This window comes from Dermabacter sp. (assembly GCF_032550575.1).
Taxonomy (GTDB): Bacteria; Actinomycetota; Actinomycetes; order Actinomycetales; family Dermabacteraceae; genus Dermabacter; species Dermabacter hominis.
In genome coordinates, this window is sequence record NZ_JAWFZC010000001.1 from 345,729 (window position 1) to 403,399 (window position 57,671).

At 61.8% G+C, this 57,671-nt stretch carries 44 protein-coding genes, 1 tRNA gene and 1 pseudogene (2 of these 46 cut by a window edge); 20 read left to right on the forward strand and 26 right to left on the reverse strand.

Annotation, left to right across the window (positions count from 1 at the left end; all coding sequences use genetic code 11):
- Window positions 1-1,241 carry the 5' portion of an aspartate--tRNA ligase gene (gene aspS, locus E6X30_RS01605; protein ID WP_016664699.1) on the reverse strand. 571 nt of this gene lie to the left of the window's left edge, so only the first 1,241 of its 1,812 coding nucleotides appear in the window; the start codon lies at window positions 1,239-1,241; its stop codon lies off the left edge, out of view.
- Between the two features lie 925 nt (window positions 1,242-2,166).
- Between aspS and E6X30_RS01610 the strand changes: the two genes are divergently transcribed.
- From E6X30_RS01610 to E6X30_RS01620, 3 genes are all read left to right on the forward strand, one after another.
- A complete protein-coding gene (locus tag E6X30_RS01610; protein WP_316335706.1) occupies window positions 2,167-4,056 on the forward strand; it encodes a DEAD/DEAH box helicase in 1,890 nt (629 codons plus the stop codon).
- A 151-nt stretch (window positions 4,057-4,207) separates the two neighbouring features.
- Complete coding sequence (locus E6X30_RS01615) at window positions 4,208-5,722, forward strand: peptide MFS transporter (RefSeq protein WP_316335589.1); 1,515 nt, start codon at window positions 4,208-4,210, stop codon at window positions 5,720-5,722.
- Between the two features lie 39 nt (window positions 5,723-5,761).
- Entirely contained in the window at window positions 5,762-7,822 is a 2,061-nt protein-coding gene (locus tag E6X30_RS01620; protein WP_316335590.1) for a CocE/NonD family hydrolase, read from the forward strand.
- A gap of 68 nt (window positions 7,823-7,890) precedes the next feature.
- Here E6X30_RS01620 and E6X30_RS01625 read toward each other — a convergent pair whose 3' ends face one another.
- Window positions 7,891-8,244: a sigma factor-like helix-turn-helix DNA-binding protein gene (locus tag E6X30_RS01625; RefSeq protein WP_316335591.1), complete on the reverse strand. Its 354-nt coding sequence runs from the start codon at window positions 8,242-8,244 to the stop codon at window positions 7,891-7,893.
- A gap of 154 nt (window positions 8,245-8,398) precedes the next feature.
- Between E6X30_RS01625 and E6X30_RS01630 the strand changes: the two genes are divergently transcribed.
- Window positions 8,399-8,563: a hypothetical protein gene (locus E6X30_RS01630; RefSeq protein WP_259874033.1), complete on the forward strand. Its 165-nt coding sequence runs from the start codon at window positions 8,399-8,401 to the stop codon at window positions 8,561-8,563.
- A gap of 14 nt (window positions 8,564-8,577) precedes the next feature.
- Window positions 8,578-9,411 (forward strand): SDR family NAD(P)-dependent oxidoreductase, encoded by an 834-nt coding sequence (locus E6X30_RS01635; RefSeq protein WP_316335592.1) that lies wholly within the window; start codon window positions 8,578-8,580, stop codon window positions 9,409-9,411.
- Between the two features lie 59 nt (window positions 9,412-9,470).
- On the opposite strand, the gene E6X30_RS01640 is transcribed toward E6X30_RS01635, so the two are convergent.
- Window positions 9,471-10,067: a cation transporter gene (locus E6X30_RS01640; RefSeq protein WP_316335593.1), complete on the reverse strand. Its 597-nt coding sequence runs from the start codon at window positions 10,065-10,067 to the stop codon at window positions 9,471-9,473.
- Window positions 10,064-10,504, reverse strand: coding sequence for a pyrimidine dimer DNA glycosylase/endonuclease V (locus tag E6X30_RS01645; RefSeq protein ID WP_316335594.1), 441 nt, complete (start codon window positions 10,502-10,504; stop codon window positions 10,064-10,066). The genes E6X30_RS01640 and E6X30_RS01645 overlap by 4 nt, the downstream gene beginning before the upstream one ends.
- Window positions 10,505-10,646: 142 nt before the next feature.
- Here E6X30_RS01645 and E6X30_RS01650 point away from each other — a divergent pair, with 142 nt between their 5' ends.
- The 4 genes from E6X30_RS01650 (at window position 10,647) to pepT (ending at window position 14,946) form a co-directional block, all read left to right on the forward strand.
- A complete protein-coding gene (locus tag E6X30_RS01650; RefSeq protein WP_150128901.1) occupies window positions 10,647-11,327 on the forward strand; it encodes a hypothetical protein in 681 nt (226 codons plus the stop codon).
- Between the two features lie 79 nt (window positions 11,328-11,406).
- Window positions 11,407-11,988 (forward strand): hypothetical protein, encoded by a 582-nt coding sequence (locus E6X30_RS01655; RefSeq protein ID WP_316335595.1) that lies wholly within the window; start codon window positions 11,407-11,409, stop codon window positions 11,986-11,988.
- A gap of 107 nt (window positions 11,989-12,095) precedes the next feature.
- Window positions 12,096-13,667, forward strand: a complete 1,572-nt coding sequence (locus tag E6X30_RS01660; RefSeq protein ID WP_316335596.1) for an AbgT family transporter — start codon at window positions 12,096-12,098, stop codon at window positions 13,665-13,667.
- 25 nt (window positions 13,668-13,692) lie between these two features.
- The gene (gene pepT / locus E6X30_RS01665; protein WP_396334960.1) at window positions 13,693-14,946 is read left to right on the forward strand and encodes a peptidase T; all 1,254 of its coding nucleotides are present in this window, start codon (window positions 13,693-13,695) and stop codon (window positions 14,944-14,946) included.
- Between the two features lie 79 nt (window positions 14,947-15,025).
- Here pepT and E6X30_RS01670 read toward each other — a convergent pair whose 3' ends face one another.
- On the reverse strand, window positions 15,026-17,668 hold the full coding sequence (locus tag E6X30_RS01670; protein ID WP_316335598.1) for an esterase-like activity of phytase family protein: 2,643 nt from the start codon (window positions 17,666-17,668) through the stop codon (window positions 15,026-15,028).
- A 193-nt stretch (window positions 17,669-17,861) separates the two neighbouring features.
- Window positions 17,862-19,889: a prolyl oligopeptidase family serine peptidase gene (locus E6X30_RS01675; protein ID WP_316335599.1), complete on the reverse strand. Its 2,028-nt coding sequence runs from the start codon at window positions 19,887-19,889 to the stop codon at window positions 17,862-17,864.
- A gap of 119 nt (window positions 19,890-20,008) precedes the next feature.
- Between E6X30_RS01675 and E6X30_RS01680 the strand changes: the two genes are divergently transcribed.
- Window positions 20,009-20,431, forward strand: a complete 423-nt coding sequence (locus E6X30_RS01680; RefSeq protein WP_316335600.1) for a hypothetical protein — start codon at window positions 20,009-20,011, stop codon at window positions 20,429-20,431.
- Window positions 20,432-20,454: 23 nt separating this feature from the next.
- Here E6X30_RS01680 and E6X30_RS01685 read toward each other — a convergent pair whose 3' ends face one another.
- From E6X30_RS01685 to E6X30_RS01715, 7 genes are all read right to left on the reverse strand, one after another.
- Complete coding sequence (locus E6X30_RS01685) at window positions 20,455-21,819, reverse strand: hypothetical protein (protein ID WP_316335601.1); 1,365 nt, start codon at window positions 21,817-21,819, stop codon at window positions 20,455-20,457.
- Window positions 21,816-23,042, reverse strand: coding sequence for an AAA family ATPase (locus E6X30_RS01690; RefSeq protein ID WP_316335602.1), 1,227 nt, complete (start codon window positions 23,040-23,042; stop codon window positions 21,816-21,818). Before E6X30_RS01690 ends, E6X30_RS01685 begins: the two co-directional genes overlap by 4 nt.
- Window positions 23,039-25,450, reverse strand: a complete 2,412-nt coding sequence (locus E6X30_RS01695; protein ID WP_316335603.1) for an AAA family ATPase — start codon at window positions 25,448-25,450, stop codon at window positions 23,039-23,041. The genes E6X30_RS01690 and E6X30_RS01695 overlap by 4 nt, the downstream gene beginning before the upstream one ends.
- Window positions 25,450-28,491 (reverse strand): type I restriction endonuclease subunit R, encoded by a 3,042-nt coding sequence (locus E6X30_RS01700; RefSeq protein ID WP_316335604.1) that lies wholly within the window; start codon window positions 28,489-28,491, stop codon window positions 25,450-25,452. The genes E6X30_RS01695 and E6X30_RS01700 overlap by 1 nt, the downstream gene beginning before the upstream one ends.
- Complete coding sequence (locus E6X30_RS01705; protein ID WP_316335605.1) at window positions 28,488-29,723, reverse strand: restriction endonuclease subunit S; 1,236 nt, start codon at window positions 29,721-29,723, stop codon at window positions 28,488-28,490. The genes E6X30_RS01700 and E6X30_RS01705 overlap by 4 nt, the downstream gene beginning before the upstream one ends.
- Complete coding sequence (locus E6X30_RS01710; RefSeq protein WP_316335606.1) at window positions 29,720-31,288, reverse strand: type I restriction-modification system subunit M; 1,569 nt, start codon at window positions 31,286-31,288, stop codon at window positions 29,720-29,722. Before E6X30_RS01710 ends, E6X30_RS01705 begins: the two co-directional genes overlap by 4 nt.
- A 212-nt stretch (window positions 31,289-31,500) precedes the next feature.
- Window positions 31,501-32,268 (reverse strand): hypothetical protein, encoded by a 768-nt coding sequence (locus E6X30_RS01715; protein ID WP_316335607.1) that lies wholly within the window; start codon window positions 32,266-32,268, stop codon window positions 31,501-31,503.
- Between the two features lie 339 nt (window positions 32,269-32,607).
- Between E6X30_RS01715 and E6X30_RS01720 the strand changes: the two genes are divergently transcribed.
- Both E6X30_RS01720 and E6X30_RS01725 read left to right on the forward strand, forming a co-directional pair.
- Window positions 32,608-32,913 (forward strand): hypothetical protein, encoded by a 306-nt coding sequence (locus E6X30_RS01720; RefSeq protein ID WP_188589013.1) that lies wholly within the window; start codon window positions 32,608-32,610, stop codon window positions 32,911-32,913.
- Window positions 32,913-34,229, forward strand: coding sequence for a recombinase zinc beta ribbon domain-containing protein (locus E6X30_RS01725; protein ID WP_316335707.1), 1,317 nt, complete (start codon window positions 32,913-32,915; stop codon window positions 34,227-34,229). Before E6X30_RS01720 ends, E6X30_RS01725 begins: the two co-directional genes overlap by 1 nt.
- 152 nt (window positions 34,230-34,381) lie before the next feature.
- On the opposite strand, the gene E6X30_RS01730 is transcribed toward E6X30_RS01725, so the two are convergent.
- Entirely contained in the window at window positions 34,382-36,118 is a 1,737-nt protein-coding gene (locus E6X30_RS01730) for a hypothetical protein (protein WP_316335608.1), read from the reverse strand.
- Between the two features lie 653 nt (window positions 36,119-36,771).
- Between E6X30_RS01730 and erm the strand changes: the two genes are divergently transcribed.
- The 4 genes and pseudogenes from erm to E6X30_RS01745 form a co-directional block, all read left to right on the forward strand.
- A complete protein-coding gene (gene erm, locus E6X30_RS01735; RefSeq protein ID WP_316335609.1) occupies window positions 36,772-37,590 on the forward strand; it encodes a 23S ribosomal RNA methyltransferase Erm in 819 nt (272 codons plus the stop codon).
- Window positions 37,587-38,024, forward strand: coding sequence for a helix-turn-helix transcriptional regulator (locus E6X30_RS10325; protein ID WP_061942726.1), 438 nt, complete (start codon window positions 37,587-37,589; stop codon window positions 38,022-38,024). The genes erm and E6X30_RS10325 overlap by 4 nt, the downstream gene beginning before the upstream one ends.
- 62 nt (window positions 38,025-38,086) lie before the next feature.
- Window positions 38,087-38,494, forward strand: coding sequence for an AraC family transcriptional regulator (locus E6X30_RS01740; RefSeq protein WP_210386729.1), 408 nt, complete (start codon window positions 38,087-38,089; stop codon window positions 38,492-38,494).
- Window positions 38,495-38,987: 493 nt separating this feature from the next.
- A pseudogene (locus E6X30_RS01745) lies at window positions 38,988-40,016 on the forward strand (recombinase family protein); the annotation flags it as partial.
- A 544-nt stretch (window positions 40,017-40,560) separates the two neighbouring features.
- Here the strand turns inward: E6X30_RS01745 and E6X30_RS01750 are convergent.
- From E6X30_RS01750 to E6X30_RS01805, 12 genes are all read right to left on the reverse strand, one after another.
- Window positions 40,561-40,636, reverse strand: a tRNA-Ala gene (locus tag E6X30_RS01750).
- Window positions 40,637-40,683: 47 nt separating this feature from the next.
- Complete coding sequence (locus E6X30_RS01755; RefSeq protein ID WP_316335610.1) at window positions 40,684-41,325, reverse strand: histidine phosphatase family protein; 642 nt, start codon at window positions 41,323-41,325, stop codon at window positions 40,684-40,686.
- On the reverse strand, window positions 41,325-41,714 hold the full coding sequence (gene rsfS, locus E6X30_RS01760; protein WP_061211780.1) for a ribosome silencing factor: 390 nt from the start codon (window positions 41,712-41,714) through the stop codon (window positions 41,325-41,327). The genes E6X30_RS01755 and rsfS overlap by 1 nt, the downstream gene beginning before the upstream one ends.
- Complete coding sequence (locus tag E6X30_RS01765; protein WP_316335611.1) at window positions 41,711-42,739, reverse strand: hypothetical protein; 1,029 nt, start codon at window positions 42,737-42,739, stop codon at window positions 41,711-41,713. The genes rsfS and E6X30_RS01765 overlap by 4 nt, the downstream gene beginning before the upstream one ends.
- Window positions 42,726-43,334: a nicotinate-nucleotide adenylyltransferase gene (gene nadD, locus E6X30_RS01770; RefSeq protein WP_316335612.1), complete on the reverse strand. Its 609-nt coding sequence runs from the start codon at window positions 43,332-43,334 to the stop codon at window positions 42,726-42,728. Before nadD ends, E6X30_RS01765 begins: the two co-directional genes overlap by 14 nt.
- A 10-nt stretch (window positions 43,335-43,344) precedes the next feature.
- Complete coding sequence (locus E6X30_RS01775; RefSeq protein WP_034373435.1) at window positions 43,345-43,554, reverse strand: hypothetical protein; 210 nt, start codon at window positions 43,552-43,554, stop codon at window positions 43,345-43,347.
- Window positions 43,555-43,642: 88 nt separating this feature from the next.
- Entirely contained in the window at window positions 43,643-44,923 is a 1,281-nt protein-coding gene (locus E6X30_RS01780) for a glutamate-5-semialdehyde dehydrogenase (RefSeq protein ID WP_316335613.1), read from the reverse strand.
- 37 nt (window positions 44,924-44,960) lie between these two features.
- Window positions 44,961-46,133, reverse strand: coding sequence for a glutamate 5-kinase (gene proB / locus E6X30_RS01785; RefSeq protein WP_316335614.1), 1,173 nt, complete (start codon window positions 46,131-46,133; stop codon window positions 44,961-44,963).
- Window positions 46,133-47,671, reverse strand: a complete 1,539-nt coding sequence (gene obgE, locus E6X30_RS01790; protein WP_316335615.1) for a GTPase ObgE — start codon at window positions 47,669-47,671, stop codon at window positions 46,133-46,135. Before obgE ends, proB begins: the two co-directional genes overlap by 1 nt.
- 148 nt (window positions 47,672-47,819) lie before the next feature.
- Window positions 47,820-48,074 (reverse strand): 50S ribosomal protein L27, encoded by a 255-nt coding sequence (gene rpmA, locus E6X30_RS01795; RefSeq protein ID WP_034373440.1) that lies wholly within the window; start codon window positions 48,072-48,074, stop codon window positions 47,820-47,822.
- A 33-nt stretch (window positions 48,075-48,107) separates the two neighbouring features.
- The gene (gene rplU / locus E6X30_RS01800) at window positions 48,108-48,416 is read right to left on the reverse strand and encodes a 50S ribosomal protein L21 (RefSeq protein ID WP_016664727.1); all 309 of its coding nucleotides are present in this window, start codon (window positions 48,414-48,416) and stop codon (window positions 48,108-48,110) included.
- A 241-nt stretch (window positions 48,417-48,657) separates the two neighbouring features.
- Window positions 48,658-51,612 (reverse strand): Rne/Rng family ribonuclease, encoded by a 2,955-nt coding sequence (locus E6X30_RS01805; protein ID WP_316335616.1) that lies wholly within the window; start codon window positions 51,610-51,612, stop codon window positions 48,658-48,660.
- A gap of 515 nt (window positions 51,613-52,127) precedes the next feature.
- Here E6X30_RS01805 and E6X30_RS01810 point away from each other — a divergent pair.
- The 4 genes from E6X30_RS01810 to cydC all read left to right on the forward strand — a co-directional run.
- Window positions 52,128-53,702: a cytochrome ubiquinol oxidase subunit I gene (locus tag E6X30_RS01810; RefSeq protein ID WP_316335617.1), complete on the forward strand. Its 1,575-nt coding sequence runs from the start codon at window positions 52,128-52,130 to the stop codon at window positions 53,700-53,702.
- 19 nt (window positions 53,703-53,721) lie between these two features.
- The gene (gene cydB / locus E6X30_RS01815) at window positions 53,722-54,810 is read left to right on the forward strand and encodes a cytochrome d ubiquinol oxidase subunit II (protein ID WP_316335618.1); all 1,089 of its coding nucleotides are present in this window, start codon (window positions 53,722-53,724) and stop codon (window positions 54,808-54,810) included.
- 73 nt (window positions 54,811-54,883) lie between these two features.
- Window positions 54,884-56,536, forward strand: a complete 1,653-nt coding sequence (cydD, locus tag E6X30_RS01820) for a thiol reductant ABC exporter subunit CydD (protein ID WP_316335619.1) — start codon at window positions 54,884-54,886, stop codon at window positions 56,534-56,536.
- A protein-coding gene (gene cydC, locus E6X30_RS01825) for a thiol reductant ABC exporter subunit CydC (protein WP_316335620.1) crosses the window boundary here: on the forward strand, window positions 56,533-57,671 show its 5' portion. Its footprint extends 715 nt past the window's final position; only the first 1,139 of its 1,854 coding nucleotides appear in the window; its start codon is at window positions 56,533-56,535; its stop codon lies beyond the right edge, outside the window. Before cydD ends, cydC begins: the two co-directional genes overlap by 4 nt.

Sequence of the window (57,671 nt, forward strand, 5' to 3'; positions counted from 1 at the left end):
AAAGCGAACTCGTCGGGGTTGATCAGGCCGAGGCGGTCGCCAATCTCGTTGCGCACGGCGCCAAGAAGGGCGCGCGAATTCTTGGCGTCGCCGGCTGCGAAGAACACGCAGTCGCCAGCGCTCGCGCCGACCTTGTCGGCGAGACCGGCCTTCTCCTCGTCGGAGAGGTTCTTGGCGACGGGGCCGCCGAGCGAACCATCCTCCTGGAAGAGGACGTAAGCGAGGCCCTTTGCGCCGCGCTGCTTCGCGAATTCCTGCCACGCATCGAGCGTGCGGCGCGGCTGCGAAGCGCCGCCTTTCATGACGATCGCGCCAACGTACGGCGCCTGGAACACGCGGAACGGCGTGTCCTTGAAGAAGTCGGTCATCTCGGTGATCTCGAGATCGAAACGGAGGTCTGGCTTATCCGAGCCGTAGCGGGCCATCGATTCGTGGTAGGTGATGCGCTTGATCGGCGTTTCAATGTCGTAGCCGATTTGCTTCCACACGTTCACGAGAATCTTCTCGGCAAGCGCGATCACGTCTTCCTGATCAGCGAAGCTCATTTCGACGTCAAGCTGCGTGAACTCGGGCTGGCGGTCGGCGCGGAAGTCTTCGTCGCGGTAGCAGCGAGCGAGCTGGAAGTAGCGTTCCATGCCGCCCACCATGAGCAGCTGCTTGAAAAGCTGCGGCGACTGCGGAAGTGCGTACCACGATCCGGGAGCGAGGCGTGCCGGGACGAGGAAGTCGCGCGCCCCCTCGGGGGTCGAGCGGGTAAGGGTTGGCGTTTCGATCTCGACGAAGTCTTCGTTGAGGAGCACCTCGCGCGCGGCCTGATTGACTTTCGAGCGCAGGCGCAACGCATATGCCGTTTCCGCACGGCGCATGTCGAGGTAGCGGTAGCGCAAGCGAGCTTCCTCGCCCACCTCACTGTGCTCATCGAGCTGGAACGGGAGCGCAGCGGCGGGGTTGAGCACCTCAACCTCGGATGCGATGACCTCGATGTCGCCCGTGGGAAGAGCCGGGTTTTCGTTACCTTCGGGGCGGCGCTCGACCTTTCCCGTGACCTTGAGCACGAACTCGTTTCGCAAGTGATGCGCATCTTCTTCGCGAACAACGACCTGCGACACCCCCGAAGCATCACGCAGATCGAGGAAGGCCACACCGCCGTGGTCACGGCGCCTTCCAATCCAGCCGGCGAGAGTGACGTCCTGGCCGATGTGATCTGCCCTCAGATCACCGGCGCGGTGGGTGCGAAGCATGAAGATTCCTTTGACTTCGGGGTGGTCGGTCGTGTGCGGCGCATGCATGCGCGGGCACCGTAAGGGTGCGGTGCGCTCGGCGATCAGCCGCAATCCGCACCAGTTTAGCGCGCACGGCTAGCGAGTGCAGTCCGACGGTTGCCGCTCAACCGTCGGACCTGCCCCAAATCTCTTTGTCGTCTACCCCTGCCCGACACTTTGCCCCTTCCTCCGGTGTCTCCTCCCCTCCAGCGAACTCCAACTCCCCCAGCCCATCTCTCCCATTCTTCCTCCCCTCCAGCCGCACCCCCTTGCCCCTTTCTTCCGTCTCTCCTCCCCTCTAACTGCACTCTCAACTCCCCTGCCCGTCTCTCCTGCCCTCCGGCGGCACTCCCCCTGCCCGTCTCTCCTCGCTCCTTGGGTCGCCCCTGTCTCCGTTCCACGCCGCTCCCGCAACGAAAGTGGTGATTTTTGGCGTAAAGGACCTGATAAACATCGTGAGGCGGCGATTTTTCCCCACTTTCACCGAATCTTCTGGGGCGATAAGGGCAAGGCGACCTCAGGGACGAGAGGGTTGGGGGCCCAAGTGGGGGTACCCGAGCAGCGACATCAAGGGGCGATGAGAGAGACCAAGGGGCGATGCACGAGAAATGGGGTCAAAAGCCACACGAACAATGCGTGAGGCCAGCAGAGAAATCTTGCGGAGGTGACCATTGTCGCGCCCTTCCCCCTCCCCTTGCGCCCCTATTTTCCGTAAGCTGGTGCCAGCACGTGTGAGCGCCATGTGGGCGCGATGAGGACTTAGCGCCGATCCGGACGGCGCATTTTTTGTGCGGGATTCCCGCGGGGACGTGCTCGACAGAATGAGGGGCCGATGAGCGGCCCGAAAGTGTTCACGTGCGTATTCCGGGGCGGGCGTGTGTGATGGCCCGGAAGGACCCGAATGATGACGACCGACAACCACAACGACACGGAAATTGCCCTGGAAAACCGCGAAGAAATCGCGGAAGCGCTCGAGATGGATGGCATGGCGCAGGCCGGTACAGACGCCGCAGACGGCGGCACGGATACAGACACCCCCGAAGAACCAGCCAACGACGAGCGCATGCGCTTCGATGAACTCGGCCTTCCGCCGGAGCTTCTCGCGGCCGTCCACGACCTTGGGTTCACGCATCCCTCCCCCATCCAAGAGCGCGCCATTCCCGCACTGCTCGAAGGGCGAAGCGTCCTCGGCGTCGCCCAGACCGGTACGGGTAAAACCGCCGCGTTTGGTCTGCCGCTGCTCGCTGAAATCCGAGCTTCGAACCGCTCTACCCAGGGACTCGTTCTTGCCCCAACGCGAGAACTCGCCATGCAGGTGGCCGATGCAATCCAGTCGTTCGCCGCGAAGCTCGATGGGGTGAACGTCGTGAGCGTGTATGGCGGCGCCCCGTACGGCCCACAGGAAAGAGCGCTCGAGCGCGGCGCCCATGTCATTGTCGGCACGCCCGGGCGCGTCATCGACCATCTCAAGCGCGGCAATATCGTGCTTGACGACCTCTCGACACTCGTGCTGGACGAGGCCGATGAAATGCTCCGCATGGGCTTTGCCGAGGACGTCGACGAAATCCTCGGTTTCGCCCCGAAGCAGAAGCGCATGGCACTTTTCAGCGCAACCATGCCTCCCGCGATTAAGCGCGTTGCGGAGGAGCACATGCCCGATGCGGTCAGCGTCGCCGTCGCCCGACAGTCGACAACCGTCACGAGCGTCGACCAGAAGTACGCGGTCGTGCCGTTCCGCCACAAGACGGGCGCCCTCACCCGCATCGTTGAGACAACGGATGCCGATGCCACGATCGTGTTTGTGCGCACGCGTAGCGCGGCCGAAGAAGTAGGAACGGCGCTCATTGCTCGCGGCATCGTGGCTGCGACCATCTCGGGCGACGTCCCACAAAAAGAGCGCGAGCGTATCGTCGAGCGCCTGCGCGACGGTTCACTCACGGTCCTCGTCGCGACCGACGTTGCCGCCCGAGGTCTAGACGTCGAACGCATCGGCCTCGTGGTCAATTTTGACATTCCCTCGGAACCCGAGGCATACGTCCACCGCATTGGCCGCACCGGCCGCGCTGGCCGCACGGGGCAGGCGATTACTTTCGTCGCACCTCACGAAAAGCGAAAGCTACGCAACATCGAGCGCACGACTCGTCAGGAACTTGAGGAAGTGCAGATCCCCTCACCGCTCGACGTCTCGCGCCACAAGATGAAAAAGGTGCTGAGTGAGGTACCCGCGCGTCTCGAGAAGGGACGCCTCAACCTCTACTACGACCTCCTCAACGAGTTCTTGAGCGAAAACAATGTCTCGATTGAACAGGTAGCAGCGGCGCTCGGTGCGATGACGGTCGGCGACGACGGCCCACGCGCGAGCGATGATGAGTTCACGGGTGCAAGCTTCCGCGATAAGGGAGCCAAGGGCGATCGCAAAGATCGTGGCGATCGGGGAGATCGCAACCGCGGCGAGAAGCGCTCACGCCGCACGAGTGCTGGCTTCACGACCTACCGCATCGCAGTCGGTAAGAATAATGGCGTGCGCCCGCAGGCAATCGTTGGAGCAATCGCCGGCGAGGGCGGACTCAATGGTCAGGATGTCGGCAAGATCGATCTCTTCCCCTCGTTCTCGCTCGTCGAGCTTCGCGATGGCGTCGACGAGGCAGCGCTCGCGCGCATTGGCCGCGCGCGCGTGGGTGGCAAGCCGATGCGTATTCAGGTCGATCAGGGTCCAAAGAAGGGCGGAAAATTCAAGACCCGCAAGGGCAAGCGATTCGAGGACCGCGGCGCAAAGAAGTCCAATCGCTGGTAAAGCGGCGAGACTTCTCACAGCTTCTCCCTTGCCAACCTTTACAGGCGCGCCTTGGGCGTCCACGGTAGAGGGAGCCGCAGATTGTATGCACGCATAGATACAGTGCGTTGTCGCGGCGCTCGATTCCCCCTCGCGCCACGAAAGGACTGGCATGGACGATCCCGCACCCATCGCACAGGAGCGCTTTGCCCGTGAAGCCGAACGAGACAGCGCCATCCAACAGGACCGCGCCTTCCTCGGCCACCCGCGCGGCCTCGCGACGCTCTTCGGCCTTGAGATCTGGGAAAGGTTCTCCTACTTAGGTTTCCAGGCGATCCTCGCCCTCTACTTCGCCGATGCCGTCGCTAATGGCGGCATGGGCTTTGACGAAGGCGTCGCCTCGAGCATCGTCGCGGCCTATGGCGCGCTCGTGTACCTGCTATCGATCGTGGGGGCGTGGATTGCCGACCGAATTATCGGCACCTACCGCACGGTGCTTTTCGGCGGCATCATCATTGCTGCCGGACACATCTTCATGGGCATCCCCGCGTCCTTCTCGACATGGCTCGGCCTAGCCCTGATCGTCCTCGGCACAGGTCTGCTCAAACCGAATGTCTCCACGAAGGTTGGGGAGCTCTACTCGAGCGAGGATGAGCGCCGCGACGCCGGGTTCTCGATCTACTACTCAGGCATCAACATCGGCGCATTTCTTGGCCCGATCATCGCGGGCTGGCTTGGCCAGGAGGTTGGCTGGCACTGGGGGTTCGCGGCCGCTGCCGTCGGTATGTTCGCGGGCGTCATTCAATATGTTGTGGGCTCGAAGAACCTCGCGGGTAACGAGGCGGCAGCACGCATCCGCGCCGCCTTCCGTGCTGACCGCGGTTTCTGGGCAACAATCGGGCTCATCGTGGCCGCCGTGATCGCCGCAGCTCTTTTCACGATCCTCGCAGAGGACGGCATCAACGCGCTCGTGAACGTCATCTCGATCGTGAGCGCGATCGTTCCGATCGTCATGCTCCTGCTCATGGCTCGCTCCCCCAAGGTTACGAAGGCCGAGCGCACGAACCTTATGCCGTATTCACTCCTGCTCATTGCCCTGGTCGCGTACAACCTCATGTACTTCCAAACGGGCAATACGCTCAACTTCATGGCGCTCAACCGCACCGAGAACTCGCTGTTTGGCTGGGGCTACCCCTCGACGTGGTACATCTCCCTCACGGCGATCGTCGAAATCATCATGGGCCCGGTTCTCGCACTCCTGTGGGTCAAGCTCGGTAAGCGCCAGCCTCACGTTGCGGCGAAAGTTGGCCTCGGCACCGTGTTCGGTGGCGCCGCCTTCCTCGTCGTAGCGCTTGGAGCGAGTGTAAGCGGCGAGGCCGCGATGCTCTCTGCGATCTGGCTCGTGATCTGTTACATCTTCCTTGGACTCGGCGATCTCGTGCTGCAAACGAGCGGCATGAGCGCGACGACAAAGCTCGCTCCACGAGCATTCGCATCTCAGACGATGGCCGTGTGGTTTGCCGCGATGGCTCTCTCGCAGGGGATCCAAGCGCAAATCGTGAAGGTCTTCGACTACGACAACGCCGCTCTCTACTTCGGTATTCAGGGTGCCCTTGTCGTGGCCTACGGCGTGTTCCTCATGGCCATCACGCCCTGGCTGAAGAAGCGCATGACTCTTGTGGGATAGACCCCTCCACCGCTAGCTCGAAAGGAGTACAGCTCGTTCATGAAATACATCGACGACTTTCCCTACGACGTCACGATCGTAGAAGATTGGATTCCCCTCTCGGACGGCACGAAGCTGTGGATGAAAGCTTTCATGCCCATCACCGATGAGAAGGTTCCCGCCCTGCTCGAATACCTTCCGTACCGCGCGGGTGACTGGACGGCGCCTCGCGACCACGAACGCCACCCCTACTACGCGGGGCACGGTTACGCATCGATCCGCGTGGATATTCGCGGCCACGGCAACTCTGACGGCGTGCCCGGCGACGAGTACGACGAGCAAGAGCTAAGCGATGGCGAGGAGGTTCTCGCGTGGATCGCTGCACAGGGGTGGTGCACCGGTGATGTGGGCATGTTCGGCATTTCGTGGGGCGGCTTTAACTCGCTCCAGCTTGCCGCCCGTAAGCCGCCGCAGCTCAAAGCGATCGTCACCACATGCTCGACGGATGATCGGTATGACAATGACGTGCACTACCTCGGCGGTTCTATGCTCGCGGTGGACATGCACGCGTGGGCGGCGACGATGCTCGCGTTCGAGTCGCGCCCGTCTGATCCGCGCGTGGTGGGCGAGCGCTGGAAGGATCAGTGGCTCGATCGCCTGAACAAGATGGAACCGTACATCGACGAGTGGATGCGCCACCAAACGCGCGACGAGTATTGGAAGCACGGCTCCGCCTGCGAGGACTACGACAATATCGATGCGGCAGTTTTCGCGGTCGGTGGCTGGTTCGATCCGTACCGCGACACGATTCTTCGCCTGTGCGAGAACCTCACCTCGCGCGGGAAGAGCGTGAAGGGCCTCATCGGCCCGTGGTCGCACCAGTACCCAGATCGCGACTTGCGCCCCGGGCCCCACATCGACTTCCTTGGCGAAACTCTTCGCTTCTGGGATCTTCATCTCAAGGGGAAGCAAACCGGCTTCGATGAGGAACCGCTGCTTCGCGCGTGGATGCTTGATTCGATGCGCCCGAGTTCGGTCTATGACGAAGTTGGCGGCACGTGGGTGGCCGAGGAATCGTGGAACACCGATGAGCGCCCCAAGGAACGCTTCTCTTTCGCGTCGGCGAATGCACTCCCGGCTGCGGAGCGTTCGGGCAGCGAAATCCGTGTCAAGAGCCCGCAGGATACAGGTATAAGCGCGGGGCGATACTTTCCCTTTGGCAACTCGGGTGATCTCCCCACGGATCAGCGCGTCGATGACGCAAAGAGCGCGTGCTTCGACTTCGTGCTCGATACTGATGTGCGCATTCTCGGTAACGCCGCTCTTCGCTTGCGTGTGAAGTCGGCTCATCCGAAAGGGCAGGCATACGTTCGCTTGACCGATGTTGCCCCCGATGGTTCTTCGACCCTTGTGACGCGAGGAAATATGAATTTCTCCGCACGCAAGGGACGCGATAAAGCCGTTGAGATGCCCACCGACGAATGGGTGGATCTCGACATTCCCCTCACGGGCATCGGCTACGTGCTGCCGAAGGGGCACACGCTTCGCGTCGCCGTCTCGAGCGCGTACTGGCCGTGGGTGTGGCCGCAGCCGGGGGCCGACGGTTTCTCGGTTGACATCGATGGAAGCTTCCTCGAAGTTCCCGTGCGCGTGCAGCCGGTTGAGGGTTCTGAGGCGGCGTCGCGCGACGCGGCCGTCGGATTCGGCGAAGCCGTTCAACCCACTCCCCTCGACGTCGAGTACCCCGAAGCGGGGAGGGCGGGTTCAGCTCGACCCGAAAGGCTTGTTCAGCAGGACGTCGTGAAGCGCGAGACGATGCTGCAGGTTGACCCGGCCTACGGTGGCACGCGCGTGTACCCCGATGGCCTGCACTATGACGAGGACACGGTGGAGCGCTACTGGATTAGGTGGGATGATCCACTTTCGGCGCGCACCGAGGCTGTCTGGAATGTGGGCCTTAGGCGTCCGGATCTCGGCTGGGATGTGTCGCTCACGGCAACGACGCGAATCTCGTGTACCGCGGAGGCTTTCACCACCGAGTCGATCGTGGAGTGCCGCGATGGAGATGAGACAGTGTTTGAGAAACGCTGGAGCGAGGAGATCCCGAGGATCGCTTCGTAAGTACTTTTCTCCTGCCCACAAGCGGCGTCACCGCACGAAGGTGGCGCCGCTTTCGCGTGCCAGCTTTGCTAGCTGCTCAGCTGCGAGACGCGTTGCCGCGAGATCCCGAGGATCGCGCCGATGTCGTCCTGGCTAAGGCCGTCGGCTCGCATTTTTCTGATGATAGAACGGCGGATTTCCGAGGCCATTTTTGCCGCTGCCTCCGCTTCTGCGCTTGCGTGGTCGGCTCCGCGTTTGGCGTCGTCGTACTCGGTTACCACGCGCACCTCTCGCCCGGTGTGACCGGCATCCGCGAGAGCGCGCTGCACGAGGGGCGTAATCTGCGCGAACGTACGAGCACGGACTCGGATGCTCTCGCCGCCTATCGAGAGGGTCGCATCCCACTCTCGTCCGCTTCGCGTGGCCTTGACCTCGATCGCCATCGATTCGTCTCCTTTCGCTTACCCGCTCACCACAATGATGCCATACCCTCTTGCGCATCTGTCGCAATCATGCCTAGCGCATCGGGAGGCATAAAAGAGGGTATGACGCGACCGGTAGAGTGGAGGCATCACCCCAACCGAGAAGGAGGCGCCCATGACCCCGCCGAAGTACGCCCAGGCGTTCCCGAGCGCGACCGCCGAGCAGAACATCACCGCCGCCAACGCTCGAGTCGAGGCGCGAATCGCAGGTAGGGGTGCAATCACTCCCCCTCAGTTCGCAACACTCCTTCAGGCGTGGCGACTCGAGAAGCTCGCGTGAGAGGCAAAGGCACCATGAGCACACACCTCTCCCCCGAAGGGCTGCGCGGCAAGGTCGCCTTCGTAACGGGCGCGTCCGGCGCACTTGGTTCCGACGCCGCCCGGGCCCTTAGCGCCCGCGGAGTTCGGCTCGCTCTCCTGGGCCGCAACACCGGCAAGCTCGAGACTCTCGCCCGCGAGCTCGGTGGCCCTGAGAAGGCCCTCGCGATCGAGATGAACGTCCGCAACCTCGCCTCGGTCGAGGCTGCGGCGAAGAGCGCTGCCGACCACTTTGGCGGCATCGATATCCTCGTCGCCGGCGCAGGCATGGTGACGACTGAATTGGTCGAGGACTACTCGGCGACGGGCTTCGTGGATAACGTTGACACCAACCTCAATGGGGTGTGGCGCACCATTAAGGCCACACTCCCCTACGTTCGCGAAGCGAAGGGGCACGTGTGCATCATTGCGTCCCTCGCCTCGTTCATTCACATGCCGGAGATGTCCGCATATTCAGCCTCGAAGGCCGGAGTGCTCGCGCTCGCTAATTCACTCAGGCTTGAGCTCGATGGAAGCGGAGTGAGCGTCGGAACCATTCACCCCTCGTTCTTCGAGTCTGCTCTCGGGGATGCGCTCACCACCTCTCCGCTCCTGAATCGCGCAAGCGGTAACTTCGGCGGGCTCTTCACCCCGATCAAACGCGAGGACGTCGTTGCCGCGATCGTCAAAAACATCGAGCGTCGCTCACGAGTTGTGGTGCTACCGAAGGCGTTTTCGGCCCTCGCCCTCGTACCTGGTCTCGGCCAGCGCGTAATCGAACCGTATCTCACGCACAATCTTCGAAAGACGAGTCAGAAGCTCTCGCGTTAGCGGGCGATCCCCCAGCTCTCAAGGGTCTGATCGACCATTCCGTGACGCCAGCGGGCGCCCTAAGCCTCCAGCTCCGGCTCCTCCGCTCGGGCCTGTTCGAACACCTCTCTTGCCGCACCGAGATTGACGAGCCCAATGACGATGCCCACCGCGACGTCGGGGAGAACCGAATGCCACACGAGGGTGAGAACGCCTGCCGCAATGATGAGGACGTTCGCGAGCACATCGTTGCGGGCGGCGAGCCATGCGCCGCGCACGAGCGCGTTGTGACCCGCGCGCAGGCGCACGAGGAGCACGGCACAGCAAGCGTTAATCACGAGCGCTGCAAGGGCTGTTCCTGAAAGCGCAAATGGTTCCGGCGGCAGTCCCGTGAGGAGCTTGTGAATCGCCATCGCGAACGCAGCGCCCGCGGGAATGAGGATGAGCCCTGCGAGCGCGTAGGAGGCTTTCCGTCTGCTCTCCAGTGGCCATGCGAGGGCGAGGAGAACGAGGGAGTTGATGAGGAAATCCTCGAGAAAGTCTGCTGCATCGGCGAGCAGAGAGGCGGAGCCGATCGTGAAGGCGAGTATCGCCTCGCCGAGGCAGCCGGCAAGGTTGAGGATTGCGACGATGAGTATTATTCGACGCGCACGAGCGTCAAGCTCCGGTGTATTCACGGCCTCTCCCACGATTCAAGGTGTCCTTCCCTCACGCGAAAAAGGGGATGGGGCTCAAGCACAGCACCCTCGGGCGGGACCCCTTGCCAGCCTGGTTCGCGTTCTCGCACCTTCCTTCGTAAGTGTTCGGCTTCAAACGTTAGCTGCCCGGTAGTAACCGACAGAGAGCCGTCGAGTTGCCCGGGCGCGTGAATTTTCGAATGATCAAACGAGTATCCACGGGAATCTGCCTCACGTGCGATCCCTAAAAGGAATGCCCCGATGCTCCCTTGGGGATCGGCGCTCTCTCGAAAACGTTCGAGTTGGGGATGCTTCGTATATCCCTTAGTGAGGCCCGCAAGCACCTTTTGCGCCAAGAGTGCCTCCCGCCAGCAGGCGACGAGCGCCATCCGATCAAGGTAGGCGGGATGCAAAGACCACAGCCGCAAATGAAACACCCTTTCGTGGCGAAGAGAAATGCACGCCTCTAGCTATTCGAACCGTGCTGTGGCCTAATAGCCAGTTACCCAGGTAGTGTGTGACGTAACCGACGTTTCCGGCCCCGTTCAAGCGGCGCCACGCGGGTTGAAAGGGAAAGCGATGTCAGCACAGCAACCACCCCAGCAAACCCAGGGCTACCCGCAACCGCCATTGGGGCCCGAGAAGTCGCCCGGAAGGCGGGCAGTCGTCATCTGGTCGTGTATCGCGGCAGCGGGCCTCTTCCTCATTCTTGCGGTGGCGGCAATCGCGGCATTCGTGTTGTGGAATGGATCGAAAGACGAGTCTCCAGCTGCGCCCGCGACGACTCAAACGTCGCCGTCACCGGCACCCTCTGACCCCACCTCCGAGGGCCCCACTTCCCCGCCCGACGAAACTGAATCGCCTACACCTGTCGCACCACCAACGACCAACACGCCCTCCGCACCGACACCGAAGTCTGCTGAAGAAGCGAAGGCGGCACTGCACTCGGCATTGCCGGAGAAGATCGAAAACTGGGTCCTCAAGGATGTTGGTGGGGACAAGATCTATAAGGACGGGGATCGTCGGATCAGCTTCCTCGTGATCAGCCTTTCCGAAGACCCTTCCAACCCCTCGGAGGGCCGTGAGGGTGAACAGGTGTTTGAGCGCGGCAGCTGCGGCCTAAATGCCCACAACCCCGAGGCGATCACCTGCCTTATTTTTCCGCGCGCAACGGGAAACACCGCGTATTACATGACATCGAAGTACTCCGATATGGAGGAAATGGTTCGCGTTTCGAAAGCCGTGATCGAGGGTAAGTAGCCCCACGAAGCGCGCGTAAAGACAGGGGGAAACCATGGCTAGCCCGCACAACCTGCAGAATCGGACACGATCGCCGCTGGTGATTACTTTTGCGGCCTGCGGCTGCCTCATCGCCGCACTTGTAACAGGGATCATGGTCGCGGTCGCCGCGGTCATCATCAATATGCCCAAAGCCGCAAACCCGCCGTCACCAACGTCTAGTGCGTCGACGTCATCGTTTAGTCCGTCGGCGTCGGCCGATGAAACCTCACTCCCACCTGCCTCCCCAACGCCTGGCGTGCCTCAGCCGACGCCGGGCCGTCCGTCAACGAACACGGGAGATAACACCGACGACACCATAAACGCACGCCTTCCCGACACCGTCGGTGAGTGGGATCTCGCCCACATCGGCACAAGGCCCATCTACGTGCGAGGCGAAAACACGATTTCGATCCTCATCACCGACATCGCCGAAGGCAAAGCCACTGCGGAAAATCCCTCGTGGGGACTCGAAGGTGAGAAGGCTTTCGACCGCGGTGTGTGCGCGCCGCATCCCGATGGCCGCGGAGGCTTCATGTGTTGGGTATGGCCCAAGGACCTCCCCGACACCGTGCTTTCAGTGCAGTCTCGCGATGCGTCGATGGAGGAAATCATTAAGGTCGCGGAGGCCGTCCGAGGCTAAGGCAGACCTCATTTCATTTAATGGGCACATCCACAAATTGTCTACAATCCGTGTAGGCTCTCGCGTACTCAGCCTTCACACGGCCTACCACGACGAAAGGATGACCCGTGACGGCGAACGCCTCCTCCCCCGCGCCCCCATCTCAGGAAGCCGAACCCAAAGGCGTCCTCGGGCTCATCGTTCAAGTCGGCAACAAGATTCCCGACATCACGACGCTCTTCGTCAGCGCTCTCGTGATCGTTCTCGTCGTCTCGGCGCTTTTGTCGTTCGTGAACTTCGACTACATCAATCCCGCAACTGACGAGAAGATTCAAATCGTCAACATGCTCGCACCCGACCGTCTCGTCGAGCTCATGGCCACAGCCGTCACCAACTTCGCGACGTTCCCCGCGCTCGGCATGGTGATCGTGGCGACGATAGGCATCGGTATCGCTGACGGCTCCGGGTACATCAACGCCGCGCTGCGAAAGCTCCTCTCGTTCACCCCAAAGTCGCTTCTCACACCGATGATCATCGTCGCAAGCATGCTCTCGCACCTGGGTCCCGACACCGGTTACGTCGTCATCATCCCCGTCGCGGCGTACATGTTCTATGCGGTAGGCAAGCACCCCCTCGCGGGCATCGCAGCATCATTCGCCGGTATCGCCGGCGCGTTTGCCGCAAACTACACGCCTTCGGCAATCGACCCCGTTATCCAGGGGTTCACCGAACCGGCCGCCCACATCATCGACCCGAATTACAGCGTCAATATCCTCGCTAACTATTTCTACGGTCTAGGCGCGACCTTTACCGTCATTCCTGCGCTGTGGCTCGTGACCGAGAAGTGGGTCGAACCTTGGCTTCAGAAGAACTTCCCCCTCGATGTCACATCCGATGACATCGAGAACATCGATACTCCCCTCACTTCGCGCGAGAACCGCGCCTTATACATCTCCACGGGCGTCTTCATTCTCGTGATCGCGGCTCTCGTCGTCTCGCTCATCCCCAGCGATTCCGTATGGCGCTCACCAGAATCGGGTTCGCTCACGGCGCCCGATGCCCCCATCATGCAGTCCATCGTCATGATGATCTTCGTGCTCACTGGCCTCGTGGGTCTTCTCTATGGGTTTCTTTCGGGCCGTTTTACTGGCCCCAAAGGCGTGTCAAAGGCCATGGAGGCCATGACCGAGACCCTCGTTCCGCTCATCGTGTTCTATTTCTTCGCCGCTCAGTTCATGTGGGCCTTCAATCAGAGCCAGATCGGTTCGCTCCTCGCTGTCTCAGGCGCCGAGTTTCTACAAAAACTCAATTTGCCACCGCAGCTCACGGTCCTCGGCATCATTCTCTTCGTCGCGTGCCTGAATCTCATCATCACGTCTGCATCGGCAAAGTGGGCTATTCTCGCCCCGATCTTCGTCCCGATGCTCATGGGCGTGGGAATCGCACCTGAACTCACGCAAGCCACATTTCGTGTGAGCGACTCGGCAATCAACGTCATCACCCCGATGTTCGCGTTTTACCCGCTAATCATCACGTACTGCCAGCGATACGTGAAAAAGACGGGTATTGGCACGCTCTCCTCCATAATGTTGCCCTACTCGATCGGCCTCATGGTCACGCTCACGATCACACTGTTTATTTTCTGGGGCTTCAACATCCCTCTCGGCCTTGATTCAAGCTACGTCTACCCGCGCCCGTAACGTGCGCGAAGAAAGGATGATCACCGTGGCGTCTAGCCCAATCCAAGATGCCCTCGCTGAGCGTTTCCTGCGGTACTCGGCGATTTCGAGCCAGTCCGATGCGTCTTCGACAACCGTTCCCACAAGTGAGGGGCAGTGGAAGCTTGCGCGTTTACTCAAGAGCGAACTCGAGGAGGCAGGGGCCGAGGCGATTCACCTCAGCGACACGTGCGTGCTCACCGCCAAGGTTCCCTCGAACCTTCCCGGGGATGCCGCGGCCCCCGCGATTGGTTTTTGCACCCACCTCGACACGGTCGATGTGAATCTTTCCCCGGACGTGAAAGCCCGCGTGATCGAGTACGGCGGCGGGGATGTGTGCCTCAATGAGGCAAACGACGTCTGGATGCGCGAGAGTGAGCACCCCGAGATCGCCCGCTACACGGGAGAGAGGATCCTCGTGACGGACGGTACGAGCGTTCTCGGCGCGGACGATAAGGCGGGGGTCACGTCGGTCATGGAGGCAGCGGTGCGTCTGCTGCAGGATCCGACGGTTCCCCACGGCGACGTGTACCTGAGCTTCGTGCCGGACGAGGAGATTGGCTTGCGGGGCGTGCGGACGATGGACCTCGCGCGCTTCCCCGTCGAGTACGCGTTCACGCTCGATTCGTGCGAGCTTGGGGAGGTTGTGGAGTCGACCTTCAACGCGGCGAGCGTAAGAATCGACATCGTTGGTGTTTCCGCTCACCCCATGAACTCGAAGGGGAACTTGGTTAACCCCATTTTGATCGCGCACGACATCATTGCGCAGTTCGACCGGCGGGAGACCCCGGAGTGCACGGAGGGCCGCGAGTCCTACATTTGGGTGAACGCGGTCGAGGGGAATCAGACCACGGCGCACATCGGTATCGCTGTGCGGGACCACGACCGTGCGGGCTACGAAGAAAAGAAGCAGCGTATCCGCGATAGTGCGGCGCGCGTGTCGCAGGCGCATCCTCGCGCGAAGGTCACCGTCGACATTGAAGATGTGTACGGAAACATCGAGGACGCGAAAACAGAAGAGAACGCGGTCGCAACCGACAACATTGTGAAGGCAATGGCACAGCTCGGCATCGAGCCGATCCACCTGTCGATGCGCGGCGGCACGGACGGTTCGTGGCTTTCGCGTCAGGGAATCTTCACGCCGAACTTCTTCACGGGCGCGCATAATTTTCACTCGGTGTTCGAGTTTTTGCCGCTTAACGCCTTTGAGAAGAGTTTCGAGATGGTCAATACGCTCATTCGACAGGCGGCACAGCAGTAACGACCGCGTTCTGAGCCGTGAAAGGGCCGGCGGCCTCCCCGGGGAGATCGCCGGCCCTCGTGTTCGCGGGAAAGACCGCTTAGCGCTTGCGTACGGAGCGAGCGACGAGCGTTCCGCCAACGCCGAGCAGCACGAGAGCTCCGAGCGCGGTCACGAGGTAGGCGCTGCCTTCAACGCCTGTACGCGGAAGCGGCACGTGGGCCTTCTTCTTTCCTTGATTTGTCAGATGGGAGGGCTCATCAGCCTTCGCTGGCGCTTCGACCGAGTTCGACGGCCCATCGGCAGGCGCGGGGGCAGGCTTCTCAGGTGCTTCACCCGCGCCCTCATCCTCGCCTGTTTCGTCATCGGCGGGATCGGCAGGGAGGTCTTCCGACGGCTGTTCGCCTTCATCGGAGGCGACATCGAAGGCGTCACCGACCTTGCCGAGGCGGAGGAATACCGTCTCGCCAGTTGCGTCATCGAGGCCGTCATTATCGGTGACGGCGTACATCGAGCCGTCCTTTGCGACGGTGAAGCCTTCGAACTTCTCCTGGGTCCAGCCGTTGGTTGCACGCAGCTTCGGCAGAACGTCGAGGACCTTGCCCTTATCGAGCGCGATCGGCGCGCCGTTCGCGGCTGCGACTTCGTCTTCGCTGGGAAGCGCTACCTGAACGAGCTGCTTCACCTCGGCGTCGGGGCCGTTGAGCTTATCGCGTTCGATGAGCACGAGGGTATCGCCGACGATGGTGAGCTCAGAAAAGCCCATCCAGTCGCCCTTCGTGTCGGTCGCGGTGAGCTCGACCGTGTACCAGTTCCATGCTTTGGTCGTGGTGTTGTAGCGACCGATGCGTGCGACGTTTCCCTCCTGGGCCTCGAGAGGCTTCGCACTCGGGTCTTTCCACAGCGGGCGTTGGATCGCGACGAAGACCTCTTCTTCGCCCTTCTCGTTGATGCGTGCGTCGATGCCCTCGAGACCCCACTTGCCAATGTGCGCGGAAACGTCCTCGGGAAGTGCGATTTCTTCCTGGATATTGAGGTCGGCATCGGTGCGCACGATGCGGTTTTTGTCGCCCGTCTTGCCTTCGGAGGCAAGCCAGAAGCCGCCGTCTTCGCGCTGGCTGAGCCCCTCGATGTCGAGACCTTCGGCGACTGCGCCATCGCGCTTGACGGCGCGGCGCTCGGTGATGAGAGCAGGTTCTTTCGACGCGTCGATCGTGTAGACATAGGGGACATCGAGTGCCGCGTCAGACGCTGCGTAAAGCGTGGAAGCGTCGGACTTGCTCGCGGCGAGAGAACCGAGCGCCGTCCACGGAACCGCGTGGCCGTCTTCGGATTTCGCAGAGACGATGCTCGGCTGGGCGGTTTCGGGGGCATCGGCACCGAGCTTGTAGAGGTTCACGGCACTGCGCACACGAGCGGAGGCGTCGTCGGTCTCGCTCGAGACGGCGAGAAGATTACGGCCGGGGATGGGCAGAATTCCTTCGGGGCCGTTCGTTGTGAACAGCAACTGCTCGAAGGTGGGTGCGGCCGGGTTCTCCACGTTGTAGACCGCAACGAAGTTGGAGCGCTCCGAGGCGACGAAGGCGTAGCGGACGCCTTCGATTTCAGCCACGGCGAGCCCTTCAATCTCGGGACCCTTTTTGCCAGCGCGCTTTTCGTTGTGCAGACCGTACTTGTTCGCGATTTCCTCGATCGAATTGCCGGCATCCCACACGACGGCGCCCTTGGTGTCGAAGACGGTCCAGCCTCGCGAGCCGCCCTTCCAGTCGCCTTCGTTCGCGGTGGCAACGTGCTCGTCATCGATCCACGCAATCGCGTCGGGTTCGCGCGGAATTCTAGTGAGCGATTCGGTCGGCTGGATATCGCCGTCCTTCTTCACGTCGATGCCGTCGAGGTTCACCGTGCCGGCGGTGAACACGCTCGTGATCTCGTTCGTGTTGAGATCGATAATCGCGACGCCGTTGTTCTCCTGGAGCGTGACGGCGAGCTCGTTCTTCGAGTTGATCGACACGTACTCGGGCTCGAGGTCCTCGGGCGTGTCGAGGCCGGCCTTCTTCACGATGTCGAGAACCTCACCGTTGCTGTCTGTGAAGCGCACGGGGACGGTCGTCCAGGTCGAGGGGTCGCCATCGAGCTTGAGTGTTTGCACGAAGCCCGTAGGCATTTGCGGCAAACCGCCCTCGACGTCCGTGCGTTCTTCATCGCGCTGGTTCTCGATCGCAATTGCGGCAATCGAGCCATCCTTGTTGATAGCGATCGAGTCGGGCTGGCCTTCGAGGTCGATCGAGGCGACCTTTTCTCGCGTGCTGACCTTGAGTACGTCGACGCGCCCCTTCGGATGCTCAAAGTCGCCGCCGGTCTCATCGATCACGACGAGCACGTAATCTCCGGCGACGGCAACCGAGGTGGGCTGGTCATCGGCGTGGCCAAGCTCGGCGAGCGAAACGCTGCCAGCTCCCTTGGGGGCGTTCGGGTCGGTGATGTCGAGGAACCCGATGCGCTTACCTGCAGCGTCGGTGTAGATGAGGGTGTTGCCGTCTTCACTCACGGTCGAAATTTCGGCGACGGTTTCATCCGCGGGATCAACCCCCTCGGGGGCATTCATATACACCGGGTAAGTCGCGGTGCGTGCGAAGGGGCTTTCGACGTTCTCGTCGCCCTCGGCGAGAGCGGGGATAGCAAGGCCGAGGCCGAGCGAGCACACGAGGGCACTTGCCGCGAAGATTGAGGAGGTACGCTTCACGTCTTTGACTTTCTAAGAGATGCAGGATCGTTCACGCGCGCCGGGGAAAATTTCACGCACCCCCATCTTTGCCCCACCCGGTAAACGCACGGTTACGCAGCGGCGAGTGTTGGTTGAATCGCTCCGCTTGCAGCAGGAAAAACGCGGCCCGACGGCACCCTAGGAACCGCCGAGCCGCGCAGCGGGTATCGCGCTAACCGAGCAGGTCTGGGTAGTCGGTCTCTACCCCTTTGACGTGGCGGTCCACGAACGCGAGGACAGTCGAGTACCACGTGAACGCGTTGTTCGGCGTCAGCACCCAGTGATTCTCATTCGGGAAGTAGAGGAACCTGTGAGGGTTCTCCTCGGGGCTCTTGCCCGAGGCCTCAAGCAGCTCGTACCAGAGACGCAGACCCTCTCCGATCGGAACGCGGTAATCCTTATCGCCGTGGATCACGAGCATGGGCGCGACAATCTCCCCCACTGAATCAGCGGGGTTGTATTCGGCCACATGAGCATCATCGATGTGGGCACCCCAGTGCTGGCCAGCGTCGGTCGTGTGGCGGAACTGGTCGATATTCCACAGGGACGCATGCGTGACGATGCAGTCGAAGAAGTCTCCCGTGTGGCCCGCTACCCAGTTCGCCATGTAGCCGCCGTAGGATCCGCCAAGCGCGGCCTTCTTACTTTCGTCAATCTCGGGGCGTTCGAGTGCTGCCTTCGTGGCCCGCATGATGTCGTCGAACGGGCTTCCGCCGAGCTGGTCCCAACCGCGGTCGATCATGCCTTGGCCGTACCCGGTCGAGATGGCGGGGTCGGGAAGGAGCACCGCGTAGCCACGGGCGACGGCCGTCCACGGGTTCCAGCGCCAACTCCAGCTGTTCCACGAGCCGAAGGGGCCACCGTGAATCCACAAAAGAAGCGGCGCAGGGTTTGTTTCACTCGCGTCCTTCGGCATGCACAGCCACGAGCGCACGCTCGTGCCATCCTCGGCTTCAATGCTGAATTCCGTGAGATCGCCGGGCACCTCGGGAGCCTCAAGACGAGCATCGATGCGGCTCACCTCGCGCGTGTCGGGATCGAGACGCACGGGAAGAGGCGGCTGGTCGATGGCGTCCTGAAGCGCCACAAGGGTTCCGCTTCGCTCATCAAGGGCGAGGTGGGAGTAGTGGAACTTCCCTTCGGTGAGGAGCCCGACGGTTCCTTCCTCAGTATCGAGCTTGAAGATTCCGCCGCGGCCTTCATGATCGGCCGTAAAGTAAATGTTTTTGCCACAAGGCGTGATCGCGACACAGCCAATCCAGTCGGAGAAATTCGTCGCCGTCACAGTGCGCTCGCCGGTTTCAAGGTTGTAGATCGAGTACTCGAGCTTCAGCGGCACCGTTCGGCTCACCGCCTGCTCACGGGCAAGGAGGAGGTAATCCCCCGCGGGGCTCACCGCTTCGAGCATGTGATGGATGCCGTCTTCTTCGGCAAGTGTCGTGACGGATCCGGACTCAACGTCGATCTTCACCACGGTACTGAAAGAGTTGATCCCGCGCACCGTGCGATTCAGCGTCGCGTAAATGAAGCGACCGTCGGAACTAATCTGGGCACCCGAGACCCGTTCATGAGGGGCAAAGTGGGTGAGCTGGCGAAGCTCGAGTTGGGCGTCGCCGTCCTCGGTATCGAGCGGCTCGGCAACGAAGATCTGGCTCACGGTAGGGCCAAGGTCGTGATCCCATGCCCGCACGGGATAGCCGGTGTGGAGGATGCCCGTAAATTTCTTGTCTTCGCGCTCTTTCGCGATGCGAGCGTCGTCTTCGGCGTCCTTCGCGTGAGGATGCACCCCGCTCACGAGCGCGATGTGACCGTTTTCGCGCGCGATGCTGAGTCCGGCAAAGCCCGAGTGCCGCTTAGCGACGACGCGGGCCTCTCCCCCGCCGTTCGGAAGCAGAAAGAGGCGCTGTTCGCTGTCGTCATCGCCCGTCTCACGCTTTGCCGTGAAGAGAATGTCGCCCTCATTGGTGATGCCCGCGAGGGCCTCCCCTTCGAGGCCGCGCGTGAGGCGGCGTGGCTTGCGGGTGTCGCCTTCTCCGCACGGAAGCTCCCACAGAGCACTCACGTACGCGTTTTTCTTCTGATTGAGTTCGGTGCGTACCGCAATGAGGCGGTCCCCTGCGGGAGAAAGCGCCAGGCCCGAAAAACGCGGCTCCGCGACGAACTGTGTCAGGTCATAAAAAATTGATGCTGTCTCAGTCATGGAGCAAGCCTAGCGAGGAAAGCGCACAGTGTGCTGCGCGTCTCACCCAGAGGAAGTCGGTCCGCGGCCAAAGAAAAACCCCAGGCGCCTGTACCGGCAACCTGGGGTTTTAGTTCGACGTGGGACTGTTCTCCTCGCATGCAAACGAACTACGGAAGGCACACCATCACCTCTCAACCGAACAAGCCCGCGAGCTTCGGCAGGAGAAGGGACGCCGTAAGCGCACGACGCAGCCGCGACTCTCAGACGAGAAGTTCGGCGAGATCGTCAAAGCCTATGAAGCAGGGAAGACGGTCTACGAGCTCGCCGCCGAGTACGGCTGTCATCGAGTGACGATCAGTGCTGCCCTGAAGCGGCAAGGCGTCGTCCTCCGACGCACTTCACCGACCGCTGAACAGATCGACGAGATGGTTCGGCTCTATGAATCTGGGCTGTCGCTAGCAAGGGTCGGTGAACAGTTCGGTGTGAACGCCAGCACCGTGCTCGCCCAGTTGCGTAAGAAGAACGTACGGACGCGGGACGTGCATGAACGGGTTCGATAGTTTTCGATTCAAGGAATAGCTTACTACCAGTAGATCGCGACGAACTCCACGTCTAGCAGCAATGGCTCATCGCCTCCTTTAGGTTCTGGAGCCGTCGGCGCGGCATGACTGAGCGAGCTTGAGGCCGGGAAGAGCGAGAGCCCGACAGCTTCGCGAGCCGCAGTTCGAAGCTCCAGCGCGCGCGCCGAGTCGAGTTCCCCACCGACCGACTCGAGCACGAAGCTCGTGATCAACGAGAAGGCGCTCGTTTGATCTGACACGGTCGCTGAACGCGACTTCAGCTCCGCGATGCGTTGAGCGACGGCTTCCTCCTGGTCAGGTTCTAGCGACCGAGAGAGTTCATGAAGAAGTGAATCGACGTAGTGCGTCAGTGCGGCGGCGAGCTTCGCATCGGACGCACTCTCGACCAGCTTGGAAAATGCACGGCTGAACGGGACACGTCCAGCAGCATTGATCTGCTCCACGAGATCCGGTGTGACGTCTGTGAACAAGTCAGCAAGTTTTACTGGTGTCCAAGATTCCTGAAGACCGGATTGAGAGATTCGTGCGAGCACGGTGAACTCGGCTTCCGAGAAAAGGACTCGACGTAGATCTTTCCAATAGGCTTCTTGTTCGGTCACCCCAACGATCTCTAGCGGCTGATTCTTGAGCTTGAGCCCTTCGATGAGCTGCTTGTGTGCGACGTACTTGACCTCGTCGATCTCCACAACAACGTAGTCGACTGCGACCGCTCGGATCGGCACCAATCCCGCAAGTAGCCTTTTCAAGATCTTGTTGATCGGCTGAACTTCCTGCAGGGTTGCAAGTCCGCCCTCGGCGGCGAACATTTCTGGATAGTCTTCGGCCATTGACGTGAACTCAGAGACGATCGTGCCGAGGTGAAACACCGGATCAGCGGCGAGCTTTACACGTAGTTCAACCAGTTTTCCGCGGTGCAGTTCTGCTTCAGAGGCAAGCTCGGAGAGCGTGTCAATCTTCTTGAGACTCTCGATGTCTTTTGCGGGGGTACCAACGACAATGGGTTCGACGATTCGGAGTCCATCAATAGAATGCAGCTCGCGAAATCGGGACTGGGCAGTGGCCTTGCGGGACGTCTGGATCGTGCTGCTGTTGTTCGTCTGATAGCGCGAGGTGATCTCAGCCTTGGCGATCACCCCAGGACTGACACCTGCCGTCGCGTCAATCGATGCTTCGCTACCCTCGCTGGCCTGCTCAGACTTTGAATCCGTCACCTCGCCCTTCTGCGAGGACAAGAGACTCAAGAGACTTACTTCGTCGAGATAGATGAACTCGCGAAGATCTGGGCGTTTCGGATCAGCCGTAGTTTGGTTGGGTACGACGGCGGGCTTCCTGCGAAACAAACGCTGCCACCACGATGCCGCACTCATGCCGCTACCTCCGCCATGACAGATCGACGAGGCCGCAAAGCGATCCGCTCAAACGCCTGCGCTACGTCCTCGGGGGCGATCTCACTTCGGGAGTCGCCAGCAGCGACGAGGGCCGCTTCTGTCCAAATGAACGTCAGCTCAGCGGCCGACCAACCGTGGGTGAGCCTGGCAATATCTTCCAACGGCATAACCGGCGCGGTCTTGAGGTGAGCACCTGCGACCTTGAGAATCTCATACCGATCCGCGAGGGAAGGGAGACCAAACTCAATCTCCCAATCGAATCGACCAGGTCGAGTCAACGCGGGGTCAAGTGTGTCGACCCGGTTTGTAGCGGCGATGACGATCACGCTCTTGCCCTTGTTGTCGAAGCCGTCCATCAGGGTGAGGAGCTGGGCTACCAGTCGCTTAGAGGCCTCGTGTGAGTCGCCAGTTCGCTTCTCGGCGATGCTATCGATCTCATCGAAGAAGATGATCGCCCGACCGCTCTCGCTACTCGCGGCAGCCTCGAAGATTCTTCGTAGCGTGCCCTCAGTGTCTCCGAGCCACTTACTGATGATCGATGGGCCGCTAATCAAGTAGAAGTCTGCCTTGGATTCCCTGGCGATGATTCGCGCAAGATGCGTCTTGCCAGTGCCTGGTTGCCCCGTAAACAGGACGCCCTTGACCGGGCGGGCGCCGATCTTATCGAGTTGCTCTCGACGCTCGAGCTGGGTTTCAATGAGCTCTTTGGCCCGAGCCACTACGTCCGGGTATCCGCCAAAGTCCTCAAAGGTTGGACCTTCGGTTGCGTTGTCGCGGAGGTACTCGGACTCAACGTTCTCAGTGTCGTCCCCGATAATCCCGCTTTTGATAGGGCGCTCAGAGACCACTTCCAGCACGCCTTGGGCGTCGTTGTACTCCACCATGTTGCCGGGTTTGACAATCACTTTGCGCGTATTCTTGACGCGCTGGAATCCGACTCCGCTGTCAACAATGATGGAGCCGTCATCCATAACTCGTCGCACCGCACCGATCTGGCCCGAATCGTGCCAGAGATCACTAGGCGCAATTTCCCAGCCGTTTTGCCCAACGATGAGCAAGTCGCCAGGTTCGATCTTGTCAGTTCCGTTTAAATTTGAGACACGGCCGATCTGACCGCCCCGTGTCTGAAAATGAACTGTCTGGTCCTCGTGATCGACTCGAAGCGTTTTGAATAGCTGACCGATGAACATCGGATTACTCATACTTCAAACGCTCCCACCGGACTACTTGCAGCATCGACATCTTCGGAAGTGGGTGGAAGCAAGGACTCCGGATCGATGTCCGCCACCTCGCACAGGCCAATGAAATGATCGGCGTCAAGACAGCGCATAAATTCAAAAACCGAAGAAATCGCGGTTGCAACTTCATCCGGACTAACAGTGATATCTGTCGCAGGGGACTCGCTGTGAGAATACGCGTGCGAGTACCTGATGAGTCGAAGTCGTAAGGCGTCAGCATCACCTTGATATCCAGATGCCCGAAGCAACTCAGCAGACTTGCGCATCGCACTGTTTAGGTTTCCAACCCACTCAGGATGCTTGAACGCTAGAAAAGTCTCGAGCACGCGCCGAATGACGTTCGGAAATAGCAACTGAGCGTCAAGCCGGTTCTCCGTGGAATCGTCTTCGGCGAGCTGGAGCCGCGCATCAGCCAGAGCCATGAACGCATGATGATAGGTCGAACGAATCATCTTGCGTTCACGCTCTGAGGGAGGCCACTTTGTAAGCGCCGGACGCCGCTTCGTCGTGCCGCCTTGCGTTAGATGCCGTGAGCGAATCTCGTAGAAATTGGTTGGATAGACCTCCTTGAACTTGCGGCCGTCCTCCATCTTGCCGCTTCTATGAAGCGCCTCGATCTGGATATCCCACTGCCGGAAAAGCTCGAAATTATGCGTGAGCAGGAACAGCTGGGCGACGTGATCCTTCACGATCGTTTCGGTCCAGATATAAGCGGAGACCCCCATGAAGATGTCGCTATCGAGGCTGGAGACGGGGTCGTCGATGATCACAATGGGCTTCCCCTTGGACGAGTCGAACTTGGCGACTTGCTCCAGGAAGTGAATCAGCGTGATAGCGGTTCGCTCGCCGAGACTGAGTCCCTGCGCAGGCTGCCCGTCACGGGTGACTCGATAACGTCCGTCTCCCAGTTCAAACTTGAGCTCGTTGCGACCGAGCAGTCGTGTCACCTCGTCAGTGAGAACCTTCGCACTCGGCATCGGGTCACCGTCGACGGTTTCGAGAGAGGTGATGTTGGAACGAATGTCAGCGATGGTCTCATCGAGAGCTTTGCCCTCAGCTTTGGCTGCAGCGGCTTTGGCGGAGTTGTCGCTGACGCTCGACTCCGACGCCTTCAGGTAGTGCAGCTCGATTGCCTGTGCTGCCGCCTGGACCAGTTGGTCGTGCTGGCTGGCACGGTCGTTGTGCACAGTTCTGAGCCCGAGCATCGCCGTCGCCGACACTGTTGGTGGCTCAGCAACGGCCGAATCTACTGGAATCAGGACGTTACTTAGTTTCGTCTCGGCTCTTGCCAGTACTTCGGTCGCCCAGGACTTGAGGGCTGTCAGTTCCGTCCGAACCTCGGTGTTCGCCTCGTCGTAGCGTGGCCGGAGGTCCTCGAAGAAGAGACCCTTGCTTGGGAGACCTGCAATCGCAGCGTCTACCGACGTTGTTACTGCTCGAAGGTCAGTGATCGCGGAGTGGAGATCCGACTGCAGACGCTGAACGGCATCAGAGAAGTGCTGGTCAATGAGGGTGCGCCGCTCGTCAGAAAGCGGAGCGCCACAGAAGATGCAGGTCTCGACGCCGCCGTGGAGATACCGTCCTTCATCGACCCAACTCGTCGCATCTGGATGGGCTTCCAACGTGTCGAGGATGATGGTCGTTGGGGTTGTGGAAAGCGCAGTCGCCAGACGTTGCCGCAGCCCATCAGGCGCGGCAACCGTAAGCAGATTCTCGGGTATCGCATCGGCTTTGTCGGAGTTAACGACTCCGATATTGTTCTGCAGCTCCTGCTCAGTGAGTAATCTCCAGGCGGCGTGAGATCCTGCGAAGGCGTTACGCACCGTACCAGCGCTGAAGTTGCTACGCGAGTGCCATCGACCACCGGCTCTACTTGCGGCGTCAACGACTTGCTGTGACACGGTGCTGTAAGCAGTATTGATGGCCTGGTTAGCGTCGCGCTCGATCTTCGTTTGGTGTTCGCGTTCCTTATTTTTGTTCGCCAGTTCTTCCCGAAGCTTTTCGAGCTTCCGCTCTGCGTCGGCGGGTTTCTCTCCGATGGTGAGAACGGCAGGCATATCAGCGTTTCCAGCGGTGAAGTTGTGACTTCGTGCAACGTAATGCTCGCTGAAGACGTGGATTCGATCGAAGAGAGCGTGGTCGCTTCCATCTGTTGTTCGTATGACGCCGTCATCAATCGAGACGGATAGACGTTTGAAACCTTCAGCGTCCTCCGCGTTTCGCAGTCCGTCAAATGCACCAGCTAGCGAAGTTTTTCCCGTGCCGTTCGGGCCATAGATAACGTTGATACGGGCAAAGTCGGGCAACGCCGTGTCCCAGCGGTAGTTCTCGAAGAATCCACAGTTCCTCATCCATTCGATTCGCTTCAGCATCAGTCGGCGCCCCCGGCGCTCAGCCCGAAGAATCGCTCGAAGAACGCTCCGAGCTTCTGGATCACGCGTTGCTTCTTCTGGCCGTGGCCGCCGTCGGCAGAGAATCGTGACACTGGCGGTAGTACCTTCGTAATCGCGGTGCCGCTGGTGCGAATCTGACCGTCGCGGAATGCAGTTTCGACGAAGACGCGGGTCTCGTCTGCGCGGAGGTTCTCCTCGGTGATGATTGTGTCGAGTTCAGCTTCGCGTTTGGCTGCGATGAACGCGCGCCATTCCTGGTCGATCTCACCGTCCACGGAGAGGGAATCGACGAAGTCTTCGATGAGGTCTTTCTTGTTGCGCAGGGTCGGGCTGGCGTCCACGGCGCGGGAGATCTCGGCACGGATCTCCTTGTCGTCACCATCGCCGCGTTCGTCGCGGTACTTCTGAACGAGCATGAGGATGTAATCGACGTTGATCTCGACCTGCTTGATCAGCTCGATCTCGAAGACCACGTCGTCGTTGATCTGCTCCTTATCGGCGTCCTTGTCCTTGCGGAACTCCGCATACAGGTCGAGGTAGATGCTGCGGTAGTCCTGGCCTTGGCGGTCGGTGAGGATCGCGTTGCCGGTGAACTCGTCGAACGAGGTGAGGATGTTCTGCAGACGTAGGATCGCACCGAAGAGAGCAATGAACTCCTTCTGAGCAGCTTCACCGGTGATCGGCTGTCCCAGAGGGAAGTCGGTCAGGAGTTCATGAACTTTCTCTGCGTAGTCGTTGTAGTACTCGCCGTACGGTTTGAGCAGTACAACACCGCGGGCGTCTTTGTTGCCGAACAGCGCGATCGCGTCATTCGTCTCTTCTTCGAGGTCGCGGAAGGAAACGACATTGCCATATGTCTTGACGGAGTTCAGGATGCGGTTCGTACGCGAGTACGCCTGGATCAGCCCGTGTGCGCGCAGGTTCTTATCGACGAACAGAGTGTTCAGCGTGGTCGCGTCGAAGCCGGTGAGGAACATGTTCACGACGACGACGAGGTCGATCTCGCGCCGCTTCAACTTGAGCGAGAGATCTTTGTAGTAGTTCTGGAACCGGTCAGCGGACGTATCGAACGAAGTGCCGTACATGTCGTTATAGTCCTGGATCGCATCCTCCAGGAACGACCGCGCATCCATATTCAACGCACCGGTGTCGAAGCCCTCTTCGTCAAGCGCACCATCTTCGACGGCGTCGTTTGCACCATAGGAGTAGATGAGACCGACCTTCAGTCGCTTGTCTGATGGAAGGCGTTCTTGCTGCAACTGGAAGTGGTTGTAGTACGTTCGGGCGGCGTCGATGGACGCGGTCGCGAACAGCGCGTTGAAACCACGCACGCGCCGCTCCCCGAGCGTGTAGTGCTCGGCACGCTTGGTCTTCTGGTCGAAGTGCTCGAGCGTGTACTTCACGATCTGGCTGATCCGCTCCGGGGCGAGCAGTGCTTTCTCGGTGTCAATCGCCGAGACCTGCTTGTCGACGACGTTGCCGACCTTGATGGTATTGACGTAGTCGATGCGGAAGGGAAGCACGTTTTTGTCGGTGATCGCATCGACGATCGTGTAGGTGTGCAGCTTCTCGCCGAACGCCTGCTCGGTGGTCTTCAGCTGCGGGTTCCCGCCACTGCCGGAGTTGGCTGAGAAGATCGGCGTGCCCGTGAAGCCAAAGAGATTGTAGCGTTTGAACGCCTTCGTGATCGCGGTATGCATGTCGCCGAACTGCGAACGGTGGCACTCGTCGAAAATGATCACCACATGCCCGTCGTAAATTGCATGCCCCTTATTCGCCGCGATGAACGTCGAAAGCTTCTGGATCGTCGTGATGATGATCCGCGCACCCGGATCTTCGAGCTGCTTCTTCAACACCGCGGTCGAGGTGTTGGAGTTCGCTGCGCCCTTCTCGAACCGGTCATATTCCCGCATCGTCTGATAGTCGAGATCCTTACGGTCCACAACGAACAGCACCTTGTCTACGCTCGGTAACTTCGACGCGAGCTGCGCCGCCTTGAACGAGGTCAGGGTCTTGCCGGAGCCGGTGGTATGCCAGACGTACCCGCCCGCGGCAACAGTGCCGAGGGTCTTGCAGTTCGTAGAAGTATCAATCTTCTGCAGAATCCGCTCAGTCGCCATGATCTGATACGGACGCATCACCAGCAGCATCCGGTCAGCCGTGAGCACGCAGTACTTCGTCAGGATGTTCAGCAGAGAATGCTTCGCGAAAAACGTCTTCGCAAACGCCGACAGATCCTGGATCGGCTTGTTCTGCGCATCCGCCCACCACGACGTGAACTCAAACGAGTTCGACGTCTTCCGCACCCGCTTAGAGCCAGCCGCCTCACTTAAATGCTGACGACGCGTAGTGTTCGAGTAATACTTCGTCAGCGTGCCGTTCGAGATCACGAACAACTGCACATACTCGAAAAGCCCAGAGCCTGCCCAGAAACTGTCGCGCTGGTACCGATCGATCTGGTTGAACGCCTCACGGATGTCGACGCCGCGACGCTTCAGCTCGATGTGCACCATCGGCAGACCGTTCACCAGCACCGTCACGTCATAGCGATTCGATCGAGCAGAACCGCCGTCGCCCTGGCCGATCTCGTACTGGTTGATGACCTGCAGGCGGTTGTTGTGAATGTTTTGCTTATCGATCAGGAGAATGTTCTTCACGGAACCGTCGTCACGCTTCAACAACTGAACGTGATCCTCCTGGATCCGCACCGTCTTCTCAACGATGCCATCGTTCGCACCCGCGATCCGCTCCGAGAAGAACTGCTCCCACTCCGCGTCAGAGAACGTCACCGAGTTCAGAGCTTCAAGCTGAGCACGCAGGTTCGCGACAAGCTGCGACTCCGACGTGATCGGCAGATACTCGAACGCCTGCGACTCAAGCAGCCGAATCAATTCACGTTCAAGCTCCGCCTCCGACTGATACGAACCAGCACCCGCCGCGTCGGGGATGTACTCGGCAACAACCGTGCTCTCCGACGACACGGCGATCGGATCATACTTTCGTGGAGTCAAGTCACTCACGCCGCCAACTCCTTGAAAGTCAACAGTTCGTCACGGTAGTACTCGTACTGCTTCCTCCGCGCAGCAAGCTCAGCAGAAAGACCGACGTTGAGGTCGTTCACAAGCGCATCAAACTTATCCAGAATGGACACAATTCGTTCTTGTTCCTCCAGCGACGGCAAGGGTATTCGAACATCTTTGAGCCATCCGGCTGAGATGTTCTTGACTGTGCCGCCGCTAGTAGAAGCGATGGCGCTTTGCTCAAAACGATCAGTATTCAAGAGATGAAACAGATACCGAGTAAGGACGTTATTTGATTTTGGTCTGAGGCACGCGACACGCTGGTTTAATGCTGCTGGTAGGTCGCTTTCGGAGAGGATAGCTACGCGACCAACGCTGCCTGAGAGCGACATCACCAAATCACCCTCGGACAATAAGTAGCGGGCAAAATCCGAGCTTGAGCTTTCAGGATAGAACTTGAGGTCTTTATCCGACATGATGCCCTTCTGGACGTCAGAGATCCGGACAATTCTGATGCCCGAATCAACGTACCTAGAGCTCTTAAATGCAAAGCCTTGGAGAACTTCGACAAGGTCTCCCAGGGGTTCTTCCATGACCTCTGAATCGAAGTGAAGCGCAGATTGCTTGTAGTGCTCGTACTGGCGGCGGCGGGCTTCCAGCTCCGCTTCCAGCTCCGCTTCCAGCTCCGCTTCCAGCTGAGTGAACTGATCCAATACTCGCACGATCTCCCGCTGCACCTCGAGAGGCGGAACGGGGATTTGGATCTTCGCCAATGAACCGCCCGAGACCCGGCGAACCTTCGTGCCGGAGATAAACCTGCGCTTCTGATCTTGGAATGAAGTCGACTGGAAGAAGTACGACACGTACTTTGGATCCAGGTCGTGCCGGTAGATGTATGCGTCCCCGCTCAGAACAACGTCGGTATGGCCGAGCCACGCCGTAGCTTTCGCGACTGCATCGTCGTCTTCACTGGTCGTCGCGATAAGCAGGTCGCCCGGTCGGGCGTGACGTAGCTTCGCGGCGATCTCCCCGTCAGTGAACGACTTCGTCACGGTTGTCCACACGCCGTAGTGCGTGTGGATCTGGCCGTAGTGGACCGCAGGAACGCCCTCCTCACGAAGATCAGCCTTCTGTAAGCCATTACCTCGAATGAACTCGCCGACCTTACCTAGAGTCTTGAACTCGACCCCGTTTGGGCATAGCTCATGAATCAGTTCATCGATCCGGCTCACTTCGTGCCCTCCAGGTCAGCGACGATCGCGTCGATGGATGCTCGGAGTTCTTGCTGGCGGGCGACGATGCGGGTAATCTCGGCGTTCAGCTCGGCTATGTCGATGACTTCGCGGGTGTCTTCTTGCTCGACATATGAGGAAACGGCGATGTTGTAGTCGTTGGCCGCGACGTCTTCGTTCGGCACGAGCTTGGCGACGTAGTCAACGCTCTCGCGTGCGGTGAAGGTGTCGAGAATGTGCTGCTGGTTGGCTTCGGTGAGCTTGTTCCTGTTGCCGACACGTTTGAACTCAGCGGATGCCTCGATGAAGAGCACGGAGTTGTCGGTCTTGGATTTCTTGAGCACGATGATGCAAGTCGCGATTGTGGTGCCGAAGAACAGGTCCGGTGGGAGCTGGATGACGGTGTCGACGTAGTTGTTGTCGATGAGGTATTTGCGGATCTTCCGCTCCGCGCCGCCGCGGTAGAGCACGCCAGGGAACTCGACGATCGCGGCGGTGCCGTTGACGGCGAGCCACGACAGGATATGCATCGTGAAAGCGAGGTCAGCCTTCGACTTCGGTGCGAGCACACCGGCCGGTGCGAAGCGCGGGTCGTTGATCAGCAGAGGGTTCGCGTCACCGTCCCACTTGATCGAGTAGGGCGGGTTGGAAACGATCGCTTCGAACGGCTCATCGTCCCAATGCGCGGGGTCGGTGAGGGTGTCACCGTGGGCGAGGTTGAACTTCTCGTAGTTCACGTCGTGCAGGAACATGTTGATCCTGGCGAGGTTGTAGGTCGTCAGGTTGATCTCCTGACCATAGAAGCCCTGCCGCACATTCTCTTTGCCGAGGACTTTCGCGAACTTCAGCAGCAGCGAGCCCGATCCCACGGCCGGGTCGTAGACCTTGTTCACCTGGGTCTTACCGACCACGGTGATACGGGCGAGAAGCTCGGACACTTCCTGGGGCGTGTAGTACTCGCCACCGGACTTGCCCGCCTGCGACGCGTACATCTGCATGAGGTACTCGTAGGCGTCACCGAACAGGTCGATCGAGTTGTCCTCGAAGTTCCCCAGCGGCAGGTCGCCAATCGCATCCAGCAGCTTCACGAGTTTCTCGTTGCGCTTGGCGACAGTGCCACCGAGCTTGGAACTGTTGACGTCGAGATCGTCGAACAGACCCTTGAGGTCGTCCTCGGCGTCGGTGCCAACGGCAGAGCCCTCGATGTTCTTGAACACGCGAGCGAGGGTCTCGTTGAGGTTCGCGTCGTTCGCGGCGCGCCCTCGGACGTTCTGGAACAGCTCGGACGGGAGGATGTAGAAGCCCTTCTCCTCGACCGTCTCCTTGCGGCCGAACTCGGCCTGTGCGTCGCCGAGCTTCGCGTAATCGAAGGCCTGGTCGCCTGCTTCGCGTTCGCTCTTGTTGATGTAGGCGGTGAGGTTCTCGGAGATGAACCGGTAGAACAGCATGCCGAGGACGTAGGACTTGAAGTCCCAGCCGTCGACGGAGCCGCGCAGGTCGTTCGCGATGCGCCAGATCGTCTTGTGCAGTTCGGCGCGCTGTCCTTCTTTGGTGGTCGGTGCCATGTGGTTCGTCTCCTGCGCCTGGGGCGCGTCTTAAGTTGTTTCTACGGGTTGCTCTCACCGTAGCGCCAGGCACTGACATCGTTCGGGTGCCATGCGCGGCATGAGCGTGAACGTTGATGCAGCCGGGAGCTGGTGTCGCGTCGACCGGGCGCTGCGACCCACCTGTGATTATCTCATGACAGGCCGTTTTCGAGAGAACCTTGCTGCCTCGGTCAGGTATCCCAGCTCCAGGCGAGACCGTTGAAGAGGCCACCGTGGACGTCGCGGAGAGTGAGGGTCGCGGTGCCGCGGGCGTCAAGCTGGACGCGGTTGTACTCGTTGGCTGCATGTGGGCGGGTGAACGGGCTGGCTCCCTCGAACTTCCAGATACTGGCGGGCCGTTCTCCGATGAACCCCACGCGGATCGTGAACAGCAGTGAGCGGTGGTGGAGCGCCCGGCTGGCGAGAGTCACTGGCTCCGGTTCGCTGCCGTCTTCGGGCGGTGTGATGCGGAAGCGCAGGTCGTAGCGTGTCCGGTCTTGCATCGGCTCGATTACCGTGCGGGCGGTGTTGAGGTGCCAGAAGTGGTCGTTCCAGCCCGCGCCGTCGACCGGGCGGGTGTTGACCTTGAAATCGCCCTTGTTGCTCGGGGTCACGACGCCGGGATAGGAACGGCCGATGGTGACGTAGCCGAGTTCGCCTGCCATGTTCGCGAACCGGTAGTGCTCGTAGGTGGCTTGCCAGCGTCGGTTCTCGACGACGATGAGGGTGCTGGTCTCTTCGTAGATGATGCCGCCGTGCATCTCGGGCACGTCGAGCACGAGCGGGGCCTGCGCGTAGCGGCCGCTGACGAGACGGGAGTGCAACGCCTTGAGCGCTGCGGCCTCTCGTGTGCGAACGGTGTCGACCTTCCGTCCGATCTTGTCGCCGTGGATCTCCCGTCGTTGTAGCAACTCGGGTACGTCTTGCGTGTCGGGGCTGAGCGCGAACACGTCCAGCAACAGGCCTGCTTGCTCTACGGGCAGGGTGTGGATGGCGGAGATGAACCGGTGACGGAGACGTTCAAAGCTGTCCTCGAGGGAACCGCGTAGGAGTTCGTCGACGATCCCTACCTGGGCGAGGCGTCCTTGGACGAAGCCCTCGCGTTTGGTCAGCCAGGCGAGTTGCTGGTGGAGGGTAGCGACGTCGTCTTCATCGAGTCTTACACCATCACCTCCGTCTCGAACCAGTGCCCACTTCCAGCTTTATTCCGAGTTTCAGAGTGCCCTTCGGAGGCTTCCTACGGTCGAAGTGTCCCGGAAAATGCGGGGCTGTTCTCTTCAACTGGAAGGAAGCAAGACATGTCGAGCAATCAGGTGGTGCCGCTGTTCGGCGGGCACACGACCCAGCAGGGGCAGAAGATCACAGGAAGCCTCGTGCGTCAGACCAAGCGTGAGGTGGAGCAGGTCGCTGCGTCGACGGAGATCGCGGCGGTGCGGGAGCAAGGGCACGCGTTTCTGGCATCGCAGGCGATGACGAACGTCGCGACGCTCGTTGCGCAGGCGGAGGCACAGATGAAGATCGCCCCGGCGGGCGCGCAGTTCTACGAAGCGATCATCGCCGGATACGCGATCGGTGCAGGGCAGCGCATAGCCCGGGGGCTGTGATGGAGTTCGTTCTGCTTATCGCTGCTTTCGCGGGTGTTGTTCTCCTCGTCGCGGTCGCCGTCTTGGTGGCTTGGTGCGTGTTCGATGTGCTGTGGGACGAGTACGTGGCGTGGCAGGAGCGTCGTCGTACACGGATTGAGGCGGAGCTGGACGCGAAGTCTGAGCAGCTCCGGCAGACGATCCTGAAAGAGAAGATCAACGGCGAACGGTCGATCAAGCACGACCACTACCTCAAGTCCACGATCTACTGCGGGCATTGCGGATTCCGCATGGTCGTCCAGGTCGTCAAGAACCGTCACGGCGAAACCTACCCGTACTACTCCGGCCTCGGACGACACTCCAAGCGCACCGACTGCACCCTCCGCTCCATCCAGATCGAACACGCCGAAGACCTGATCCAGGACCTCTACGACCGCATCGGTCTCGCGCCCGAGTTTCGCCGCGACGTCGAAACACTCCTCCGGCACGGATTGAAGCAGATTCGCACCGACACCGACCTCGAGCGAGAACAACTCGAAGCCACGAAGCAGACCATAGAGCGCCGCCAACGCAAGCTCCTCGAAGCCCACTACAACGACGCGATCCCCATCGACATGCTCCGCACCGAGCAGAAACGCCTCGACGCACAACTCTCTGCCACGACCCGGAGCCTGGACGCCCTCAACGCCGACCTCACCGAGGCCGACGAACTCATCGAGATCGCGCTCGACATCGCCCAGCACGCCGGAAAGACCTACCGGCAAGCCCCCGAGCACATCCGCCGCATGTTCAACCAGCTCCTCTTCGACAAACTCCTCGTCACCACCGACGACAACGGCCAGCACCACGTCGAGGCAACCTCCCGGGCACCATTCGACGTCATCTACAGCCCAGACACCCGAGCACTCGTCCATGAGACACGACACGCACAGCACGACGCCACCCCCGACAGCACGGGGCAAACGAAAAAGCCCGCCGAAACCGGCGGGCTCTCCCTGGACGTACTGTCCGATCAGTTCATTGCTCTTGTCGAGGGTTCGAGTAAGAGCATCATGGTGGACGCCGGTGGACTCAGCCCGAACACGTGGGAGCGGCTGGAACGGCTGAGTTCCGCGTGGGAGCAGGCGAAACGGGGTGGCGCGAGCAAAGAACCACCGGCAGCCGAGCCAGATCCTGGGGTCGTGGCGAACCCAACGAGACGATCCCGAACCCCGCTTGCCCCGAACGAAGTGGACGCGATTCGAACCGCTCGCGCCAACGGCGAGAGTGTCCTTTCGATCTGCCGCCGATTCGACATTCACCGAGTGACGGTGTGGGAGAAGACCCGAACAAGTTGAGCTAAGTCCGCGACCGTCGTGGGGACAAAGTGCAATAACCGGTCGCAACCTCAGGTTTCCCCAACCGCAACATCGACCTTCCGAGCCGCGACCAACTACTTGGCCACGGGAGTGCCATCGGCGACGCACGACAACCCGGGCGGCAAGGATCGTCACGAGATCATCTGCCAGAGCCATTCGAAGAGGCTCCTCCCTCCCACTTGCGACATCAGAACCGTTGCGACCGCAACGAAAAGTGACACGATCGCAACCCAAAGCGCAAGCCGGCCAGTCCGGAAAGCGTCAGCAGATGAACCGAGCGATGAAACGGTTGAAAGAATGTCGCGGTAGTCACTGTCCGCTTGCCGCAGCTGCTCGAACCAATCCTCATGTCGCTCTTTGAGTCTTTCATTGAAGTTGATGGGCACCTCCGGCGCCTCATTCTCTTTGCGCGCGCGTGCAAGCTCGTCCGGAGTCGAAACATAGCTGAACTGTGGGTCTCCCTCCCAATACCAAGACCGTTTCCAAAACGCGGCAACATCACGTTGCATGCTTGCGAGGTCGAGACTCAACGTAAGTAAGCTCTGACGCAGCTCGTGGATCGCCTTCGGACGGAATTTCCCGTGTCGTGCACTGGCTCGATCTCGGATCTCGGCGAAGCGCTCCTCAGTTGCCTCAAGGTAACCCGACACGGAAATCATGAGGAACAGGTTTCTCATACTGTCGGCAAGTCGATAGGCGATGTTTTGATTGTCGTTTCCACCGATGTACTCGAATTTCTCAGGGCCGACTTCCCTGAGTATTGCCGGTCGACTTCCCCAGAGCGTCCATGTCGGGTCATCTCCCAGGGGGTCTTTCCCTATGCGCCGCTGACAGTGGAGCACTAGCTTCGGAATGTCGGGTGAGGTGAGCATTCGGAACACCGGGCGCTCGATGCCAAGGGCACGCAGGGCATCGTCCTCTGACACGCGCTGGTCGCGATTCTGCGCGGGCTGCGGCAGCAAGGTGGGGTCGAGCTTGTCAAAGAGCATCAGCTCGAGCAATGGTTGCGGACGCTCCATCCGAGCGAAGAAACCAGGGAGACGAGCTGTAAGCCAGTCGCGCGCGGCGTAGTGCATTGAGCGACGTGCAAGCTGCACCTGGTGGATCGTTGCCCAGCGCCGGTCAAGACTGCGAGGTCTCGGACGTTCCCAGAGCAGCAAGGGTTCGTGTTGCTTGTGCCACTCAACGTCAAGCGCCTGCGCTGCCTCGTCTTGGAGGTGAAATTCGGCGACGACCGCAGTGAGACCTTGCCCGACCTGCACGGCTTTGAGTTCGATGTAATCAAACTCCGGCGGGAGACGCTCGCGGACAGCGTCCATACCGAACCAGTTGCGATCGTGTCGCACGACGTTGATGAGGTTCCACCACACCGATCCTCCACCTGAGCGAGAGCGCGCCAGCATCACGTGATTGCGCTCATCAATCGGCGAAAAACGCTGGCGCACATCCCAGCCATTCTTCCGGAGTGCCGCTTCAAGTCTTGGGAGATCGGCTGGCGGGAAGAGTTCGACCAACCAGATACTGGGTGTCGTGACGTGTTCATCTCTCGGGGCCCGAATGTTGTGCATCCAGCCATCGAGCGACTCTGCGAAGTCTCGGTCGTGCTCATTGAAAGGAATAAGCCAGTTAACGCCGTTGTTGAGCCATTTCCGCATGAACGGCGGCGTGAACTTACGCCGCCAGCCTGTGCTCAACCACCACAGCACACGGTAGGGGTAGTCATACCAGCGATACCCCTCTCCCGCCTCGGGCACGAGATCAAAGACGGCAGCAACCTCGTCGGAAATCTCGATACCGCTCTCCTCCCGCGTGGCGCGGGGACGTCGACGCCGCTGTCGGTATTTCTCGCGATCTCCGAGCTCCACCATCCACGTCTCCTATCCGATCCACGACGATTGCTGGCGCCGATGATGCGCTCTCTACTGTGCTCACTGTCTACTCCGCACCGTTACTCACGCCCATACATGACGGTTGTCCAACATCCACCCCAAGGATATCCGTGAGGTCTGACACAACTGGCTACGTCGAAGCAGAACTACCGCAGCGAGGCTTCCTGCGGTTGGTGCTGCAGCTCGGCCTTGAGTGCTCACGCCTCTTGCAGATCGAGGCTCCGGCCCGTCAGTCCAGGCCCGACGAACACACGTCCCGCGACCACCTGGTGCTGCGTCAACGAGCCGCCCCGAGGTCGCCCCTCCTCGATCTGCAAGACGCGTGGCAGCTCCATGGGGGGCCACTCGCGGTGGTATGGAGGCTCGTCTGGCACGGACGGCCTGTGAGCTGCTTCTGGCCGGGGTGATACGGATCTGCGCATCTTGGGGTGTGGACGGGGTAATGGGTCGCGGAGTGGCGGTGGGGTCGCCTACGCTGGTGGGCATGTTGTTCTACGGCACTGCTTCGCTGCGTCTGCGCAGCCGCTAACGGCGGCGAGCACACTCCCACGCGTTGTTGCTCCCGCCCCCGGTGATCACGGCCGGGCGGCTCTTTCAGCGTGCCCGGCTCCGCAACAACCACGGAGCAAACAGTGCCTACCTATCGAGGTGGCCGTCATGAGCACGGCCAGAACTTCCTGACTGACCCATCCACCATTGCCACGATCACCCGGCTCGTGGCTGCCACCGAGGGGCCGATCATCGAGATCGGCTCCGGTGACGGAGCACTCACCACCCCGCTAGCCCGGCTTGGGCGACCGGTGACCGCCGTCGAGATCGACACCAGGCTCGCCCGACGCTTGACCCAACGACTCCCACCGCACGTGGAGGTTGTCGCCGACGACTTCCTGACCTACCGGCTTCCCACGTCTGCGCATGTGCTCGTCGGCAACCTGCCGTTTCACCAGACCACGGCCATACTGCGCCGCATCCTGCACGCACCCGCATGGACCGATGCAATCGTGCTCGTGCAATGGGAAGTCGCGCGGCGCAGAGCAGGAGTTGGCGGTGCCACGATGATGACGGCGCAATGGGCGCCTTGGTTCGAGTTCACGCTGCACAGTCGTGTTCCCGCTCGCGCGTTCACCCCACGTCCGGGCGTCGACGGCGGAATCCTCACCCTTCACCGCCGCGAACACCCGCTGGTGCCCCCGGCACGGCGGCGCCAGTTCCACGCCTTGGTCCACCGCGTCTACACCGGTCCCGGCCGGGGGCTCGCCCAGATCCTCGCGCGCACCACCGCACTCGGCTCACCACAGGCGGCACAGGCATGGTTGAGGGGCCACGGTATGACCGCTGCCGGACTGCCGAAGGACCTGCCCGTCGAGGCATGGGTGCACTTGTTCAAGACCACGGGCTCCTCGCCACCGTCCCGCCGCACGCAGTCGTCCTCAGGAAGGCGGCGGCGATGAGCATCGACCCCTCGTGGCGAGTCTGCCCTGACGAGACCACCCCCAGCCATGCGTGCCCGACCGAGACAGCCGCACACCATGCAGCACGGCTCCTCGCTCAAGACCCCGGACGGGATTGGCGACTTCGTGACCTTGCCGACCTCGTGCACCTGTCCACGTCACAACTGGGCAGGGCCTTCAGCCAAAGCTTCGGGATGCCGCCCATCCAGTACCTGGCTCACGTTCGAGCCCACAGACTGGCCGAGCTCCTGGTCGAAACCGACCTTCCGATCGGTGTCGCCATGACACGGGTCGGGTGGCGCAGCCGCGGCCACGCCGCACGACAGTTCACCGCCATCATCGGGGTCAGTCCATCCGCGTACCGACTCACCGCGACCCAACGAGCAAGCCTGAAATGCCCGTGCTGTGGACAGCGAAGCGAGCTGCCCCGATGACGGCCACAGAGCGCTCTGGCCTCGGCCCTGCCAGGACAGAGATCCGTTACACGGTCATTCGGATGCGGGCCGATCTCGCTCACCGGTGGACCTTGGCCGAACTCGCACAGGATGCACACCTGTCGCGGTCACGGCTCGGGGGCCTGTTCGTGGAGCAGTTCGGCGTCCCGCCGATCATGCTGCTGGCTCGGTTGCGGGTCCGGGAGATGGCACGGCTGTTGCGGGAGTCGGATATGACGGTCGATCAGATCGGGGTCCGGGTGGGGTGGAGGAATCGAGGCCATGCGGCGGAGCAGTTCGCCAAGACCATGGGCGTCACCCCAACCGCGTATCGGACCGAATACCGGCAGCAGACCCGACAGACAGCAGACGACCTGACCGGTTGCTTGTGGTGCGGACAACCCCTTCCCGCCACCGACGATGACCGGAAAACGCGCAGATCAGACGGTGATCCGCTCATCCATGGCTGAACTGCTGGACTCCCGCCACTGTCGCGCGGTAGTAGTCGTGGAAGTCACCGCCACGATGCTCGATCTGGGGCGCGGTGCGCACCTGGCTGGTGAGCCTCCATTGGGCTCAACTGTTACGCGAGGCGCCGTGGCGCGGCTCGGATTATGCGTCATCGGGTGGGGTTGGACGGCTGGGGAAATTTTCCCCCGCCGTGAACCACCCCACCCGGCACCGCCCTGCCCGGCTCAAGTGGAAGCGACGGTGCCGGACATTTTCCGGAACCGTCAGCACCCCGACCGTCCCCGTGGGTACTGGGGTGGGGTGTCCACCTGTGGGGCATGAGGTATGCACGCACCACACCCACCGGGCGCCGATTGATCGCCGAACCCGTGCCCCGGGGCGAGCCGGACATGGACCGGATGGTCGCGCTGGTGCTGCACCTGGCCGATTGTCTCCACGCCCAGACCCCGCAGCCCGAACCCGATGCAAGCTCGACAACGAGAGAAGATGCCCATGACCACCCCCGACACACAGGCACCAACGATCACGGGTGAGGGGCGGGTGACGGCGGTGACCTACCAGCGGGTCTCCACCAAGGAACAAGCCACCGCCGGCGGCCGAGACGAGGGATTTTCCATCCCGGCCCAGCGGGAGGCGAACCGCCGCAAAGCCGATGCCCTCGGTGCCGACGTTGTTGCCGAGTTCGTCGACGCCGGGGAATCCGCCCGGTCGGCGAAGCGACCCGAACTGCAACGGATGTTGGACTACATCGCGACCCATCAGGTCACGTATTGCATCGTGCACAAGGTCGACCGGCTGGCCCGGAACCGGCTCGATGACGTCGACATCCACCGCCACCTCATCGACGCCGGCGTCCAGTTGGTCTCCGCCACGGAGAACATCGATGACACCCCGTCTGGGATGCTGCTGCACGGCATCATGTCCTCGATTGCGGAGTTCTACTCCCGCAACCTCGCCGCCGAAGTCACCAAAGGCATGACCCAGAAAGTCGCCAACGGCGGCACTCCAAGCAGGGCACCGATCGGCTATCGCAACATCCGGTGCAAGGATGAGCAGGGCCGGGAGTACCGCACCGTCGAGATCGACCCCGACCGAGCACCCCTCATCCGCTGGGTCTTCGACACCTACGCCAAAGGCGAGCACACCGTCCCCGACTTGCTCGCCGAAGCCACCACCCGCGGATTGACCACCGTCGCGACGCCGAAGCGGTCATCGGGGCCCGTGGGGCGGTCCACGTTCTTCAAACTCTTGCGCAACCCGTACTACATCGGGCAGGTCCGCTACCAAGGCGCCCTCCATCCCGGCGCCCACGAACCCATCGTCGATGCAGAGACGTGGCAGCAGGTCCAGACCCTCCTGGATACCCGTGCCACCGCTGGGGAACGCCGCCGCAAACACGACCACTACCTCAAAGGCACCCTGTACTGCGGCACCTGCATGTCGCGGTTGCAGCTCGACTACGCGCGCAACAAACAAGGCATCCGCTACGCCTACTACATCTGCACCGGTCGAGCCACCAAACGCACGGCGTGTACGCGGAAGGCCGTGCCCGTCGGCGTCGCCGAGCAACTCGTCACTGACTGCTACCAACAGATCGCAATCACGGAGCAGACGTACCAGCAACTCGCGCAGCGAGTCGAGGCGGCCTTCGATGAGCGTCTGGCTGAGCGGTCGCAGGCCATCGACGACCTCACCACCACCAAGAGGCGGCTCGAAGCCGAAGCGGACAAGCTCCTCGAAGCCCACTTCGCCGACGCCATCGACCTCGACACCCTGAAACGCCACCAAGACCGCATCCGGGTTGCCCTGAACGACGTCACCCGGCGGCTGGAAGCGGAACGGCGTGATCACGAAGGCCCCCGGAAGCACCTCGCCACCGCACTGCGCCTGCTGGCTGACTGCGGCCACATGTACGCACTCACCGATAACCACGGCAAACGACTCGCCAACCAAGCCTTCTACCACCGCATCGAGATCACCGAAGACGAAAAAGCGGCGATCCAGCTCAACGAGCCGTTCGCCGCCCTCGCACCCAACGATGTCAGGTGTTCTAGTACGTCTGATCTGGTGGAGCTAACGGGATTCGAACCCGTGACCTTCTGCATGCCATGCAGACGCGCTACCAACTGCGCCATAGCCCCAAATTTTTTTTGGGCGTCGCCGTAGCGACTCCAGCAATATTACACGCTCATTGGGCGGCGGCGAAATCCGGCGGGAGGTTCAGTGATGTGAGCCTCACCCACCCAGCGCCCTCGCGCGCTCGCCTGACTTCCACGACAGCGCGGTGACAGTTGCCCATACCCGCAAGGCCATAAAAATCGCCTAGACCCGCGCCAATCATCGCGGACAGACCAAGGGAAATCGCGGCGCCGTGCGCGACAACGACGACGGTGCCGGCCTCGTGACGATCACTGAACTCGCGACAGGCTGCATCGAACCGACGCGCGACATCCGCCCTGTGCTCGACTCGAGCCTTCTCGAGCCCGCTCGAGACACCGGCGCGCCACAGCGCAAACTCGAGAGGCCACCCCTTTTCGATCTCCTCGCGGGTCAGCCCCTCCCAGTCGCCAAAACCGCGTTCGCGCAGGCGAGCGTCGGATGAAACCTCTAACCCGTGAGGCGCCGCGATTGCCTCCGCCGTCGCCATCGCACGCCCGAGCGGTGAGGAGTACATGGCCGCTATGCTCTTGTCACCCGCAAGAGACTCCCCCACCGCACGCGCTTGAGCGAGGCCCGCCTCGTTGAGGGGAATATCGGAAGAGCCTTGAATGCGGCCGGCATAGTTGTAATCAGTTTGCCCGTGACGCACGAGGATGAGGTGAGAAGCCATTACTTCTCCTGCGCCTCCGCATCGGGACCGAGATCAAGATCCAAGTCGATCGCCGGGGCATCGCGCCACAGACGTTCAAGGGCGTAAAACGCGCGGTCCTCCGCGTGCTGGACGTGCACGACGATGTCGGTGAAGTCGAGGAGGATCCAGCGAGCATCCTTCTCGCCTTCGCGCCGCTTCGGCTTGTAGCCCGCTTTGAACATTTCCTCTTCCACGCCATTGACGATCGCGTTCACCTGGCGTTCCGAGTCACCTGAGCACACGACGAACACGTCGGTGATGACGAGCTGCTCAGACACGTCGAGCGCGATCACGTTGCCCGCGAGCTTGTCGGCCGCGGCCTGCCCGGCGATGCGGGCCATGTCAATGGATTCCTGGGTTGCGGTCACGAAGCGAGTCCTCCGGAAAGGTCATAGGGAACGGTCTCGGGAATGGGGGCGATCGCTTTCGCGATGCCGGGGCCAATCACGCCTGTCACGAGAAGCACAACGAGGGTAATCGCGATCGCTGCGACGAGCAACCACGTGATCCACATGCCGATTCCGCCGGAGGTGCGACTCGGCTTGTCGAGCACCGTCCCGTCGAAGCGGGCCGCGGGCTTGGGCTCAGGTGCCTGATCGGCGGGGAGGTCACCAACCTCGAGCCACTCGGAGGCGTCGGAGAGCGGTGTCCCGTCGCTCGTCTCGTATACGGGGGCGGGTTCAGTTTCAGGATCGGCAGGCTTGGGTGCGAGTGCCTCGGAAGCGCTCGGCACCGACGCTTCGGGATCGGCGGGTACGGAGGTCCAGGCCGACGCCTGCCGAGCTTCGGCTGGTTCTTGCTCGGTGGGTTCGAGGGCCGGTTCTGCGGGTGCGGTCTCGGCGCTTTCGGCCCCGTCGATGGCGTCGCTCGTGGCGGGATTGTCGGCGCCCTCGGCGCTGCCGATCTCTTCAGGATCGAGAATCGCGGTCGCGTACGCGTCAGTCGCGGGTTCGTCAGGGGTTACGGCTTCTCGGCCGAAGCGGGCGCCGGGCCATGAACCCTTCTTCGCGCCGACGCTAGCCGCGGGAAGATCGTCACTCAGGGGGCCCGGGGTAGCTACCGAAACCTCCTGAGGCGCGGTCTGTTCTGCAGCCTTGCCGTCTTCGGTCTCCACGGCCGCGACTGGCTCGGAGGGTACGTGCGCTTCAGCCTTGGCCTCAACCGCGGGCTCCACGGGGACGTCCGCGCGGCGCTTTGCGCGCTTGCCGGTGTAGTGCTTCAGCTCGGGAAGCTGATCGTCTGCGAGCGGAGGGATCACCGCCGTGCGGCGCGCATAAAGCGTGAGATCGCCCGTCACGCCGCGAGTTGCCGACGTGTTGTTCTCGTCTCCGCTCACTGCACGAGCGCGGCGCCCGTGCCGACGACCGGAAAGCTGCGTCTCAGTTCCCGTCATGCTCACTTCCTAGATAGAGCTTGTATTTGTTGATGTATTGCACGACGCCGTCGGGGACGAGGTACCACACCGGTACCCCCCGCTTGACGCGTGTGCGGCAGTCAGTTGACGAAATCGCCATCGCGGGAACCTCGATGAGAGTCACCCCGCTTGGCGGGAGGCCATCGGTGTTGATGTCGTGGCCGGGGCGCGTGACCCCCACGAAGTGCGCGAGGTCAAAAATCTCGCTGTAATCCTTCCACGTGAGGATATTCGTGAGGGCGTCCGCTCCCGTAATGAAGAACAGGTCATCGTGTGGCACTTGCGCGCGAAGGTCACGAAGCGTATCGATCGTGTAGGTCTGCCCCGGTCGATCGATATCGACGCGCGAAACCGTAAAGCGCGGGTTCGCAGCCGTTGCCACGACCGTCATGAGGTAACGGTGTTCGGGGTCGGAAATCTCCTTATCCGACTTCTGCCACGGGCGCCCAGTGGGGACGAAGATCACCTGGTCAAGACCGAAAACCGACTGGACTTCGCTCGCGGCAACGAGGTGGCCGTGATGGATCGGATCAAAAGTCCCACCCATCACGCCAATCCGGCGCTTTGCGCTCATGCGGAAGGTCTCAGCGGGAGGTGCCGCGGCGGTGCTCGCGCTCAACCTCGGCGACAGTCTTCGCGCTCGAGGACGGTTCCTGGTGGAGACCGCTGAAGAGCGACGTGATCACGAGCAAAAGCATGAGGATCACAAACGCCGCGACGCCGAACACGGCGGGGTGCGGCCCGTGAGAGTGTGCGGCGGCCTCTTCGGCGAGGATCAGAAAATCAGCGTGCATGCCAGACCTTTCGCAATCGTTCATCCCATCGAGGGGCTATGCCATTGTTCCACACATTGCCCCGCGCGCGAGGGTTACGCCGCGAAGCTCACCCCCTCACGTGGCCTTCGCCTCGCACAATCCACGTGGTACTCGTGAGCTCACGCACGGCCATGGGCCCGCGCGCGTGCAACTTTTGCGTGGAGATTCCGATCTCCGCGCCGAAACCAAATTCGCCCCCGTCGCTAAAGCGCGTCGAAGCATTGACCATGATGACAGCGGAGTCGAGTCCCGCGATGAAAGCCCGTTCGCTCTCAATCGAGGCAGTGAGGATTGATTCGGTATGCCCGCTCGTGTGAAGACGGATGTGCTCCACCGCTTCGTGCACATCGGCAACGACCTTGATAGCGAGGTCCAGCGAAAGATACTCGGTGAAGAAATCCTCCTCTCGAGCTTCCACGACGCGTGCGGGCCCGCCGTGGAGCATCGCATAGGAGCGAGCATCCGCGTGCAGCACCACGTTTTTCGGGGCGAGTGCCTCGGCTAGACGCGGAAGGAAATCCTGGGCGATGCGTTCGTGGACGAGGAGGTTTTCGAGCGCATTGCACACCCCCACGCGCTGAGTTTTCGCATTGACCACGATGTCGATCGCGCGGTCCAGATCCGCGCTTTCATCGACAAAAATGTGCGTGTTTCCCGTTCCGGTCTCGATCGTCGGCACAAGGCTCTGCTCGACAACGCGGGAGATGAGGCCCGCCCCGCCGCGAGGAATGAGGACATCGACGAGACCTCGAGCTCGCATGAGGGCACTGGCGCCCTCACGCCCGAGGTCATCGAGGGAGGCCACGAGTTCCGCGGGAAATCCCTCGTTCGTGAGCGCGGTCCTGATCGACTCCACAAGGGCGCGATTAGTGGACGATGCGGCGCTTCCTCCCCGAAGGATGACGGCATTGCCCGACTTGAGTGCGAGGGCTGCCGCGTCAACGGTGACGTTGGGCCTGGCCTCATAGATCATGCCGATCACCCCGAGCGGGACCCGGACTTCGGTGAGCGAAAGCCCGTTCTCGAGCACCCCGCCACGCACAACCTCGCCGACCGGATCGGCAAGGGCGGTGGTCGCGCGCACCTGGGCGGCAATCGCCTGCACGCGAGACGGGTTCAACGCGAGGCGATCTCTCAAGCCCGGATCGATTCCGCTCTCATCCGCACGGGCCAGATCCTCAGCATTCGCCTCGAGGATTCGCGCGCAATCCGCGTCAAGCTTCGCGGCGATCGCACGCAGAAGGGAATCCTTTCGCGCGCGATTCTCGCGTGCAATCGTGCGTTGGGCGCGCTTGGCGCGCGCAGCAATGTCGTGAACCCTCTCGGTCACCGTGGACTGCTCATTCATGAGCACCACTTATAGCGCATTTCTCCCACCAAAGCGTCTATTTCAGCAGCACGAGATCGTCCCTGTGCACAACCGTGTGCACCCCGATCTCGCTTTCGCGCGCGGCAATCTCTTCCGATGTGAGCCCCATGATGCGCGAGATAGCGTCGGAAGAAAAATACGTGAGCCCGCGTGCCCGTACCCGCCCCGAGCTGTCAGCGATGTCCACGGGAGATCCGGCCGCGAACGTGCCCTCTACGCGCGTGATTCCCACGGGAAGAAGCGAACGCCTCTGCTCGACAACCGCGTGTACCGCGCCCTCGTCGAGCACCAGGGTGCCCTCCCCGCGGCTCGCGTACATGAGCCACATGAGTCGAGACCGCCGGCGACCCGTGGTGCGCGCCGGAAAGAACGTGCCGAAATCTTCGCCTGAGAGAACGGCATCGAATCTCGCGGGAAGTGTGAGAACGCACGCGGTTCCCGTAATGGTGGCGTCATGCGCGGCGGAAAGCTTCGTCACCATCCCACCGGTTCCGACGGTCGACCCGCGTGAGCCGATTTCGACCCCTTCGAGTTTCGCCGCATCTTTCACACAGGCGATCCTCTCGGCCTCGGGTTCCTTAGGCGGGCGTGTGAAAAGGCCATCGACATCGGTGAGAAGAACGAGGAGGTCGGCTCCCGTCACTTGCGCGACGAGGCTCGCGAGGCGGTCGTTGTCGCCGAAGTGGATCTCGCGAGTGGCGACCGTGTCGTTCTCATTGACGATGGGGACCGCCCCTGCGGCGAGCAGTGCGTTGAGCGATGCCCGCACGTTCCTATATTTCTCGGGGTGAACCATGTCGTCCTCGGTGAGCAACACCTGCCCCACGAGCACGTTGCTCATGCCGAAGGCCTGCGACCATTCACGAATGAGCATGCCTTGCCCGACCGAAGCGAGCGCCTGGCTATCGGTGATCGACTCGGGTCGCGCGTTAAACCCCATCGGGCGAAGCGCCGCAGCGATGGCACCCGAGCTGACGATAACGACCTCGCGCCCCTCGTGAACGAGGCGCGACACGCTCGAGGCGAGTGCCCAAATCGCGTTGCGGTTGAGGTCACCGTTTGGAAGCGTGAGCGAACTCGAACCGATTTTCACCACGATGCGCTGTGCGCGCGTGAGAGAGGCTCGCGTATCGAGTCGTGCGGGGTCGTGAACACCGTGCCCGATACGTACCTTGTCGATTCGCGTCATCAGTCGTCTTTCGAAGGATCGGACCAGTGCCCTGCTTGACGTTCCGCCTCCATTGCACTGATTCGGTCCATGCGTTCCTTCACACGCACGCGGCGCACCTCGCGCTTTTCCTGACGCGTCGGGCGGGTGCGCTCCTCAAGCCGCATGTCCGTACCGCGCTGACCGAGGAACTCCGCACCTGTGACCATGGTCGGCTCCCAATCAAACACAACCGCGTCGTCTCTTGGGCCGATCACGACCGTGTCTCCGGCTTTCGCGCCCTTCTTGAAGAGTTCGTCCTCGATACCGAGGCGGTTGAGACGGTCCGCGAGGTACCCCACAGCCTCGTCATTTGCGAAAGCCGTCTGGCGCACCCATCGCTCGGGCTTGTCACCGCGGATGCGGTACACGCGCTGCCCCTCGAACTCCTCCGGGGTGATCGTAAACCCGCCCGAATCCTGGTCCTCGGGGGTGATCGCGATCGTGGGGCGCTCGTCGCGCTCGGGGTCCGGGTTCTCGAGGCGCTGGCGCTCCACGAGGGCTCCGAGGGTCAGCGCAAGCTCGCGAAGGCCCGCGCGGGTCAAGGCGGACACTTCGAGAACGGGAACACCGCGCTCCTTGAGCTCTTCGCGCACCATATCGGCCATGTCTGAGCCGTCTGGCATATCAACTTTGTTGAGCACGATGACCGTCGGTCGCTCCATGAGGGGCGGGAGGCCAAGTCGACTCGACTCAGAATCGAGCCGTTCAGCGTACGTACGCAGCTCATTTTCGATGAGCTCGAGATCGTGGACCGGGTTGCGCTCCGCTTCCATCGTCGCAGCGTCGAGCACGTGGACGATCACGTGACAGCGCTCGATATGCCGAAGGAAGTCGAGGCCGAGCCCCTTGCCTTCGGACGCGCCGGGGATGAGCCCGGGAACGTCAGCCATCGTGAAGCGGAATTGCTCTTGCTCAACCACCCCGAGATTCGGGGTGAGAGTGGTGAACGGGTAATCCGCAATCTTCGGACGCGCCGCACTCATCGCGGCGATGAGCGAACTCTTACCCGCGCTCGGGAAGCCCACGAGGGCGACGTCGGCGATGGACTTCATCTCGAGAACGAGGGAGCGTTCCTCGCCTGGTTCGCCTAGGAGAGCGAAACCCGGCGCTTTGCGCTTCGAACTCGCGAGGGCGGCGTTTCCGAGGCCACCCTTACCGCCACGCGCAGCAACGAACCGCGTGCCTTCACCGACGAGGTCCGCGAGGAAGTTTCCTTCCTTGTCGCGCACGACGGTACCTTCGGGGACCTGGAGCACGAGATCCGCGCCTTTCGTCCCCTCGCGAAAGTCTCCCTTCCCAAATCCGCCCGACTCCGCGCGACGGTGAGGGAGGTGGTGAAAGTCCATGAGCGTCGTGACATTGCGCGAGACCTCGAGGATGACGTTACCGCCGTCTCCCCCGTTGGCGCCGTCGGGCCCCGCGAGAGGCTTGAACTTTTCACGCTTGATCGAGGCGCAGCCATTTCCACCATCACCGCCGGTGATGTGGAGAACAGCGCGGTCAATGAAGGTTGCCATGGTGGCCTTTCGACGCGAGCGGATGCGCGAAGAGCGCTCTTGGCACCAGCCTAAGCTGATCCGCTCTAGAGTGCAGGGAGGTTAAACGTGAGGCGGGGAAGGGCCCCGCTGGGCACTTCCCCGCCTCACCTGTGAAAGTGGGCCAGCCTCAGGCCGAGGCCACCACGTTCACCACGTTACGGTCGCGCTTACGCGCGAACTCGACGACGCCCTCGGTGAGAGCGAAAAGCGTGTCGTCGCCGCCACGGCCAACGCCCTGGCCCGGGTGGAAGCGGGTGCCGCGCTGACGAACGATGATCTCGCCCGCGCCAACTTCCTGGCCCGCGAAGCGCTTCACGCCGAGGCGCTGAGCGTTCGAGTCGCGGCCGTTCTTCGAGGAGCTAACGCCCTTCTTTGATGCCATGAGTCAGTACCTTCTCTCGATATTTGAGATCGCTCAGGCGATCTTCGTGACCTTGAGCCGAGTCAGTTCCTGACGGTGGCCCTGGCGCTTCGTGTAGCCGGTCTTGTTCTTAAACTTGAGGATGCGAACCTTGGAACCGCGGAAGTCTTCGATCTTCTCAGCGGTCACGGTGACCTTCTCGAGGTCTTCCTTCGCGGAGGTCACCTTGTCACCGTCAACCAGGAGGACGGGAGCGAACTCTACGGTGTCGCCCGCCTCGCCGGCCACGCGGTTGATCACGATGGTGTCACCAACCGACACCTTCTCCTGACGACCGCCTGCGCGGACGATTGCGTACACCACGTCACTGCTCTTTTCTCGTTGCTGACAATTATGCTGGGTGTTTCCCCTCAAACCGCGCGGGCCACCGGTCGGGGCTTCACGGTCACTACCGAAAGCGCGACCGCGAGAACCGCTGCGGGAAGGAAAAGTCTACGGCACGAAATGCACCGACGTATAGCTTACGAAATGCATTCCTCAGAATCAACCGTTGCAGGCATCGCGACCTGCGAAAACGCTCGATATTCCTGTGGAACTCATCACGTCATTCGCCCTGCGCGTCCCCGCTGTGACCCACGGCAGTGTCCTCGGTCTCAGTGGAGGCGTCCGCGGGGGCCTCGGAAGTCGTGGGCGGCTCCGCTGATTCAACGGGTTCGCCGCCCTCAGCCGGCGCGATGACCTGACCGTCGACAGTCACCTCGGGGGCCGAATGACCGGTGCTCGCAGCGGCAATCGAGGCAATCGTTGCGCGCGCGAGGGCACGCGAAGCCTCGTTGTCTTCAAGCCTGTGAACGTCCGAAGCATTCTTTGAATCGACGAGATCCTGCACGGCGTCTTTCGCCGAGGCGGCTTTCTCCTCGGCGGACTGCCCCTTTGACTCTCGCTTCGCCGACTTATTCGAATCACCATCTGAGTTGCGCGACTTCTTGGAGCGCCTGCGCGACTTCTTGGGCTCATCGTCGAAGGCGGGCGGCTCGTGATGATGCTGGCCGTCGAGATCGATTTGAATGCCACGCCCATTGCAGGCTTCGCACATGGTCGAGAACGTTTCAACGAGGCCCGCGCCCACGCGCTTGCGGGTCATCTGCACGAGCCCAAGGCTCGTGACTTCCGCGACCTGATGCTTGGTGCGGTCACGCGAGAGGCACTCGATCACGCGGCGCAGCACAAGATCGCGATTGGCTTCGAGGACCATATCGATGAAGTCCACCACGATAATGCCGCCGATGTCGCGAAGGCGAAGTTGGCGAACGATCTCCTCGGCCGCCTCGAGGTTGTTACGGGTCACGGTTTCTTCGAGCGAACCGCCAGTTCCCGTGAACTTGCCCGTGTTGACGTCAACGACGGTCATGGCCTCGGTGCGATCGATGACGAGTGAACCACCGGAGGGCAGGTAGACCTTGCGATCCATCGCCTTCATGAGCTGCTCGTCCACGCGATATTTGGCGAAGGAATCCTTCTCCCCCACGTGTTTCGTGACGCGCTCGAGAAGATCGGGGGCGACCTCGCTGATGTATTCGTGCAGCTCCCTGTAGACGCTTTCGCCTTCGACGATGAGCGACGTGAAATCTTCATTGAAGATGTCGCGCACGACCTTGATCGCGAGATCCGGTTCGGTTGAGAGCGCGGTCGGGGCATTCTTGCCCTTGGCGCTCGCCTTTTCGATCTTCTCCCACTGCTTCTGGAGGCGCTCGACGTCACGCTTGAGTTCGTCTTCGCTCGCGCCTTCAGCCGCGGTACGCACGATAACGCCCGCTTCCGCCGGAACGATCGACTTGAGGATCTTCTTGAGGCGCGCACGCTCCTTGTCGGGAAGCTTGCGGCTGATGCCGGTCATCGATCCACCCGGGACATAAACGAGGTAGCGACCAGGCAGAGAGATCTGGCTCGTCAGGCGCGCGCCCTTGTGGCCGATTGGATCCTTCGTCACCTGGACCAGCACGGGATCGCCCGCCTTGAGAGCGGATTCGATGCGGCGCGGCTGCCCCTCGAGGCCAGCGGCATCCCAATTAACCTCGCCCGCGTAGAGCACGGCGTTGCGGCCGCGACCGATATCAACGAAGGCAGCTTCCATCGACGGGAGAACGTTTTGGACCTTACCGAGGTAGACGTTGCCCACCATCGACGTGTGCGACTTCTGCGCCACGTAGTGCTCGACGAGGATGTTGTCTTCGAGCACCACGATCTGGGTACGGCCCGGTCGTTCGCGCACGATCATCGTGCGCTTGACGGACTCGCGGCGAGCGAGGAACTCCGACTCGGTAATCGAGTGGCGCCTACGGCCGGATTCGCGGCCCTCGCGACGGCGCTGCTTCTTCGCCTCCAGGCGAGTCGAACCTTTGACAGCCTTGACTTCGTCCCGCGCCTCGCGAACCTTGACGACGGTGTTCGGCGGGTCGTCGGGGTGGGGCTCATCAGAGCCACCTGAGCTGCCCGTGCGGCGGCGGCGACGGCGGCGACGGCTCGACGTGCCGCCCTCGTCATCGCTGTCATCCGCATCGGTAGACGAGTCGCGATCGGCGGCGTCCTTGGGCTCCTCTTCGCCATTCTCGCCCTGGGGCGAGTCGTCCTCACTCTTGCTTCCGCGTCCGCGACGGCCGCGTCCGCCACGGCGGCGACGTCGGCGCGAGCTTCGCTGCGTGCCTTCACCGTCGGATTCTTCGGACTTTTCGGTGTCGCTCGCGCCCGTCTCCGCTTCATCTTCGCTCGCGGACTCCGAATCGGAGCCCTTTTTCTTCGCGCTGCGCTCAGTGCGGGCAGCCTCGCGTGACTCGCGCTCGGCACGCTCGATAGCTGCACGACGTGCGGCTTCGAGATCGGGAGCGCCAAAAGTAATGTCAACGGAGGCTTCGGCGAACGGATCGCTGGCCTCTTCGTCATCGTCGATCTCGCTCGCGGTCACGCTCGGTTCCGAGGTCGGGGTGGGGGCCTGGAAGAGAAGCGAGGCAAAGCCGAGCATGTCGGGGGCCGACGGCTCTTCGGCTACCTCCACGCTCTGACGGGAGTCGGCGAGGGCCTTGAGATCACTCGAAATGTCGTGAGTCCCGAAGGAGTCTTCTTCTCGGCTGTCGGATTCTCGCGCGTCCGTGTCGGGTGCGGGTTCGGATACCTCGCTCGGCGCCCCTTTGGCATGGTCCGTACGCCCCTCATCGACGGCTGCAGACGCACGACCTTCTTTCACGGCTGAGCCTTGGTCAGTCGGCTCAGTCGAATGAGAACCTGCAGCATCACTGACGGGCGCGCCCGTTGCCGCCTCTGCCTCTTTCTTGGCTGCCCGCTCGGCGAGCCGGCGCTCACGAAGATTTAGGGGCTTGGCGTCGCTCACGACGGCACTGCCTTGAGCGGCAACGCTCGTGTGCGCACTCGAGGAAGGAGCTGTTTGTTCCGGAGCGACAGAAGGCGCCCCTGCGGGCGCTCCTGCGGCACGTCGGACACGACGGCGCGGGCGCGAGGCGCCCTGACTACTCGACGATTCGTTATAGGAATCCACTTCAGCCATGTGGCTGCTCCGTTCTAGGGCGGCCCAGCGCATCCTGGAGCCGCCATATGTCATCGCCCGTGGGCGGAAGCCGAATTAACCCTCCCCCTTCGCGCTGCTCTTCACGAGCGCTGCGACACCCGGAGCCTTGCGTCACGGCCAAAGCGTGGCCGGAGCGACAACCGGATAGCGGGGGATCCTTTACGCCGGATGCGTCGGCGCAAACATCACCGCCAAGTATCGCACACGATGGCACGAATCGCTCGCAGGTAGGCAGCCGTCGGACACCTCGCGAGTGACCGCGCAGCGCAACAATGCCACCCGCAAACAGCGACGCACCGCCCGCAGCGGCACCCTTTTCGCGAGGCAATCATTGCATAAAACGGCGTGGCGACACGGCAAAAACCGCAGGCCAGAAACGCCTTAGAGGCGTAGAATGGCAAACAGCAAAGCCGGGCCTAAAGTCCCGACCAGCCACCCTCGAGGTTCCTAACCTGAGGGTGAACCACCCTGTCCCTCTCTAGAAAAGGACGCCCATGGACGCGCTCGATCTCGCGCGGTGGCAGTTCGGCATCACGACCGTCTACCACTTCATTTTCGTGCCGCTCACGATCGGTCTTTCGCTGCTTGTCGCAATCATGCAAACGATCGCTGTACGCGCAAAAGATCCCGTGAAGGCCGATTCGTGGACGCGCATCACGAAATTCTTTGGCTCAATGCTCATCGTGAACTTCGGCATCGGTATCGCGACCGGTATCGTCCAGGAGTTCCAGTTCGGCATGAACTGGTCTGAGTACTCCCGCTTCATGGGCGACATCTTCGGAGCGCCGCTCGCACTTGAAGGCCTCGCCGCCTTCTTCATGGAGTCAACCTTCCTCGGCCTGTGGATCTTCGGCTGGAACCGTCTCCCGAAGGGTCTGCACCTCCTCACGATCTGGATGGTGGCAATTGGCACGACTCTTTCGGCGTACTTCATCATTGCCGCGAACTCGTTCATGCAGCACCCCGTCGCCGCCGTGTTCAACCCCGAAACCGGCCGTGCGGAGCTCGACCCTGCGCAGGGCGGCATTTTCGCGCTCCTGACGAACATCACGACCCTCGCGGCCTTCCCTCACGTGATTGCCGGTGCATGGCTCGTGGCAGGTTGCTTCGTGACCGGCATTGCCGCATGGCATATGGTGAAAAACCACAAGCGCGCCGAGGACCAGACCCTCTCGGGCGAGGAACAGGCCGCTGCCGGCCACCTCGCCAAGAACGTATGGCGTCCCGCAACCCGCTTCGGAGTCCTCGTCATGGTGCTGTCCGCCGTCGGCCTCCTGGCATCGGGCGACTTCCAGGGCAAGCTCATGTTCGAGCAGCAGCCCATGAAGATGGCCTCGGCTGAAGCCCTGTGCCACACCGAAACGGGCGCGAGCTTCTCGATCCTCTCGGTCGCGGGTCCCCGCGCGTTCTCTCAGGACTGCACCGACATCTCGCACATCATCGAAATCCCGTACGTGACCTCGATCCTCGCGACGAATGACCCGAACGCAACGCTCAAGGGCGTGACTGAGCTCAACGCTGAATATAAAGAGAAATTCGGTGCCACGGCCGTCGATGCGAGCGGCAAGACCGTCGACGTCGACTACCGCCCGAACCTCTTCGTCACCTACTGGTCCTTCCGTCTCATGATCGGCTTCGCGATCTTCTCGGGCATCCTTGCCGTCTGGGCCTTCTGGGTCACGCGTGGCAAGGGCGAGAAGGCACGCACCTCGGGCTCGACCTGGTTTGCGCGCTTTGCCCTGTTTGCGATCCCCATGCCGTTCATCGCCAACGCCTTCGGCTGGATCTTCACCGAGATGGGCCGCCAGCCGTGGATCGTCGCACCGTCACCCACCGGCGACCCGCTCGTGCGGCTGCTCACGATGCAGGGCGTCTCCGGCCACGAAGGCTGGCAGGTAATCGTTTCGCTCGTGGTCTTCACGCTTCTGTACGGCGTGCTTGCGGTCGTGTGGTACTACCTCATGCGCAACCAGGCCCGCAAGGACATCAAGGCTCCGCGCTCGCTCTCCGCGAAGGAGAGTGCAGCTCCCGCTGAGATCGATACCCCGACCATCAGCTTCGGCTACTGAGAGAAAGGAGTAGACAATCATGGAAGCAACGTTCCTACAGACCCTGTGGTTCATTCTCGTCGCAGTGCTGTTCCTCGGCTACTTCATTCTCGAGGGCTTCGACTTCGGCGTGGGCATGAACGTCTTCGCGCTCGGCAAGGGCGAGGAGAAGCGGAAGAATCAGATCATCACGACCATCGGTCCCGTGTGGGACGCCAACGAGGTGTGGATCCTCGTGGGCGGCGGTGCCCTCTTCGCAGCGTTCCCCGAGTGGTACGCGACGATGTTCTCGGGTTTCTACCTCGCCCTCATCATCATCCTCGTGGCGCTCATCGTGCGCGTGTGCGCATTCAAATACCGCAACAAGGTCGAGAATGCCTCTTGGCGTTTCGCCTGGGACATCTGCCACTTCGTTGGCGGTCTCGTTCCGGCACTCATTTGGGGCGTGGCCGTGGGCAACATCGTGCGTGGCGTCAACATGGAGGCGAATGCCGGCGGCAAGAGCGTCGTCACTGATTCGCTCTTCGATCTCCTGAACCCGTTCGCACTTCTCGCAGGTGTGGTGTTCGTGCTCCTCTTCTGGCTGCACGGCACGCTGTTCCTCGCTCTTCGCACCACTGGCGAGGTTCGACACGACGCGAACAAGCTCGCGGGCGTCATCGCCATTCCGACCATCGTCGCAGCGGCAGCGTGGGTCCTGTGGGCCCAGCTCGCCTACTCGAACAACGCCTGGACGTGGATCCCGCTCGTCGTCGCAGCGCTCGCCCTTATCGGGGCGTTCGTGCTGAACCGCGCAGAGCGCGAGGGCCTCGCATTTGCCTCGACGTCGGTCGCTATCGGCTTCGCCACGATCATGGCCTTCGGCGCGATCTTCCCGAACGTGCTCCCCGCCGCCAATGATCCGGCTCTCTCGCTGACCGTCATGAACGCCTCGAGCACCGAGTACACTCTTCGGGTCATGACGATCGCGACCGTCATTTTGCTCCCGATCGTTCTCGCCTACCAGGCTTGGGCCTACTGGGTCTTCCGCGCTCGCGTTACGGGCGAGGGCTTCCCGTCCGCCCACGCGGCGAACCTCGCGCGAAAGGCGAAAGAGGGCTACCGCGAAGCCTTCGACACGGAAAGCTAAACCACCTTTGGCAAAGCGACAGCCTCCACTTGATCCGAGACTCCTCCGTCACGTTCATAGCGCTCGCGCGCACGTGATCCGCACGGTCGTCTTGGGCCTCGTGGAGGCTGTTTGCGCAATCACGACCGCATGGTGCGTCGCCTCGCTCGGCGCTGATCTCCTCGCCAACCGAACATGGCCGCACGAAAACCCCCTCCCACTCATCGTGCTCGCGATCGCGCTTGTGATTCGTGCGAGCGCCGTGTGGTACACGCAAGCCACGGGCCACCGTGCAGCGACCGAAACGATCGGGGAACTGAGGCGGGCCGTCGTCGAGACGAACGCGCATCTCGGCCCGCGCGGACGCACCGGCGAAGCCGCCTCGACAGCCGCACTCGCCACCGCGGGGCTCGAAAACCTCCGCCCCTATCTCACGGGGTACGTCCCGCAGCTTGCACTATCGGCGACGGTCACCCCACTCGCGCTTGCCGCGATCGCGGTATGGGATCTCACCAGTGCGATCGTCGCGTGTATCGCCCTTCCACTCATCCCCATCTTTATGATCCTCATCGGGAAAATGACTGAAGGTTCCTCGGCCCGCTCTCTCGCGACCATGCGCACGCTGTGGGCCGAGACTCTCGATCTGGTCGAAGGCCTCCCGACTCTTCGTGCGCTCGGCCGCGCACAGGGATCCGAGCGCATCGTCGCGGACCTCGGCGCGCGACACAAGAAGTCCGCAATGACGACGCTCGCGTGGGCGTTCCTTTCGAGTTTTGCTCTCGAACTCATCGCTACCCTCGGCGTCGCGCTCATCGCGGTCTCCATCGGTTTGCGCCTTGTGGGCGGCGCAATGGAGCCTTTTCCGGCAATCGCCGTGCTCGTTCTTGCCGCCGAGGTGTATCTCCCCTTGCGCCTCGTGGGCCAGCAGTTTCACGCTTCGACGGATGGCCTCGCGGCCGTCGACGCCGCCTTCGAGATTCTCAATGCCCCCGCAGCGGCGGGGAAAGTGGATACCGGTGACGAGGCCACCCGCCCCGCTGCCCCCTCGCTATCACGCACGAGCATTGTCCTGCGTGATCTGAGCGTTGCGGGGCGCGACCGTCTCGCGCCTGCCCACCTCACTGCCGTCATCACACCCGGCCAGATTACTGCCCTTCGCGGCGCGAGTGGCGAGGGAAAATCGACGACGATCGCCGCCATCCTCGGGCTCCTCACGCCGACCACGGGCGGCGTCCTGCTGCGCACTGAGGAAGGCAACAGTCTTGCCCTCAGCGAGATCGATCGAGAAAGCCTCTGGGCGCAGATCGCATGGCTGCCGCAGCGACCCGTCGTGGGCCCTGGCACCCTACGCGAGATCCTCCACGAGTCCCTTCCCGCGGGGACTGCCCCGGGAACCGGAGAGGCACGCGCCCTCATTACGAGGGCGTCACGTGCGACCGGTCTCGACACACACGTCGCGGATGTTCACGGCTGGGACGTCGAACTTGGCCGCGGTGGAACCGGGCTTTCCGTCGGTCAGCGCCAGCGCGTCGCCCTCACAACCGCCCTCCTCGAGGCGAAACCGCTCGTCATCCTCGACGAACCCACTTCGCACCTCGACGGGGCGAGCGAGGCAATGATCGTTCGCCTGCTCGAGACGCTGCGCGAACAGGGCTCGAGCGTTCTCGTGACCGCTCATAGGCAGGCTCTCCTCGATGTCGCCGACCAGGTGATCGATGTGCATGCCGCGGAGGTGTCCGTCCCGTGAAAATATCGTCGCGCGCTCTTTCGCGCATGCATGAGCTCATGGAGATCAGCCCGCGTCAGCTCACATCAGCGGTCGCCGCAGGTGCAGCGACACTCGCGAGCGCCTTTGCCCTCGCGGTTGTGTCGGGCTACCTCATTACGAAGTCGTGGACGATGCCGCCAGTTCTCGACCTTTCCGTTGCCGTCGTGTCCGTGCGTGCTCTTGGCATCTCCCGCGGCGTCTTTCGGTATTTCGAGCGCCTGCTCACGCACGATGCCGCCCTCACCGGCGTCGCGCGCCTGCGTACCAACATGTACGCGGGGCTTGCGAGCGCCCCCTCAGCCCTCGCGGGGCGCCTCAGGCGCGGCGATCTACTCGCGCGTATCGGCGATGACGCCGAAGACATGGCGAACGATGTCATTCGTGCCGTGGTGCCCGCCCTCGTCGCGCTCGTCATGGCAGTCGTGATCCTTGCGACCATCGCCCCATTCTCGCCGATTGCGGCACTCGCCATGCTCGTTGGCCTCGCCTTCGCGACGATCATCGCCCCGTTCCTCGCCTTCAAGGCGGCGCTCGTGGCGGAGCGCGAACTCGTCGAGGCCCGCTCGCGCCTCAATACTCTCTCGCTTTTTGCCCTCGACAACGCTGACGTCCTTCGCGTAAAGGGGCAATGGAACAGCACCCTCGCCGACCTAGAGGCCGCCCAGGGACAGTTTGATGCGGCCCTCGACAAAGCAGCCGTGCCCTCGGCGTTCGCACGTAGCAGCACCCAGATCGCTATGATCCCCGCGCTTCTCGGCTCGATTCTCGCCGCGGGCGCCGTCTACAACCTCGAAACCACGGGGTTGCTTGGCGGGCTCATGGGCCACACGGCGGGCATCATCGGCGTCATCATTCTCGCCCCGCTGTCGAGCTTTGAAGCGGCATCTGTTCTCCCGCAAGCAGCCAGTCAGCGCGCACGCTCGATCGTCGCCGCTGAACGCCTCCACGAACTTGATCCAGGCAACGCCCCGATCGCTTCAGCGTTCGACACTCGGGCAGGCTCGAGCGTGCGCGATGCTCTGCGCGCTGCGACAGAAGACGCGCAGTCGGCGATCGAGGGCCGCAGAGCCGTCGGGCCCGCCTCTGATGAAGTCGCCCCCGCGCCAGCGCGCAC

Coding starts and splice junctions, on each gene's coding strand:
- E6X30_RS01690 (WP_316335602.1), bottom strand. CDS start 23,042: ATGAGTAATCCGATGTTCATCGGTCAGCTATTCAAAACGCTTCGAGTC.
- E6X30_RS01620 (WP_316335590.1), top strand. CDS start 5,762: ATGAAATACATCGACGACTTTCCCTACGACGTCACGATCGTAGAAGAT.
- E6X30_RS01650 (WP_150128901.1), top strand. CDS start 10,647: ATGTCAGCACAGCAACCACCCCAGCAAACCCAGGGCTACCCGCAACCG.
- E6X30_RS01675 (WP_316335599.1), bottom strand. CDS start 19,889: ATGACTGAGACAGCATCAATTTTTTATGACCTGACACAGTTCGTCGCG.
- E6X30_RS01685 (WP_316335601.1), bottom strand. CDS start 21,819: ATGAGTGCGGCATCGTGGTGGCAGCGTTTGTTTCGCAGGAAGCCCGCC.
- nadD (WP_316335612.1), bottom strand. CDS start 43,334: ATGAGCGCAAAGCGCCGGATTGGCGTGATGGGTGGGACTTTTGATCCG.
- rpmA (WP_034373440.1), bottom strand. CDS start 48,074: ATGGCATCAAAGAAGGGCGTTAGCTCCTCGAAGAACGGCCGCGACTCG.
- E6X30_RS01730 (WP_316335608.1), bottom strand. CDS start 36,118: ATGGTGGAGCTCGGAGATCGCGAGAAATACCGACAGCGGCGTCGACGT.
- E6X30_RS01780 (WP_316335613.1), bottom strand. CDS start 44,923: ATGAATGAGCAGTCCACGGTGACCGAGAGGGTTCACGACATTGCTGCG.
- E6X30_RS01765 (WP_316335611.1), bottom strand. CDS start 42,739: ATGACGGGAACTGAGACGCAGCTTTCCGGTCGTCGGCACGGGCGCCGC.
- E6X30_RS01695 (WP_316335603.1), bottom strand. CDS start 25,450: ATGCTGAAGCGAATCGAATGGATGAGGAACTGTGGATTCTTCGAGAAC.
- E6X30_RS01710 (WP_316335606.1), bottom strand. CDS start 31,288: ATGGCACCGACCACCAAAGAAGGACAGCGCGCCGAACTGCACAAGACG.
- E6X30_RS01755 (WP_316335610.1), bottom strand. CDS start 41,325: ATGGCTTCTCACCTCATCCTCGTGCGTCACGGGCAAACTGATTACAAC.
- E6X30_RS01725 (WP_316335707.1), top strand. CDS start 32,913: ATGGAGTTCGTTCTGCTTATCGCTGCTTTCGCGGGTGTTGTTCTCCTC.
- E6X30_RS01740 (WP_210386729.1), top strand. CDS start 38,087: ATGCGGGCCGATCTCGCTCACCGGTGGACCTTGGCCGAACTCGCACAG.
- cydB (WP_316335618.1), top strand. CDS start 53,722: ATGGAAGCAACGTTCCTACAGACCCTGTGGTTCATTCTCGTCGCAGTG.
- E6X30_RS01775 (WP_034373435.1), bottom strand. CDS start 43,554: ATGCACGCTGATTTTCTGATCCTCGCCGAAGAGGCCGCCGCACACTCT.
- E6X30_RS01635 (WP_316335592.1), top strand. CDS start 8,578: ATGAGCACACACCTCTCCCCCGAAGGGCTGCGCGGCAAGGTCGCCTTC.
- E6X30_RS01805 (WP_316335616.1), bottom strand. CDS start 51,612: ATGGCTGAAGTGGATTCCTATAACGAATCGTCGAGTAGTCAGGGCGCC.
- E6X30_RS10325 (WP_061942726.1), top strand. CDS start 37,587: ATGAGCATCGACCCCTCGTGGCGAGTCTGCCCTGACGAGACCACCCCC.
- proB (WP_316335614.1), bottom strand. CDS start 46,133: ATGACGCGAATCGACAAGGTACGTATCGGGCACGGTGTTCACGACCCC.
- obgE (WP_316335615.1), bottom strand. CDS start 47,671: ATGGCAACCTTCATTGACCGCGCTGTTCTCCACATCACCGGCGGTGAT.
- E6X30_RS01630 (WP_259874033.1), top strand. CDS start 8,399: ATGACCCCGCCGAAGTACGCCCAGGCGTTCCCGAGCGCGACCGCCGAG.
- E6X30_RS01615 (WP_316335589.1), top strand. CDS start 4,208: ATGGACGATCCCGCACCCATCGCACAGGAGCGCTTTGCCCGTGAAGCC.
- E6X30_RS01610 (WP_316335706.1), top strand. CDS start 2,167: ATGACGACCGACAACCACAACGACACGGAAATTGCCCTGGAAAACCGC.
- E6X30_RS01625 (WP_316335591.1), bottom strand. CDS start 8,244: ATGGCGATCGAGGTCAAGGCCACGCGAAGCGGACGAGAGTGGGATGCG.
- E6X30_RS01810 (WP_316335617.1), top strand. CDS start 52,128: ATGGACGCGCTCGATCTCGCGCGGTGGCAGTTCGGCATCACGACCGTC.
- E6X30_RS01720 (WP_188589013.1), top strand. CDS start 32,608: ATGTCGAGCAATCAGGTGGTGCCGCTGTTCGGCGGGCACACGACCCAG.